We start from the raw sequence: 57,671 nt of genomic DNA, 5'->3' as shown, positions 1-57,671 counted from the left end.
CGCCATCACCTTGCCGCGATACGGCTGCCGATTTCCGGCGCTGTCGTACCGGTTGTACTCTTTGCCCGCAATAAAGACGACCTGATCGCCGCGCTTGATCTTGCTCCGTACTGTACCTGTCTTAACCGTTTTCATTTTCTTATATAACCTCCGGTGCGAGGCTGACGATCTTCATAAAGTTCTTTTCACGAAGTTCGCGGGCGACTGGCCCAAAGACGCGGGTGCCGATCGGCGAACCGTCATCCTTGATCAGAACTGCCGCGTTCTCATCGAACCGGATGTATGTGCCGTCTTTACGGCGAACTTCTTTCCGCGTGCGGACGATGACCGCGTTGTAAACTTTACCTTTCTTAGCGGTGCCATCCGGTGAAGCTTCCTTGACGGTTACCTTAATGGTGTCGCCGAGGCGTGCGATCTTGCTGGTTGATCCGCCGACCGGCATGATCATCTCAACACGCTTTGCTCCCGAATTGTCTGCGACCGTTAACGAGGTCTGCATCTGAATCATAACTTTTCCTCTACCAGTTGACTGTTAGTTGAATCCCAACTCTCTACGACTGTGCCTTCTGAATGATCTCGATCACACGCCAACGCTTTTTAGCTGAGAGCGGACGGGTCTCGATTATCCTTACCCGGTCTCCGATCTTGGCACCGGTTTCGTCGTGAGCCATAAACTTTTTACGCTTTTTAACGTACTTGCGATAGACCGGATGCTTGACCACTCGGTCGACACGCACCGTCACCGTCTTCATCATCTTGTCCGAAGAAACGATCCCGACCTTCTCAGCCCGTTTGCCGACCTTTTTCTTTTCGGCGGAGTCCGACGGTGCGGCCACAACCTCTTTCTTAGCTGCTTTGGGTGCCGCAACCTTCTTTGGTTTCGCCTCCACAGCAGGTGTTGCCTCTTCGGCCGCAGCTACGGTTTCTTCCACCGCCGGTGCGGCTTCAACTGCTGCGTCATCGGTCGATGCTGATTCCTCAGCCACAGGGGCAGCTTCTTCAGCGGCTGCGGTTTCGACGACAACGTCTTCGGCTGTCGCCGTTTCGGTCGTCTCTACCGTAGTTTCTTCGATTTCTTCGTTCTTCTTCTTTGCCATCTTATTTTCTCAAGCCGTCCGACAGCTTATTTAGCTTCAGCGTCCTCTTTTTTCAGCAACGTGAATACACGAGCCAACGTCTTCTTTTCACGGCGGATGTCATTGATCGTCTCGCCGACTCCGAGAGTCTTTCGAAACTTCAACCGGAAAAGCGATTCCTTTAACGCATCTGCCTGGTCCTTCAATTCGTCGACTGTCATTGCCGACAGCTGTTCCATCTGTTCCTTTCGCTTCATTATCCTAAACTATGCCTCCTTCCACATCGGCACGAGTCACAAACTTGGTTTTGATCGGCAACTTCTGGGCCGCCAGGCGAAACGCCTCTCGTGCCAGAGCCTCATCGACGCCTTGGATCTCATACATCACACGACCCGGTTTGATCACGGCAACCCAGTGGTCCGGAGCACCCTTACCACTGCCCATACGGGTTTCAGCCGGCTTCTTGGTGATCGGTTTGTCGGGGAACATTCGGATCCAGATCTTACCTCCACGCTTTACGTGACGTGTCATCGCAATACGTGCTGCTTCGATCTGGCGGTCCGTAATCCAACCCGCTTCAAGTGCTTTAAGTCCAAAGTCACCAAAACTGATCTGCTCGCCGCGGGTAGCTTTACCACGCATACGGCCTTTCATTACTTTTCGGTGCTTGACCTTTTTCGGCATTAACATAGCTAATAAACCTCGTTCCTTTTCAGTCGATGGTCATTTGTCCTTTTCAGAGAGTCGTATTTGCCAATGACCGGGGCAAATGACCAAGGACGATATTATCGGTTGCGATCGTCGCGACGCGGGCGTCGGTCGCCGCGACCGGCACCACGCTCGACCTTGACCTCGTTCATCGGGTCCGTGGTCGTACCGCGGGCCATCGATGCATTCGGGTCAAGTATCTCTCCGCGATAGATCCAAACCTTTACGCCGATGATGCCAAACGTAGTAAGTGCCTCGGCAAAACCATAGTCGATGTCCGCACGCAGGGTATGCAACGGCAATCGGCCTTGTAGCGACCATTCCGTTCGGGCGATCTCAGCTCCGTTCAAGCGGCCAGCGATCATCACCTTGATGCCCTGGGCTCCAAAACGCTGCGACTCTTCCATCGTCTTCTTCATCGCACGGCGAAACGCAATACGCTTTTCGAGTTGCTGTGTGATCTTTTCAGCTTGCAACTGTGCATTAAGTTCCGGATGGCGTATCTCCTGGATCGAGACCAGAACCTCGCGGCCGGTCTTTCTCGACAGTTCTTCGCGAAGACTCTCGATCTCGGCACCTTTACGGCCGATGATGATGCCCGGGCGCGAAGTGTAGATGATGATCTTCAGACGAGCCGCCGCACGCTCGATATCGATGTGCGAAACTCCGCCGCCGCTAAAGCGTTTCTTGAGGTCACGCTTGAGCTTAAGATCCTCTGCCAGAAATTCGGCAAATTCACCTTTCGCAAACCAGTGCGAGTGCCAATCTTTGTTGTATCCGACTCTGAAGCCGTATGGATGAACTTTCTGTCCCATAAAAAAACCTTAATCTTTCTTTTCAGCGTCCTCGCTTTCTGCAGCCGGGGCGTCAGCATTTTCTGCCTCAACCGTTTCAACCGGAGCTTCTGCTTCGGTCGTCTCCACTGTTTCAACCGTTTCAGCCGCCGTTTCGACGACCGCTTCTTCGACCGTCTCGACCACCGGAGTGGTTTCGACCACTTCTTCGACGATCGCGTCAGCTACAGGCTTTTCAGCTTTTGCTTTCTTCGGCTCGGCACCGGCGGCCTTAGCTGCCAACTTCTTGCCCAAAGGCTTTACCTTCTTCGAGGCTTCTGCCAGCAACTGCTTCTCCGTCTTCGGTTTATCTTCGCTGGTCACCTGGATCGTGATGTGGCAATAGTGACGCTGCTCGCGGTATGCACGTCCCTGGGGTGCCGGTCGCATACGGCGGCGATTCTTCGTCGGGCCCATATCCACAAAGCAAAGGTTTACCCAGAGATCATCCGGATCAATCGCTATGTTCTGCTGCTCGGCGAGGTACGTCGCATTGGCAATCGCGGAATTCAGGCACTTTGAGATCGGCAAAGCCGCTCTCTTGTCCGTAAATTTCAAGATGGACAACGCCTGAGATACATTCTGGCCGCGGATCAGGTCGATCACGAGCCTTGCCTTACGCGGCGAGCCCTTCAGGTGTTTTAATTTTGCTATCGCTTCCATATTCTTAGTTCGCTGCTCAGTATCAGCGTGATGCGGTGATGATACCGTCGCCGGCAAATCACACGACGCACCGATCTACCAGCTATTTCCTCTTCGCCATTTTCTCAGCCTTCGTGCCCGGGTGTCCCTTGAACATCCGCGTCGGCGAAAACTCACCTAACTTGTGTCCGACCATATTCTCGGTCACGAAAACCGGGATGTGGCGTTTGCCGTTATGGACGCCAAAGGTCAATCCGACCATATCCGGCGAGATCGTCGAACGCCGCGACCAGGTCTTGATCGCCGGCGGCTTCGGTCCGCCTTCTAAAATTCGGCGGAGCGTCTTCTGAACGCTAAGATCGATGAACGGTCCTTTTTTTAATGAACGTGGCATATCTTTATAGTTGTGAGTGATGAGTGGCAATTCGCTTCTAATTCATCACTGATCACTTATTTCCTTCTTCTGTCCTTCACGATCATATTGGTCGTGCGTTTATTGCGACGCGTCTTATATCCGCGGGTCGGTTGTCCCCAGGGGGTGACCGGGTTACGTCCGCCTGACGTCTTACCTTCACCACCACCGTGCGGGTGATCGACCGGGTTCATAGCTACACCACGAACCTTCGGACGTCTACCCATCCAGCGTGATCGTCCGGCTTTACCGAGCGAAACATTTTCGTGTTCCGTGTTACCGACCTGGCCAACGGTTGCCATACAAACAACGGGCACCTTTCGGACTTCGCCCGATGGCATACGTAGCTGAGCAAAAGCACCGTCTTTAGCGACGATCTGAGCAAAGCCACCTGCCGAACGGACCATCTGCCCACCCTTGCCCGGACGAAGTTCAATATTATGGACTTCGGTGCCAAGCGGGATATTCTTGATCGGCAGTGCATTTCCCGGCAGGATGTCAGCATCCTCACCGCTCAGGATCATCGTTCCTACGGTCAACCCGACCGGTGCGAGAATGTATCGCTTTTCGCCGTCAAGGTAATTGATCAGTGCAATATGTGCCGAGCGGTTCGGATCGTATTCAAGCTGAGCGACCTTTCCGGGAATGCCAGATTTGTCACGCTTGAAGTCTATGATACGGTAAAAACGCTTGTGGCCTCCGCCTCGGCGCCGGATCGTTATACGTCCGTCGTTGTTGCGTCCTGAAATTCTCTTTTTGGCCTCGAGCAGTGATTTTTCGGGTACTGCGTTCGGGGTCAATTCATCGCGGGTCAAATACGTTTGATAACGTCTCGCCGGTGATGTCGGTTTTAATCTCTTGATTCCCATATTCTTAAATTGTCCGTCAAACTTCAGTTTGACGACGCCTTTTTCGACAAACTAAAAGTTTGTCGCAGTTCTTAGATCGCCTCAGCGTAATCAACCATCGGCTCGCCCTTTCTGAGGGTTACGTATGCCTTTTTGAATCCCGGACGTCGACCTTCGATGCGGCCGCGCTTCTTGACCTTGCCGTCGTACTGAATTGTTCGGACCGCAGCCACTTTCACATTGAAGATCTCTTCGACCGCTGCCTTGATGGCGATCTTGTTAGCCTTCTTGTCAACACGAAACGTCAAGACCTGTCCCTGCTTACGAGTGTCGTTCTCTTCGGTCGAATCTTCCTTAAGAATTACGCTCTTTTCGGTGATGACCGGCGACTTCAATATATCCCAAACTCCTAAACTACTCATTTTCAGTCGCCTCCTCTGCTGTCTCTACCGCCGGAGCTTCTTCAACTACCGGTGCGGCCTCGGCCTTCGGTGCCTTTACGGCTTTCGGCTTTGCTTCTTTCTTCGCCTTCGGCTTTTCCTCGACCTCTACTTCCACCACTGCTGCTGCGACCTTGCCGGTCTCACGCTTCGGATCAAGCAGTGCACTTAATTCCGCAAGCGCCGCTTTCGAGATCAGAAGCTTTTCGTGATAGATGATGTCGTAGATGTTCAAGCCAAAACTATTCGTGACCTTCGTCTTTTGAATGTTCCGCGACGAGAGAATAAGATTCTCGTTATCAAGCGAATCAATGATCAGCGTCTTGGCACGTTTCTTGTTCTCGACAAGGCCCAAAGTATCCAACACGCCCAGAAACTCGGAGGTTTTCGCATTTGCTATGCCAAACTCATCAATAATGATCAGGTTGCCTTCGCGAAGTCTTTCTGAGAGTGCCGAACGCAAAGCACCGCGGCGCATTTTCTTCGGCATCTGGTAGGACCAGTCGCGGGGCTGCGGTCCGTGTACGTTACCACCGCCCTTCCATAAAGGTGAACGAAGCGATGCGATACGCGCCCGGCCGGTTCCCTTCTGCTTCCAGAGCTTGCGGCCCGAACCCGAGACGTTTCCACGCGTTTTCGTCGCGGAAGTTCCCTGTCGGCCGTTGGCCTGATAATTCATAACAGCCGAGTGGATCAAAGCTTCATTCAATTCGACGCCGAACACGGCATCAGCAAGCTCTACTTCCCCGACCTCTTTATTCTTCAAATTGCGAACCTTTACGGTAGGCATAATGTTCTCACTCCGTTTTCCCCGACCTGCGGTCGAGAAATCTGCTCATTCAGTATGTTCATCCGATCGACCCGGAATTGAACTGCGAATAAATATTAACTAGCTCTTCTTTACGATCACCAAACCGCCATTCGGTCCAGGCACCGCGCCGCGAACCATAATAAGGTTATTCTCGATATCGATCTTTGCTATCGTTAGCCCCTTCACCGTGACACGGGCATCGCCCATATGTCCTGATGAACGCGTACCTTTAATAACACGCGAGGGATAAGCCGATTGACCGATGGATCCCGGCTCGCGGACATTCATCGAACCGTGCGACTCGGGTCCACGTGAAAACTTGTGACGCTTGATCGTACCGGCAAAACCACGTCCTTTGGACTTGCCGACCACATCGACCGCATCGCCGTCCGCAAAGACGTCGACCTTGATCTGATCACCGACTGATGCTTCAGGCTCGACCGTCAGACGGATCTCCTTCAGTACACGTGTCGGGGGCAATCCGCCGCCGGTCTTTTCAAAGTGGCCGAGCAATGGCTTGGTCACATTCTTCAGACGGATGGGCTTGTCTTCGACCAGGCCCAACTGGACCGCATTATAGCCGTCGCGGCCTGCAGCACTTTTAGTTTGGACGACGACACACGGCCCTGCTTTAATGACCGTAACCGGAGTTACTGTGCCATCCTCAGCAAAAAGCTGCGTCATTCCCATTTTTCTACCAATGATTCCGCTTATCATAATCTTCCTGAGCCTTACGAGTCCCTCAAGTCTGTCGAGTCGCGAGTCATTTTGGACTCGAGAGACTCGATCGACGCATTTGACTCTATCGACTAATTCTTACCAAACGCCTTGATCTCAACATCAACACCCGCCGGCAGATCCAATTTCATCAACGCATCTACCGTTTCAGCGGTCGGATCGAGGATGTCCATCAATCGCTTGTGGGTCCTGATCTCAAACTGTTCACGCGACTTTTTATCAACGTGCGGCGATCGCAAAACCGTCCATTTGTTCTTGATGGTCGGTAGCGGGATCGGTCCTGCGATCCTTGCTCCCGTCCTTTTTGCCGTGTCAACGATCTCCTGCGTGGATTGATCCAGAACGCGATGATCGTAAGCCTTTAACTTGATGCGAATCTTTTCGTTTAACATAATCTTCAATGTCCAACAAACTTCAGTTTGCTGATCGACAAACTAAAGTTCGTCGAACGTTATTCCACGATATCCGAAACGGTACCGGCACCGACCGTGCGGCCACCTTCGCGAATAGCGAAGCGGAGGCCCTTTTCCATTGCGATCGGAGCGATCAGCGTGATCTCCATCTGGATGTTGTCACCCGGCATCACCATCTCGACTCCGGCCGGAAGGTCTGCAACGCCGGTCACGTCCGTTGTTCTGAAGTAGAACTGCGGGCGATATCCCGTAAAGAACGGGGTGTGGCGTCCGCCTTCTTCTTTGGTGAGGACGTATGCCTCAGCCTTGAACTTCGTGTGCGGTGTGATGGAACCCGGCTTGGCGATTACCTGTCCGCGTTCGATCTCCTTTCGCTCAACTCCGCGGAGCAGCAGTCCTACGTTGTCGCCCGCCATTCCGCTGTCGAGAAGCTTCTTGAACATCTCAACGCCGGTTACGACCGAATTCCTCGTATCCTTGATACCGACGATCTCGACCGGTTCGTTGACGTTGATCTGTCCACGCTCGATTCGGCCCGTTGCCACTGTTCCACGACCCTGGATCGTAAAGATGTCTTCCACAGGCATCAGGAACGGCTTGTCCGTCTCGCGGGCAGGTGTCGGGATGAAATCATCTACCGCCTGCATCAACTCGTCGATCTTTGCTTCCCACGCGGGGTCGCCTTCGAGTGCCTTAAGTGCTGAACCCTGAATGATCGGTGTGTCGTCGCCCGGGAATTCATAGCTTGTCAGCAGCTCGCGGATCTCCATATCGACCAGCTCGAGCATTTCTTCGTCGTCGACCATGTCAACTTTGTTCATGAACACGACCATCGTCGGGATACCGACCTGGCGTCCCAAGAGGATGTGCTCACGGGTCTGAGGCATAGGGCCGTCAGTCGCTGCAACCACAAGGATAGCTCCGTCCATCTGTGCCGCTCCCGTGATCATGTTCTTAACATAATCGGCGTGGCCCGGACAGTCGACGTGGGCGTAGTGACGATTGGCCGTCTCATACTCCACGTGCGAAGTAGCAATTGTAATTCCTCGTGCCTTCTCCTCAGGTGCATTGTCGATCGAATCGAACGAGCGAAACGTCATCTTTGCATTGTGCTTCGACATCACTTTCGTGATCGCTGCCGTCAATGTCGTCTTGCCGTGATCCACGTGTCCGATCGTTCCAATGTTTACGTGCGGCTTGCTGCGGTCAAATTTCTCTTTGCTCATGATCTCTCCTTAGTTTTGAGTTCCAGCATTAGCTGGCTGATTTATTACGGGCCACCCTAGCGTGGAACTCCGAACTCCTAGGTACTTGCTCCCGTACCCTTGATCTTCGCGATGACTTCCTCGGCGACATTTCGCGGAGCTTCGTCATATCGCTCAAAATGCATACTCGATGTTGCTCGTCCCTGTGTCGAGCTGCGTAGATCCGTCGTATAACCGAACATTTCCGATAGCGGCACAAATGCCGTCACGACAGAAACATTGCCCGGACGCGGCTCCATCTTGTCGATCTGTCCGCGACGGCGATTAAGGTCGCCGTTAACAGCTCCCATATATTCTTCCGGCGTGACTACCTCGATGCGCATGATCGGTTCGAGCAGTACCGGTTTGGCCTTTTTGACCGCGTCCTGAAACGCGAACGAACCAGCCAGTTTGAATGAAATTTCATCCGAGTCGACCTCGTGATACGAACCAAACAGCAACCGGACCTTGATATCGACCAGTTCGTAGCCTGCAAGGAAACCACGCTGCATTGCATCGCGAACGCCTTCCATCGTCGGCTTGATGAACTGACGCGGTATCGATCCACCGGAGATCTTGTCTTCGAAGACAAAACCCTCGCCCGGAGCCGGTTCGATCTCGAGCTCCACATGGCCAAATTTACCACGGCCGCCCGACTGCTTCTTATATATCTCTTTACCGGGTGCTCCCTGCGTGATCGTTTCGCGATAAGCAACCTGCGGTTTGCCGACGTTCGCCTCGACGCCGAATTCGCGTTTCATGCGGTCGACGATGATCTCGAGGTGCAGTTCGCCCATACCGGCGATGATCGTCTGACCGGTCTCGTGGTCGGTCGTGACCTGAAAACTCGGATCTTCCTGAGCAAGGCGGTTAAGAGCGATGCCCATTTTATCTTGGTCCTGACGGGTTTTCGGCTCGACCGCGACACGCACAACCGGTTCCGGGAAATCCATCGACTCAAGAATGATCGGTTTTGACTCGTCCGATACGGTGTCGCCTGTGGTGGTATTTTTCATACCGCCGATAGCAACGATCTCACCGGCCGACGCGGTTTCGACATCTTCTCGCTTGTTAGCGTGCATCAGCATAAGACGGCCGACGCGTTCCTTTGAATCTTTGATCGTGTTCGTGACATACGAACCCGATGAAACGGTTCCCGAATATATACGGACGAAAGCTAACTGGCCCAAATGCTTGTCAGCCATCAGTTTGAAGACAAGGCCCGAAAACGGAGCTTTCTCATCCGGCGGACGAGTTTCAATTTCGCCTGTTCGCGGATTTTCGCCTTCGATCGCAGGGATATCGAGCGGGCTCGGCAGAAAATCAATAACCGCATCGAGCAACGTCTGTACGCCTTTGTTCTTAAATGCCGAACCGGTGAAAACCGGCACGATCTTCATTGCGAGAGTTCCCTTTCGGAGAGCGACACGGATCTCATCTTCGGAGATCTCTTCGCCCTCAAGGTACTTCATCATAAGGTCGTCATCGATGGCCGAGACAGCCTCAACGAGTTTGTCGCGGGCCGCTTTCGAAGCGTCGAGCAGGTCAGCAGGGATCTCGAGAGTTTCGTAGTTTGCTCCCTTGGCCTCATCACTCCAGACAAATGCCTTCATCGTGATCAGGTCAACAACGCCCTTGAAATGCTCTTCCAAACCGATCGGCAACTGCATAGCTACCGCATTTGCGCCGAGCCTGGTCAGGATCGAATCAAATGAACGTTCGAATGAAGCACCGGCACGATCGAGTTTGTTGATAAAGCAAATGCGCGGCACGCCGTATTTGTCGGCCTGACGCCAAACCGTCTCAGACTGCGGCTCAACGCCGGCAACGCCGTCGAAAACACAAACCGCACCGTCAAGAACACGCAGCGAACGCTCGACCTCCATTGTGAAATCGACGTGGCCCGGCGTATCAATAATGTTAATGCGGTGCTCGACGTTGTTGCGAGTCCAAAAACAGGTAGTTGCGGCGGACGTGATCGTAATGCCGCGCTCCTGCTCCTGCTCCATCCAGTCCATCGTCGCCGTTCCTTCGTGAACTTCGCCGATCTTGTGCGAAACACCGGTGTAAAACAGCACGCGCTCCGTCGTCGTGGTCTTACCCGCGTCGATATGGGCCATGATGCCGATGTTTCTAAATTTGTCTAAACTGATCTTTGCCATTTTCGTAAATCGTTAAACGCAGATCGCAGGTAGTATTTCTATTGACCACCTACGATCTACAATTCACTAGAACCTGTAATGTGCGAACGCCTTGTTGGCCTCTGCCATACGGTGGACGTCGTCCTTCTTCTTCATCGCTCCGCCGCGACCGTTTGTGGAGTCGAGCAACTCGCCTACCAGGCGGTCGACCATCGTTTTCTCACTGCGGTTGCGTGCGTTCAATACGATCCAGCGGATCGCCAGCGTATTGCGGCGGTCACGGCTGACTTCGAGCGGCACCTGATATGTTGCACCACCGATGCGGCGTGACTTGACCTCGAGGGTCGGAGCGACGCCGTCAATAGCTTTCTTAAATACCTTGATCGGCTCTTCACCGGTCTTTTCGGCAAGCTTGTCCATCGCCGCGTAAAAGATCTGCTCAGCGACGCTCTTTTTGCCTTCCCACATCAGACCGTTAATAAACTTGGTCACGGCGATGCTGTTATAGATCGGATCCGGCAATACTTCTCTTCTTCCTGCAACTCTACGTCTTGGCATATTCTATTACTTAGCTCCCTTCGGACGTTTTGCACCGTACTTCGAACGGGCCTGATTGCGGTTTGCGACGCCTGAGGCATCTAGCGTACCGCGGACAACGTGATAACGAACACCCGGAAGATCCTTGACGCGGCCGCCGCGGATAAGCACGATCGAGTGCTCCTGCAGGTTATGCCCGATACCCGGAATGTAGGTCGTGACTTCGATCTGGTTGGTCAGACGCACACGAGCAACCTTACGAAGAGCCGAGTTCGGCTTTTTCGGTGTCGAGGTGTAGACACGTGTGCAAACCCCACGCTTCTGCGGATTTGACTGCAGAGCGGGGCTGGCCGTTTTATACTTAACGCGTTGGCGTCCTTTTCTAACTAATTGGTTGATCGTCGGCATTTTTCGTTACCTTAAATTTAAAACTTCGAAAGGCAAAAGTTCTCTCTTACCTGACTCTTGCCGGACGTGTCCGGCAGTTAGCTCAAGCAGCATTCAGCTTGCTTAGTTAATTAAATTGAACCGTCTTCCCGAGAAATTGAGACTTTGCTGTAGCGTGGTATAAAAGATATGTTCAGTTTCACCGAACGGCCTGTGATGACCGTCTTTACGCAACAATCCGTGTTTCAATTCTCAAAAATCATCCTTGTTTTCTCACGTGGAGTCACAAGGCAACCCAGACCGCTATAGTCCGAAACTTTAGATATTATGAATTTGACCTGTTCTTGTCAAGCCGACAGGTCCGGTAATCGCAAATTATAGAGAAAGTTGAAACGGCTACGTTTCGGCACGAAGTAGAGGTGCTCAGAGCAAGGGAGTCTTCCCGGCAACAATAAATAAGGTAAGGCTAGAAAACCGGGCGAATACTCGTTATTTAATTCGTGCGACCAATGTACAGGTTAGTCAGACGCTTTCCGATAAAACACCCGAGCACCGCCGAGAACGTACAAATCGCTAGGATCGGCAGGTCAATGGCGATGAAGCGGGGACCAAAGCCGCTAAACAACACATACAGGCAAGTGAAGATAATAATCGGCGACGCAAGAGACAATCCACCCGAGATATATCCGCGTGGCCAAAATAGTCCGGCGATAACGCCAAATACAAGGTAAATGCCCCCTGAAACAAGTGCTCCAAATAGAAGTGAGAAAGTCCCCGCGGTAATTGCGGACATAGATGCCCACGAAACCACTACCATCGCGATCGCCCCAAGTAATAGTACACCGGCAATTCGTATGATTAACGACAACATTTGAATCAGTTCACCTCTACCTATAACTGGGAATACGTCTACGATCGGCCTTCAGTGAAAAAAAAATCGGATCATTCATCGATATTTGTTTTTTGATTACTTTCAATCGTTACATCTTCAAGAACCTTACTAACCATTCGGTTTCGTACACGATTCTCATTACTAGTCCCTGGGAAACTCTTGATCACATCGCCGGCAGAATCAATAAGAATGTGTGAGGGAAAAGCTATGGCTTTTATTGAAGGCAGGACATTCTGAAAGTCGTTAGTCCAAATCATCGACTCAGTGTCCATATGTAGCGACTTCACATAGGCCGATAGATCATTTGCTTGAACTTTCGGAGAGAAGCAAACTATATAATAATTAACCCCGATCTCCTTAACCTTTTCATTTAAAAAATGAAATTGCTCTTCGGTTTCTTTGCATGCGGCACAGCCTGGGTCGACAACAGTAAGCAACGTGAGTCTGCCATTGGATTTTTCGGATAAAGAAATACCCTTTTCATCTTTCAAGGAAGTTAAATCAATTACTTCCCCGTTTTTAGGTCCGATCCAATCATACCCTTTCGACATTTTTGCCGTGTAATCATAACCGCGAAGATCTTCAATGATATCTATAAAGTAGGAAGATCCTTTAATTATCAGAACGACTACAAAGGTAAGTATAAAACAAACTCCTAGTGAGAGTATTTTTGTTCGCATATACTTATTGATTCGGCATTCGAGTACGGAGAACCTTTTTTTCTAACTCAACATCTTTCTTAACTTTCTCAAGTCTTTGCAAAGTCGATTCCAATAAACCAAGCTTTAACCGTATCCGGCTCCGTCGAGAGCTGATGGTTTTCAGCGAACCCTGAATACTGGATTCATCCGTTTCAAGCAATTCGGATGAAAGACTCTCATAGTCCTGCAAGGGGGCCCAATCCTTTTCGGGTAAAAAGTCCGGATTTTCATCATCTGTTTTGTTGATATATTTGACCGCATTTCTAAAAATACTTTCGGATTCGGTGGGTTGGATTTTTAGATATAATCCTGCAAGAGTAAGGTAATTACTGGCCGCATCCTTAGCGTTAACTTCGATCGAGTCGAGTTCTTTCCTTATCCCTTCAAGATTTTCAAGATAAAATCCGCGATCTTTAACCGGAGAGATTTTGTATGCTATACGAAACCTTGTATAGGGTCGAATCCGTTTTGGCGTTCGGTCAATAACCCGATATACTGCCGGCAGGTCTTTATTTTCAAAATATACAAGAGCCAACTTAGAAGCATAGTCCGCACGAAATTCTTCCCATATGTCATTACGAATAAAATTACGTTCATCCTCAGTCATATCGTCAAGAAGTGAAACGATATCCTCGAATTTCTTCATGTCGTTAAGTTTCTCTATAGCTCGGTGGAAATAATGCACTTTAAGTCCACGGTCATTGGTGTCCCGAGCAGCGCGTATGAATTCATCAGCAGTCTGCGGGCCATTATCGCCTGTCTCCGCCTTGGTTATTCCTGCTGTATAGCCGGTAACAAACGGTAGGCATAGCTGCACCTGCTGCCGAACAGTCAGAGCCAGATTCGGCAAGTATTCGTCAAATTTATCAAGCCGCTCAGTTAACAAAGGTAGAATCTCACATCGCGTGGCTCGGTCAGGTTCACTCAATGTTGCGGCTGAGATCATTTCTGCTAATAACTCAAGATAAGACCGTCGAGCCGTATCCGAAAATGTTTTGCCATCGCGAACCTCAAAAACTATGATCCCAAGACCTCCGGCAGATTGATAGCCGAAGTTTCGTCTGACAGCCGCCAACGCAAGCTGAAATAAACCTTCGGCGAGTATCGAATCCTTAAAATTCAACTTTAGAATCAATGCGTGCAGCCGTTCAGCGTACCCGTAATTGAGAGATTTCACCCCCAACGCATATCCTAGCTGTGGATTTTTTTCAACAATTTGAAGTCCAATCATTACAAAGGAATCGGCGTTCGCCTTATCGCCATTTCCTTTTGTTTCGAGGATCTTTGCAATCTTCTCGGTCAATGATTGACTCAATTGCTCATCGAGCGAGGCGATAATTTGGAGTGTCTTTTGACTATATTTGATCTTTTTCGAAAGATCGATTGTGTCGTCTAACTCCACATCTCTCAACATCAAGTCGGACGCCTTCTTTAGGAATCTATGGGCTTCGGCGGAATCAACTTTCCACCACATTTTTGCCAACAGAGCCAGATAAAATGTTCTTTCAGAATCATCGACTGACTTAGAATCGTTAAAAATTCCGTTTGTCAGCTCATCTACACGTTGCTGCCAAATGAGCAATTCTCTAGTATTTTTCGTTTCTTGCTTTTGACACAAAACGGACGAGAAAAGTAGGAATATGGATAACAAAGCTATAAATAAGACACAACTACTCGGATATTTGCACTTTCTCATTCACATTCCTCCTCATCATCGCTAAAATTACTGACATTGTGTTAATGGAGGGCAGTTATTTCCTGAAAAGAGACATACTTGATATCCCTGACCGTCAGGACGTGAATTGTGACAACCTTCATTCGTACAGCCCCCTGGGGGAGGGGTACACGACGGAGGCCCCAGATTTGCCTCAATATTAACACTTCCTAACAAGCCTCCAAGAATTATGGAAACCAAAATAATTCTGCGAATAGGCAATTCCGCCAATATCTTCTTCATAGTTACTCTCCTAATTAATTTGTGTGGAACGCTGACGATTCAGGATATTTTTTTGCTTTGTTAAACACAACAATTATTTCTTGTTGAAAAATCTTATTTATAGGCGGAAACTCATATTACTGTCTATTTGGCGGAATTGACTGTTCGATTTCCCAACAACGTTTGCGATATGCGGACGGAGTTATACCGAATTTCTTTTTGAAGCAGCGGGTAAATTGGGTGTCATTGACGAGTCCGGTTTGAACTCCAATCTCTTTGATCCGCAGAAATGTCGTTTCGATCAAAAATTTGGCTCGCTCCAACCTAAGACTACAAAGATACGCCATTGGCGGCATTCCGATCTCTTTCTTGAAAAGATTAAGAAAATGTGAGCCAGAAAGTTCGGCAATACGAGCCATTTCGTCCACACACCAAGCGTGTCCCAAATTTTGTGAGAGGATTTCTTTTATGTGGAAAATTCGTCCGTCCATTTCGGAAGTCCTGAAACAGGGCGCCAATAGTAATACCCCCCCTTAGATTTTGTCAAACTTAGACGTCAGTTTTTACCCATATCGAATTTGGATTTGTTTACTAGAATTTGATAAAGTTTCAAGTTTCGATAACTTGGCGATTTCTTCCAATATAATAGAGAGCAATAAACGCATGACGAATCTTGAAACATATCTAGCTAATTTTACCGAGTCTGACTGGCTCGCCGCGGTTGAGACGCTTTTGCCGGAGATCCACGAGGTCGATAAGAATGCCGTGCAGATCTGGTTCCGGTTTTATCCGCTCAGTCTCAAACTGGCGATCGACGCTGCCGAAGACCGTGATGCGACCCTGCACAGCTTTGGTATGCAGGGCAATTTCGACATTGCCGGTCAGATCGACACTTCGCACCATTTCCTCTACGGCCATCGTTACTGGAAAACGGTAAAAGCGGCCATTGAGGCCGAGGCTGTGGTCTTCACCGATCAGACGCACGAGCTTGCCGAGGAGATCAAGCAGATCGCGATACTTGTCGCCGAAAAGCTAAAGGCTGATCGGAAGTTGGTAAATGCGATCGTCGCTGTCGGCCTCGCAACACTAAATCAAGTCGGACTTGATGCTTTCAAGGCCGCCGCCGGCGAAATAGAAAAGGCGTCCGGAATAATGTCGAAATCGCCCGATGCGATCGTCACCGAGCGTGCAACTGACGATTCCCAGGGCATATTCGGCTTTCTCAAGACGGTCAATAAGAAGTTTTCGGTCAATTTCGCGTCGCTAAGTGCCGCCGGCAAATTTGCCATAATGCAGGATCAGGAGGTCACCGGAGCCTCGGCCAATGACCGCTCGCAGAATTGGCAGGCCAAGGACGAACGCTGCTGGGAAGGCCCGGTACCGGTCGAGTGTACTGCTGCCTCGTGCGGAACCTGCTGGGTCGGAGTTTTAGGCGGACAGGACAAATTGACCGACGTCAGCCCGCGTGAACGCCGACAGATGAAGATATTCGGCTATAACCAGCCGGACGAACCCAAACCTTTCATTCGCCTTTCGTGTCAGGCTATTGCGTCCGGCAACGTCAGTATAGTAATACCCCCGTGGAATGCCATCTTTGGCAAAAAGATCCACGGCAACGTCGAGGATCTAGTCCTGCAGCCTGCCACGACGTCTGCTAAGGTTCTTCGCGAAACTATCGCGTCCGCGACCAGCGACGAATAAGCAAACCGGTCCAACACAGAGATCACAGCGGGCACATAGATAAAAAATCAATTGGCCCGTCTGTGTTCTCCGTGCTCCGTGTGGTACAAATCTCTCGTGGTCCAAGAAAAGAAACCAATTCCGCCTGTTGTCTTGGTCGTCCTCGCGGTCCTGCTCTGGAGTACCGGCGGGATGTTCATCAAGCTTGCGACCAATCTTGACGCATATCAGGTAACATTTTTTCGTTCATTGCTGGCCGGAATTACGGTCTTGATCGTCACGCGGCGCAATGGATTGCGGATAAACGCGTTCGGCCTGATGGCGTCGGGCATCTATGCCTCTCTTCTGTTTCTCTTCGTGTGGGCCACCAAGCACACGACCGCCGCCAACGCTATATTTCTCCAGTACACGGCCCCGATCTACATTCTGGTCCTTGCACCCTTCATCATCGGCGAAAAGTTTCACCTGCGTGATCTCGTCACGATCGTTTTCTGTATTGGCGGAATGAGTCTTTTCTTTGTCGGCGATCTCAATATCGGCGATTATCAGGGTAACATCGCGGCATTGGGTTCGGGCATCGCTCTCGGACTTTACATAATGCTCCTGCGTCATCCGCGGGCGGCGGCGATGAATTCGACGATCACCGTCATCTACGGCAATTTACTGCTCGCGCTTATTATGCTGCCGTCCGGGATCGCCGCCATACCGAAAATGACGCTAATGGATGCCGCAGCGGTCGGGTTTCTAGGAATTTTTCAGATCGGTGTCGCATACATTCTATTTATTAAGGGCGTCAACCGCGGCACTCGCCCACTTGATGCCTCGATCATAGGCTTTATCGAACCGCTGCTAAATCCGGTCTGGGTCTTCTTCTTTGTCGGCGAACAGCCACAAAAGTGGGCGATTCTCGGTGGCGTAGTGATCGTCGTGACCGTCATCGCTCATACATTTATCCAATACCGCAATCGACCGACAACCGCTACCTCCGCCTAGCCGCGTCGCTCAGGACATCTGCGATTATGGCTTCGAAGGAGCACCAGTTCGGAGTTCTTTTGCACGTTCGATCTGGGTCTGTATCTTTTCGTCGGTAAGTGCAGGGAATATTTTCTGATGAAGGGCGAATTCGGCGGCGGCCTCGGCGTCTTTTCCCTGTAGCGTTAACAATATTGCTCTATCGAGGTGATAGCCTGGCGAACGCATCGGGGATGCAACGACCTTGGTCATGTCGTCGATGACACCGCGTAGATCGGCGAGTTTCCAGCGGATCCGGCTGCGTAAAGAGTAGCCGTAAGGGTCTTGAGGATTCATCTTGAGTCCTTTTTCGATGTTCTCAAGAGCCTTGACGTCGTCGCCATTATCGATATAAATTCGGCCTATCGTCATGTACGCGTGGGAAACATTCAGCATTTGCTCCATCTGAGCAGTCTCCCTATCCGATTCTTCTCTTGTTGAAGGCCGGGACCTCACGACGCCGGTCGAAATTAGGAACTCCTGTTTGTCCTTGCTTTCGCCCGACTCACGTTTGACGGCAGCACCACCGCCGACGATATCAACGTTGGCTACTGGCTCTTTGCCCGCGTGACGTCCTTCAAACGCGGCAAGGAAGTCGCTGAGCACAAGGATCGCACTGTCACGTTCACCGGCCCTTTCACGAAGTTGAGAAATGCCGATAACCGCTGACGCGAGCCTTGGTTCGTAGGACAATGCGGCTTGAAAATCCGCCAGTGCACCGTTCGCGTCGCCGAGATCTTCTTTGACCCGTCCACGGTCGACGAAAATTCGGGCCGGGTATTTCGAATTTGCAATAGCCGAATCGAGGTCCTTGACCGCTCCGGCGTAATCCCGCTTAAACTTTCGGTACATCGCCCGTTTCTGATAAACTTCGCCCGCCGCCGGATCGATCTCCAGCGCCACGGAATAATCCGCGATGGCTCCATCCAGATCGCCCTTCATGGATCGAATATTCCCGCGCATTAGGTGTGCTTCGTAGAGATCTTTCCCTTTCTCGATTGCCTTGGTCAAAATCGCGATAGCTCCGTCGCTATCACCGGCTCGGAATTTCGCTCCGGCGTTCGCTGCCGTCGTCGATGAGAAATATTGAGCCTGCGTAATGGAAAACAGAATAGGCAGGAAAAGCAACGATACAAAAATCTTTTTCATATTAACCTCACACTACAATAATGCTGTAGGAATTGCAACGAAAATTGATGACCGCAAAACGCTCTGCGGACTTTAGAAGATCAATGCCAATCAGCAATCCATTTTGCTGCCTCGAAGTCTTCGCTCTAGCCGGTGACTCTTCAATCTCCGGGCGTCGCCGAAGGTGACGAAGATAATAGCCCGGGGTGAAACCCCGGGGAAATATCCGGGTTATCGTTCGCTCCCTAAAAGGGAGCAACATCCGTCTCGATCTGTTCAACCCCCTTTAGTGTCGGAATTTATTGGTGATGTGTTCCCGGGGTGACGTCGAGGTCCACCGGCCAGCCAGTTATGCGGTAAGCATAATTCACTAAGGAGTCACGGAGTTCACAGAAGTCTTTCAACGAGTCTTTCTCTCTGCTCTCCGTGGCTCTGTGGTGAGGGATCCGCATCTCGGCGGCAACATTTGTTGCATCTTTGCAACAATCTGCTCTTGACGGCACATCCAACTCGGAATAGAATTCGCGTATGACTGAGATTATCGAAGAGTCGGATGGCGTAGGGTCGGGTGCGGATCAGTATTCGTATCAAGAAAAGAGTTACAAATTACCGAGCAGTTGGGTGCCGAATCCGGAACTGCAGAAGATGTATGAGGATCAGGACCGCAGCGTGACCCGAGGGCTTATGCGGATGCTCCCGATATGCTCATTGTCGAGCCCGCCGACTATTTTCTTGAACACGAATACGAAAGTTCCTCTATCAAAGAGGTCTTCGGGCCATTCTGGCACGAGATGGAACTGTCGATCCTCTTTTCCCATTCGGTGTGGGCAAGAGCGTTTTGGCGACGCAGATCGCCGAGTGTCTCGCACGGGACAAGCGGATCCCGCCATTCGACGATCGCCAGACACCTGCACTGGAACCGAAAAAGGTTCTCTATATCGATTTCGAACTCGACCGGGCTCAATTCCGACAGCGCTATGCCGTCATCGGCGAGGACGGCGTCACGCTTGAAGACAAATATGAGATGTCACCCAACTTTTTGCGCGGTGAGGATTACTGGGACGGCAATATGATCGAGGGATATTACAGTTTTACAGATATGCTCCTGCAGGATTTTGATAATCGGATCGCGGACCACGATGTCCAGATCTTGATCATCGACAACCTATCCTTTCTGACACCCGGCACCATCGCCAATGCGACCGTAGCCTTTAAGTTGATGCATCAACTGCAGAAACTCAAGAAATCACGCGAAATATCGATCCTGATCGTCGCTCACACGCCCAAGTCACTACGGCACGGCCCTTTGACAGAGCAAGATCTGCAGGGTTCAGGCGACCTCGTAAAGGTCGCCGACTCGATCTTTGCGATCGGACGTTCCCGCCTATCGCCGGATCTAAGGTATCTCAAACAGATCAAGTGCCGTTCGGGCCGCATCGAGTATGGCGAAGACAACGTCGCGGTCTATCGCTTAGCCAAATTCGATCTCGCCGCTCAGTTGGGCACCAAAGTGGCCGACGCTACGAGTTCAGAAAATTTTCTCGGTTTCGATTTTCTGGCATCTGAATCTGAAGAGGGACATTTCGCTTTGCGGCGGCGATATTCCACCGGATCGACCGTGAAGCGTACAAAGCGTAGTGGCCGGATCGGCCGAGCCAAGCGGTTGGCATCGGAAGGCCGCAGTTTGTCGGAGATCGCTTTGTTGCTCGGCATCGGCAAATCGACCGCAAAGCGATATGTAAATGATGCCTGATCAAACTATGCTCAAAGGTTGAACTTTGACATAGGCGAAGGGCCTTGCACAGACGAAAAATGGCACGATTTGTGACGATAAGAGCTGTATTGACAATACTTACAGGGCAGCAAAAAGTTCAAAAATGGCACGATTTTTGGCACGACAAATGGCACGGCAACTCGTGCCCTCAAGCACGCTTTTTGCCGAAGTTTCTTAATTAGAATTAACTGGACTCCGGGCTGAGTTGATGTATTGATAACGGATTTTTACAAAACATTACGAGTTATCCCAAACTAATGCGGCAGACGTGGCGTAATTACTTGCAATAGGATCGTTAACTCGGTTAGAGTTTTTGGACATACAGGTATGGATCACTTGGACTTTGTTGGGCAGACAGTCGACGGCAAATACCACATCGAACGCGAGTTGGGTCGCGGCGGTATGGGGACCGTCTATCTGGCAACACATCTGGGCACCGAACGGCCTGTAGCGGTCAAGATCATCGCTCCGCAATATATGCAGCGGGCCGAATTTGTCGAGCGATTCAGACGTGAGGCAAGAGCCGCGGGGCGATTGAGGCATCCGAATGTCGTAAATGTTACCGATTTTGGATTTGCCGAGTCGAACGTAGGACAGGTCGCGTATCTCGTAATGGAGTACCTCGACGGTTGTACCCTCGGCGAAATACTCGACGAAGAGCGAAATCTGCCGGTCGCGTGGACGCTCGACATTCTCGAACAGGTCTGTTCCGCAGTTCAGGAAGCTCACGAACAAGGCATTATTCACCGCGACCTCAAGCCCGACAATATTTGGCTCGAACCTAATCAGCGCGGCGGATATACGGTAAAGGTGCTCGATTTTGGCATAGCCAAACTCGAAGATCAGGCTGACGGCGAGCAAACTCCGGGCGGCCAGCGTTACCAGCCGATGCCGACATACGCATCGCCCGCACGAACCACACTTTCAGGTAATGCCGGCGAGGGCACAATTGCCGACGCGGGCGGCTCAACAATTATTTCCGAGGCGTCGACGATCGCTCAGACTATCGAAAGCTCGACGCGGGCGGGAGATGGTTCGACAGTTAGTGTGGATCCGGTCGGCGACGAATGCAAAACTGCAATACTTTCCGACCTTGACTATGACAATGTCGATCAGGAAACTGTCGGCACACAGATGATCGCCGATCTTTCGCCGACACCGCTGCGAATCACCCCAAAGCATTCTACCGGGAAATCGTTACTTGATTCGCCAACCACCTCCGGCCTTACGCGAGTCGGCGCTGTCTTGGGTACGCCGCTCTATATGTCACCCGAGCAATGCCGCGGTGAACACCTGGATCCGCGTTCTGATATCTACAGCCTCGGAGTTATCGCCTATCAGATGCTTTCAGGAGAGACGCCGTTTTCGGGTGACTTTAAGGAAGTGATGGAGTCGCACAAGAATGTTGAGGCACCACCGATCAAGGCAAAAAAAGTCCGTCGTAAAATGCGATTAGCGATCCACTCTGCTCTGGATAAAGACCCCGATAATCGCCCGCAGACTGCCGAAGCATTTGCCAGTGTAATGCGTTCGCGAGCGGAAGGTATCTTTGGGCTGTTGCGGCGAGCGTTGGTTATATATAGCGAACACCTACCGAAGTTTCTGCTGCTTACGACATTCTTTTTACTACCGGTCGCTCTATTGACGATCGCACAAGTAACAATTTCATTTCTCAAGATCAGCGGGACAATTGCCGAAACGACAGGCAACGCCCTGATCGGCGCTATCGTGTTGATCTCGTCGATCGCGACTGCGTTTTTCACGACGTTGACCGTTGCAACCATCGTCTGGATCGTAGCTCAGTATCTCGCGGTACCGTTGCGGCCTGTGCGTTTACGCCCGGCATTAGCCGAAACACGGCGCAAATGGAAAAAAATCAGTGTTAATGGGATCGTCACGGTTTTTGTCCCGTTCATTTTCGCAGCAATTGCTGCTCTTGCCGGTTTGATCGGTTTTGGTGGGACCGCTTGGGCTCTCACGAGTGCGACCGGATCTTCGGTCGATCCGGCACTTTTTGCCGGTGGTGGAGCACTTGTCGGAGTGATCGGCGGATTTCTTTACGGATATGTCGTGTGTATGTTGATCGCCCCTGTCGCGATCCTTGAGAATCTCAGCGTTCGTGGCGGATTTCGTCGCTCGCGTCTGTTGACGGCCCGATCATTCACGACATCGCTCGCCGCCGCGGTAATTATGTTTCTGCTGCCGATGGTGCTCGCAGGTGCACTATCGTTCGTCGTTGGCGTCACGGCGAAGGCTTTCGATCCGAAGGCAAATGCTCCGGTCGAGGTCACTCAAAACGATAATGCGGTTACGGAAAAGAACCCCGAGACAACTGACCAGCAGCCAAATGTGTCGAGTGAAAAGGAGGGTGACCTGAATATTCGCGTCGGCCCTCGTTCCGCCGTTGAGGTCCGCGGCGAAAAAAAAGATATGCGTTCGCGGGTGAAACACGCTGTACTCGAGTCGCTTATTCAGATCTTTTTCTTGCCGTTGCAGATCTTTGCGGTTTCGTTTTCTTCTATAATTGTCGCGTTGCTTTATTTGAAAACGCGGCTCGCAGGCGGCGAACCAATGGCCGATCTACTCGAAAGGTTTGAAGACAACGATCGCCCGCGTAAGAAATGGCAGGAACGCGTTCGAGCACGCCTCATTCAGTCCGGACGTATACCGAGTCGTCCGTGATCGGACCGGTAATTGTTGAAATTGTTTCCCGGATAAGCGATGCAGCATTCCCTTTTCAGAACTTTCGCGACAGTTATTTCGATGGCGTTTGCGGCTACGGTCGTAGCGGCACAGGACGTGGTGCGTGAACTGAAACTTGCTCCGGGAGCGAGCATCGAAATCGTCAATCGATCCGGCCGCGTTGCCGTTATTGCCGAATCGGGCGACGATGTCGTTTCAAAACTCGTTGCCACATCGCCGAAGGCCCTTTCCGAAACTGAACTAAAGATAACAAGTTCAGGAGGCCGAGCGGTTATCGTGATAGTGCCGGCTGACCCTAAGAAGCGGATCGACGTTGTCGTAACCGTACCTGAAAGAGTCTCAATAAATGTCGAGACACGAGACGGGGCGGTCGAGGTGTCGGGTAATATCGCCTCAGTGAATGCAAAAACAGAAATCGGGACCATCACATTGGACGTGCCGTCAGATGAGATAAAGTATTCGCTTAAGTGGACCGAGTCGCGGCCCCGTTATGTTGCCGATTTCGATCTTGAAGATATCAAGGAACGGTCGGGCGGCAGATTCGAAATAAAGGGCACGCACCGCGGCGAAGCGGTATTAAGAACCGAAAAACCTGTCCCCGATACCGAAAGCGGAGCCGAAGTAAGCGACGTGAAATCAAATCCAAAAGATAAGAAAGTGAAATTGAATCGTGAAAGGTCCGGTACGATCGTACTCGATTTGACGACCGCCCGCGGGATCGTGCTGATCAATGTACCGCCAAACGAAGTCGGAAGCGACCTCCGCGAACGCCCTCTCACAAATGCCGCAAAGGCGATCGTCCGTAGCGGCGACTCACTTTTAATGGAGGCGATCCGCCGTGCAGCACCTAAATACTACGGCGACTATGCTCGCAGCCTTCCGCCTTTGAAAAAGGAACCCGAATTCGCTGCCAAACGTGAAATGCCAGATGTCGCGGCAGCGGAAACACATTCTGCCCTAGTCCGCGTGACCGGCCTCGACAATCGTGCGATCGCAGGACTGGGAGTAAAGGATTTTGATGTCACGGAGGGAGGAGTGAGTCGTCAAGTGCTCGGCGTCACACAGTCAACCGCTCCGTTCAATCTGGTTTTGTTGCTGGACGTGTCTGGCAGCGTTGAGAATTACGTAAATTTTATTCGCAAGGCTGCCCGGGCGTTTGTCGAAACCGTTGACAAAAATGACCGTGTGGCGATCATCACGTTCAACGACGACTCCAAAGTGCTTTCGAAGTTTACGACTGATCGAGGAAGGTTGTCTGAAAGTCTCGATACGTTTGACGCCGGCGGCGGCACGGCATTCTACGACGCTCTTGCGTTTACGGTTGCAGACACGCTTAGGCCACTAAAGGGCGAACGCACCGCGATCGTCATCCTAACTGACGGCGAAGATAATCGCTCTTTTCTAGCGTTTGATTCGCTTATGGGGTCGATCCAGGAGAGCGGTGCACTTATTTATCCGCTCTACGTTCCGTCGGGCCTGATCGCCGCGGCCGCCTCGGGGCAGAACGCGGATATCGACCCGATGCGTAAAAAATATATGTCGCTGTCTGCCAAATCACAGGGCGAAGGCGAGCGACTGGCAAAGGTTTCGGGCGGAGTCTATTATCCGATCTCGCAGATCTCTCAGATCCAAAAGGCGTATGAAGATATCGTCATCCAACTCCGCACCGCCTATATTGTCACGTATCGCTCCGACTCAGCCGCCGGCAATTCTCCGCGGCTCAAGATCAAAGCAAAGCGTGAGAATACGTACGTGACGATCAACTCGGTCGGCAATAAATAATATGGCAAAGCCGCCCTCGACCGTAAAATTTATACAGATCACGGTCGAAAACCATTGCTCAACGACCCAGGCCATTCGTCGATCGGCGAACGACCCCGTACACGCTGACAATCGAACTAAATTATGTTCAAATTAGATATTCGAGATCATCTGACGGCGAAGCTTATTGGATAATCCACTGTTACAAACACTTTTTGAGGAACCCGAAAGACGGCCACTATCGGTTTCCGAACTCAACGCTGAAGTGCGCGGTGCATTGGAGCGGCAGTTTTCCAATATTTGGGTCGAGGGCGAGGTTGTAAACTTTGTCGCGGCGAGCTCAGGGCATTGGTATTTCAACCTTAATGACGGCTCCGCTCAGATCAAATGCGTTTGCTGGAAAGGCACGAATTTCCGCATCAGGTTCAAGCCGCAGAATGGCATAACGGTCCGGGTCCGAGGCAAGATCAGCTTTTATCCGGCACGCGGCGAGACGCAGATCGTCGTCGAATCGCTTGAACCGTCCGGCGAAGGAGCCTTAAGGGCGGCATTTGAACAGATCAAGGCAAGCCTTGAGCGCGAAGGCCTCTTTGCACCAGAGCTAAAACGCCCGCTGCCCTTTTTTCCACGTAAGGTTGCGGTCGTCACAAGTTCGACCGGTGCGGCGTATCACGATATTTACAATGTCTTAACAAGGCGGGCCGGAACCGTAAGCATCGTGCTCGTTCCGACGCTCGTTCAGGGCGAGGGAGCGGCGGACAGTATCCGAAAGGCCGTCTGTGACACCAACGAATACAACCTGACTCTGCCGGACACTGACAAGATCGACGTGATGATCGTCGGACGCGGCGGCGGCTCGGCCGAAGACCTCTGGGCATTTAACGACGAGCAACTTGCTCGTGCTATCAGATCAAGCTCGATCCCGGTAATATCCGCTGTCGGACACGAGATCGATTGGACCATCGCTGATATGGTTGCCGACCTTAGGGCTCCAACGCCATCTGCTGCAGCCGAGATCGTAGCCGGCCGGGAGATCGATCTAATAAATGGGCTCATTTCGGCAGAACAAACGCTTTCTCAGCTTATAAGCTATCGTGTCCTCGAGACGCGTGGCGACGTGGATGGGGTGATCGGGCGAATGAACGAGAGCTTTGCCGTCGGCTTTCGAACGATCAGAGATCGCTATAATCTCTCAGCGTCGCGTTTGACTCCGCAGACGGTAATGGCCCGGCTCGCGGCTGCCGAGAGCAGATTGACGCTGCTGGATCATCGGCGGACAGCGGAGGCTAAACGATGTGTGAATGCCAAAATTGACGCGTTGAAGCTGCAGATCGCAAAGCTCGACGCTCTTTCTCCGTTGGCAGTGCTTATTCGCGGTTATTCGATCACGCAAGCCGTTGATGGGCGCGTATTGCGAGATCCGTCTGAGACCAAACCCGGCGATAGATTGGTTATACGACTCGAGAAAGGCAAACTTGACGCTGAGGTGATCGCCGCTGAATAACCGCGGTTTTCCGTAATGAGAATCTATTTACAAGAGAATACTGCGGCAGGCCGGCGAAAGCGATTTCTTGTGATCGGTTTGGCATTGGTCGCAGTAATATCACTGATCGGCAGTCTTGGATCTTATATATACTGGCAGCGATTGAAGGATACACCGCAATATTCACTCGCGTTGCTGATCGATGCTGCCAAACGAGACGATCAAAACGAGATAGATGAGCTAATAAATATTGATAATGTGGTCGATGACTTTCTGCCGCAGATCACGGTCAAAGCCGTTGAAATTTATGGCCGCGGACTTCCGCCGGCGATCGTTGGCCAGTTAACAAAGGTCGCTGCCCCAATGATGCCGGCGGTTAAGGACCGTGCCCGGGCGGTACTGCCGGGATTGATCCGCGAGCGGGTCGAGCGATTTGGTAATGTGCCTTTTGCCGCGATGGTCCTGGGAGCGGGTCAATATTTGGACATTAAGGTCTCCGGCGACAATGCTATCGTAAAGAGCAAGTTGCCCGAACATCCGCTCGAACTAAAAATGCGGCGAAACGGTGCTCGTTGGCAGATCGTCGGGGTCCGAGACGAACAACTTGCTACTGACATTGCTAAGAAGATCGGCCAGGAGATCATCTCGATCGCGATGGGCGGGATCAATAAGACCGCAAACCAGCTCGGTATTGGGAATCTGGCGGATCTATTACGACAAGCCGAAGAGCTAATCAAATAATTATGGAAAACACTTTTGAAAAGTCCCTCGAAGAACTGGAATTGATCGTCAATAGTCTCGAAAGCGGCGATCTTCGGTTAGAGGAAAGCCTTGAACTTTTTGAACGCGGCGTCAAACTTTCACGCAAATGCCGTGAGCGCCTGGCAAATGCCGAACGGCGCATCGAGATACTTATGAAAGACGCTGATGGCGACCTGACCGCAGAGGCGATCGAACCGGAAAATCTTCGTGGTTAACCTTTAGCGTATCGAAAAGGAATATTACGGCTTTTTACGGGCATCGTCCTTTCGTTTTTGGATCAGATCGCAGGCCTGAAATGCCCCGGTCGGATCGATCGCCGTTTTGCCGACCTCAAGATGATCGATCTTGCCCTGCTTGTCGATCACAAATGTGGCTCGGACGCCGTAACCGCTGGTTTCGTTAAATAAACCATACTGCTTGGTCGTTGAACGTTTCCAATCGCTAAGCAACGGAAACGTTACCTTGATGTCTTCGGCAAAGCGCTTATTAGCCGCAAAGCTGTCCATACTGATCCCTAAAACCTGTGTTTCTGTCGCGGCAAATTTGGCGATATCAGCCTGATACGCCTGGAGTTCCTTCGTTCAGCCACCGGTAAAGGCGAGAACATAGAATGCCAAGACGACATTCTTTTTGCCGCGATATTCACTTAGCGTTACCGGATTGCCGGTTGTGTCGGTCAAAGTAAAATCAGGGGCGACATCGCCTACTTTCAGGGTCGTTGTCGGTGCTTGCGGCGTCTGCGCAAATGCCGAAACGACAAAAAGTAGTAACGCCGCGATCGTGATGATCATTTTTGTCATAGGTTTGGGGTTACTAATCCGCGATTTTGACACCGCGAAAGATCGAATCAACGCTCCACACGCCCGACCCGCGGGCCGCGATGTAGAGTAGTACAAAGCAATACAAAACGGCGAGTTCGCCCTTATTTTGAATCGGCAAAACGGCTTGCGTACTAAAATGCCAGCCAAAATATGCTACCGCCATCAGTCCACTTGCCACGAATGCTGCCAAGCCTGCAAAGAAGCCGATCATTATCATCAGGCCACCGATCAGTTCGATCCCGCCGCCGATCGCCATAGCCGTCGATAGTTCGCTGCCCGAAGCGGCAGGCGGAAAACCGAGCAACTTCTGTGAGCCGTGCCACATAAATAAAAACCCGGTGACGATGCGAAGAGTAGCGTAAATATACGTCGAGTATCTGCTTAAAAAGCCGTTCATAGATTCTTCAAACTACGTAGTTGTAAGGTAGTCAGTATAGCTCATTTTATTACATCGTTGTCCTTAAACTTACACATTTTACAATCTTAATTGGGAATTTCGATCACGAGTCGATATCAACGGCGAAATGTGAGAATTCACTCGATATACTTGTTCACCGTGCAAAACTTCGCACTCCGATGCTCAATTCATATTGAGTCGATTGAATAAATGTGGATATTCTATCAATAATTATCGGTTAATTCGACAAATCGGTTGGCACGTGAATTGCGCTTAAACTGTATAGGATTTTCCATTTGCGTAAAAGCATTTGAGACGTGCAGTAAAAATCAGCCGCCTGATTCGGCGGAATTACTATTTCGGCGAAGTTTTGGAATTGGCCAAAACCGTCTTCTGAAGATGATAGTTTGAATCGATCAATTGGTTTCATCGGCGCGATTGATCGTGGAGGTGAAAAATGAACATTCGGCTTTTGTTAGTCGCAACATTACTAACTCTCTCAAGTTTAATTTTCCTAACATTTGAAGCTCCGACCAGCGCCCAACGCACTGATCGCCTCGTAAAAGCAATCCCAAGTACTCAAACTTCCAAACGTTTGATCCCGGAACCATTCAGTTGGCATACGATCGTGAACAATAGCATATCAATTCCCGGTCATACTGTTGTGTTCAGTAGCTATGGACAGCCATCGATCAACTCACAGGGAATGATCGTGTTTAGAGCCCGTAGCACGGGTGGACAGCATATAACCGGCATATTCACGAAGCAGTTCCCGAAAGGCTTTGTGGATGCTATGGCGGACGTTAGCGAGCTAGTTCCATATCCAAACAATTTGGCAACTACGTTTACCGAATTTCCGTCGATTCCTCGGATTGCGATGAATTCTAACTTCACGGCGACGCGCGGCATACATAAGCCGGTCTACCGTTTCCTCCTGCCCGACGGAACTGAAAGCCGGGCCGGCACCACAGGAATCTACGTCGACATCGGCGGAGGATATACAATAACCGGAGCCTCAAAATTGGGGGCTGTACCCGAATTTGAGCAGTACTCCGTCCCAGGTTTCCCTGGTGTTGCATTTGATGTATTTCCCGGATCACCTGCCATCAATGACCGAGGCACGATCGCATTCAAGGGAAACTTCACCATAAATGGAGTCGGAAAGACTGGAATCTTCGCGCGACACCTTCTAAATACACCGGGCGGCGGCAACGGCCCATCTGAGATGATCGCCAGTTCCGATACGGAGATACCCAATTTACCTCCTAGTATGAAGTTCCGCTCCTTTACGTTCGGCTCTACCGCTCCGCCGAGTATCGTCGGAAACGATGTAGTGTTCCTAGGTCTAGATAATGAAGACAATCCGCACTTTGGCGGAATATATCTTGCAAATCTGAAGACTGGAACACAACTTCGTGAGATCGTGGGTATCGGTAAGACGATTCCGGGAGTCAAGACCGGAGAAATTACCCTACTAGGTGAATCGCTGGCATTCGATGGCAGATATCTCGGATTCTGGGCAGCGTGGGGCCGCGAAATGAAGACGGTCCGCCTCTATTGTCCGGAGGATGGCAATAGCGATATTAAGGCCTATTGTAATGGAGTCGACCCACTGAGTGTCTTCGACGAAGATCGTGGAAAATGGTATCAGGAGCGCAATGTGCCCGTTCATCAGGGTATGTTTGTTTACGACCTACATTTAGAACGAGCATATTCAGTAGCTACCACCGATAACGACTTCACTGACTTTCTTTTCTGGGTTTACTCCGGAAAAGCCCCGTCTACTGAAGAGGGTGACGATGATGCTGAGCCTCCAAGATGGCGTTCATCCGCGTTTGGGGCGGTTTCTGACGGGATGATGGCCCTGAAAGCAAGGACTGGCATTCTTAATGATACAAACGAGTACATAGATATAGTTGATGGTCTGTACTTGGGCGATCCGTCATACGATCAGCCGATGAGAGTCGTTGCTGAAACCGGTATGAACGGTGCAAGCATTGACCCAACCCTCACCACCGGATTCCCGGCACCGTTGCCAATCACCGGACTTGGTATTGAACGCGATGGTTTCCGCGGCAATATGTTGGCGATCACTGCGACAATGGCAAACGAAGAGGACAGTTGGGGAGGCATATATATGACTCACGTGACCAGAGGCCCGATGTTCACTAAATAAAAGTGAAGACCGGCTAAAAGGTCAATTGTCATAAATTATGATCATTGTCCGTCGGGACAAAGTGAAATGGGCTTCGCAACACTTGCGAGGCCCATTTCAATGACCGAGTCATTGTTCCCGAAGTTCTACTCCGCCTTACCGACCGCTTTCGGCGGATCGTCGGCTTCAGCGACCGGGGCGGCTAGGCCGAGTTCGGTCGAGCGCCAGAGGTTTGACACCAATAGTTCTCGAATAAACGTCATTTCCTTGGGTAACCGATCATAAAGCTTAAAGAAAAGCTCGTCGTGCATCGCGATCTCCTTGAGCCACATATCGCGGTCGAGATGCATCACTTTGTCGAACTGTTCCCTGCTAAAGTCGAGTCCGCGCCAGTCCATATCCTCATAACGCGGCATCCAGCCAAGCGGCGTTTCGATACCCACGGATTTACCTCTTGAACGCTCGACTATCCATTTCAGGACACGCATATTCTCGCCGTAACCGGGCCAGGCGAATTTGCCGTTCTCATCCTTGAGAAACCAGTTGACCGAAAATATCCGCGGCGGTTCCGGCACGTTACGGCCGACGTCGAGCCAATGGCCGAAGTAGTCGCCCATGTGATATCCGCAAAACGGTAGCATTGCAAAAGGATCGCGGCGAACCTCGCCGATATTGCCGAATGCCGCGGCGGTCATCTCCGATCCCATCGTTGCGGCCATATAGACGCCAAATGCCCAATTGAACGATTGCTGTATAAGCGGCACGACGCTGTTACGGCGTCCGCCGAATATGAATGCCGAGATCGGTACACCCTTTGGATCGTCAAATCGTGTGTCTGCGACCGGGCATTGGCTGATCGGAGCAGTGAAACGCGAATTGGCGTGGGCCGCTTTACCGTCGTTGGCCGGTGTCCAATCGTTGCCCTGCCAATCGATAGCGTGTGCCGGAGCGTCACCGTCCATTCCCTCCCACCAAATGTCGCCGTCGTCAGTCAGTGCGACATTGGTAAAGATCGTATTGGCCTTGATCGACTCCATCGCGTTCGGATTGGTCGAATAATTAGTGCCGGGAGCGACACCAAAAAATCCAAATTCGGGATTGATCGCCCTTAGCTTGCCGTTTTCGTCGGGCTTGATCCAGGCGATATCGTCGCCGATCGTGGTGATCTCCCAGCCCTCTTCGCGAAATTCCTTAGGCGGGATCAGCATTGCAAAATTTGTCTTGCCGCAGGCCGACGGAAATGCCGCACAGACATAGTCCTTATGGCCGTCCGGCGATTTAACGCCGACGATCAGCATATGTTCGGCGAGCCACCCCTGAGCACGTCCGAGTGTCGAGGCGATTCGAAGCGCGAGGCACTTTTTGCCCAAGAGAGCGTTGCCGCCGTAGCCGGAGCCGTACGATATGATCGAATTCTCCTCAGGAAAGTGAACGATGTATTTATCTTTCGGGTCCGGCGAGCACGGCCACGCCACGTCGGCCTGTCCGGCGGCAAGCGGCATTCCGACCGAGTGCAGACACCGTGTAAATTCGCCGTCCCCGAGTGCCTCCAATGCAAGCGTTCCCATACGCGTCATTATCTTCATATTGACCGCAACGTAGGGCGAATCGGTGATCTCAACGCCAAACTGCGAGATAGGTGACCCGATCGGTCCCATACAGAACGGCACAACATACATCGTGCGGCCCGTCATACTGCCGTCAAATTTCCCTTTCAGGAGAGCCTTCATCTCGAGCGGAGCCATCCAATTATTGGTCGGCCCGGCATCGCCCTTGGCGAGCGAACAAATGTAGGTTCGATCTTCGACACGTGCCACATCTGACGGGTGTGAGCGAGCCAGGAATGAATTAGGCCGCTTTTCTTCGTTGAGCTTAACAAAGGTGCCGGCGTCGACCATTTCGCGGCAAAGTCGGTCGTACTCCTCGCTCGAACCGTCACACCAATAAACGGTGTCGGGTTTGCACAGTTGCACCGCCTCGGTGACAAACTTGATAAGCTCCTCGTTCGTGATCGTTGATGGAATGTTCAGATCAGTCATAAAATTGAGTTCCTCAAAATGGGATACTATTAAAATATTTAATAAAATTGAGCAAACGAGCGATAAGGCTCATTTCTTGACGCTATTTGGATAGGTTATCACGGCATCACGAAATTGTTAACAGAAGTTCTTCGGAATAATCGTAGACTGATGAATAGTGCATCTGACGATCTCAATTCCCATTCGGGCGGCCGCAGCCAAAGTGTCCCAAATTCCATCGAGATTACAAAAAATTCCATAATGCCTTCTCATCTGGCTAACCAGCTTGTTTTCAAATATTTACAAACAGCAGGTGTCCCTAATTAATTTTCGATATTCTGACAATTTGGGACACCCTAACTTTTGTGATGATTGCAGTTACGAGCTCAAAGTGTCCCTAATTAATTTCGTCCCCCTCGACCCCAATTTTTCGTGAGAAAATTCACACTAATTTGCGGTCAGGCTCGTTTTGCATATCTTGACGCAGTCGTCTTTGCGACACCCAACTTTGCGGCGATCCCGCGTGCACTCATTCCCGTCAAAGCGAGCGATTTAGCACGTCGGATGAGGCCAATATCTAGTTTCGGGCCCGGCTTAGACTTAGTCCCCTTCAGCCAGGGCATCTGGCAGTGCAGCTCTTCGGGTTCGGAGGTGATGAAGTCAAAGCCCAGAAAATTCTCGAGCGGCGGAGTATCGGCGGAGTTAAGTCCGATCCGGGCGGCGAGATCGAGTTTGGCAAGGCGATAGACCGCGACGTTCTCCTCGCCGTACTCGATGCGGCCCGAGCGGCACTTGATCTGTTTGAGATACCTCAGATCGGGCTCAATGCGTGAGCGCCCAATGGCAAAGATCGAGTCGGCGACCTTGGTCAGATCGCCTGATCCCTGCAGTTCCCTCTCGGTCAGAAAGCCCGGCCTTATCGACTTTGGCGTGTGGGCGATCACGAGGATCGAGAGCCCCAGACACTTTTTCAGAGTTTGCAGGCTCTCCATCAGTTGAAAGGCTATAGTCGCATTGGCACTGCGCCCGCGTGTGAGGAACGAGATATTATCGATCACCAAAACTGTTGCTTCGAATGCATTCGATTTGACCTTGATATCCTCCAGGAGCATCTCTGTATAGTCGCGGTACCCCTCGATCAACCTGCCGTCCCAGAAGCACTCAGCCCGCAGGAAATCGGGTGAAAAGCGATAGTTGTGTTCAAGCTTGGCTCCGTCCGGCGTCGTCAGTGCGTATCTCTGTGCGAGTTGCCAGCGATCCATCTCAAAATCAATATAGAGCACCTTGTGCGGACGGATCTCCGGACCTTTGCGATCTTTGAAAACGGGTTGCCGGACGCCGCGTGCCAGACACTCCGAGATCTGTGCCGCCAGAATACTCTTGCCGACACCCGACGGTGCAAACATCAACGAAAGCTCGTCCATCCGCCAAAACGGCCCAAAGAGCTCGCACAACGGCGGCGCCTCGCAACCGCTGGCGATGAACGTATCTGTCCTATCCACGATCAGCATCTCCGGCAGATCCGCGTATTCCTTCGGATTCCGCTTGCGATACCTCGCCCGCTCCTTCTCATACGCTGCGTTTGCCGCCTTCAACTCCTCGTTCGGTTCCCAATCGGTCGCCGAATCATACCGCGAGTCATCGTAGACATACTCATCTTCAGACTCACTTTCGGGCAATTCTACACTTTTAGTCATAGTTCAATTTTAATCCGATTGGTGCGTGCCGTCAAGAGCATTCTGTTTCATCTATGCAATATTCAGAGCGAATCTGAGGTAATTTGGATCTCTGATCGCTTATCTGACCATTAGCAACCGCTGTGGAACCGCAATAAAGATGACGGTGTCAGGCACTGCGATTGCCGTCTGTAAGGGCAGGAACGCGAGTGTGATGGGTCGGCGAGTCCTTTGAGTCTGTCTGGTCTATCGAGTCTATCGAGTCTTTTAGGCGGAATGGGGAAGAACCCGGAAAGAACCTAGTCGCTATCGCTCCCGGTTCTGACAGATGTTCGCCGCGAACAGATCCATTGACACCAAAGAGCAACAGGTACAAAATGACGCTATCGCCGCTTCGCAAAACTCCACGACCGGCGAATGGCCAAAAGGCGATCGCCCTTTCGCTCGATCGCGTCGAAAGAGAAGGGCAATGTCCGGAGAAGTTTAATGAAAGATCATAGTATCGAAATCCTGCCCCGTATCGCTACATCGACACGGCAACCAGGATCGCTCACACGATCGAGAAGTATGAATCCGAACAGAGAATTGCAATATCGCAAGTGTGACCCCGATTTTATGAGCCAAACAATCGATTGTCACCATCCCCAAGTAAAAGAATGTCTCGATCTTGCTCAAGATATTCATGCATCCATTGTGTAACAACATTCAGAGGTCTTTCGACAACTAAAACAAGATTCGCATCGGGTTTGTTTTGGAGGTATTTGTATTCATAAAGCTGGCTCACGCCTTTTCTGATCTGGCTACGAACATTGTCATCTGTCGTCGATTTCATTTCGAAGATAAAGTCATTGTCCAAGTTAACCGCAAGGTCTATTAGATCGTTGCTTTTGGGAATTCCACCAGCCGCAGAAATGCGCTCTGCCGTTATGTTTATCAAGTTACGATACGAAACCCTTGTCCGGTCCTGTATAGCGTCATTCCTATACATGATTACTTTTTCGCGGGCCTCACGCGGGTGTCCTTGCGGCTTAGCCGCTCTATTTGCGGAAAAGCTGTGCTTTTCCGGCAGACTTAGCTAGCCCTTGCGGCTATGCCGCCGGTCTCCATTTGATCTGTTTGTGATCGGTTATTAGAGGTTCGATTTCCAACGAGTTTCCGTGCCATTGTCGCGAACTCGAATATAGATAATCATCAGGATGCTCGGTCAAACCGGCTCGAACAGGATTTAGCTGAATATAATTGACCTTTTGCATAAATGCGTCTTCGCCCGTTATCCGAAGTGCGTTTGGGTGATGTTCGTAAACCGAATGTTTATGATTTTTCCCGCGATCTTGTATACGGAGTTTGGCAATCGAACTTTCGTAACCATTCTCTTTTAGATAATTAATCAAACGCTTTGCCGAAACGCCGTTCAGGTAACGCAATACTTCTCTCATCTCGCGTGCATTGTCCGTCAACACATGAGTGTGATCGGGCATGATGACATAGGCGAAAATCATAATTCCGGCCGATTTTCTCGCTTCGTCGAATGCATCACAGACGATCTGTTTAACCTCATCCGTTTGAAAGATCGGCAGACGACGGTGTGCCACCGAGGTTAGATAGTAAGCGGGATTATCTCTGGATACCTGAAACATTCGACAAATCAGCGGCGTAGCCGCAAGAGTTAGAGAAGACTATCGGAAAAGCACAGCTTTTCCGCAAATAGAGCGGCACAGCCGCGAAAGCAATTGATTTTCCAACGATTTTCGATCCACAATATAATTATGACAATCGAAGAACTCGACCATTATATTTCAAATCATATTCTAACGAAAAACCCGCGTTACCAGGATATTGAGGGAGCTCCTTTTAGAATTGGAGAGATAGTGAAAGTTCTCGAAAATCCAAGTAACGACGAAACCTTTGATATCGAATTCGCAAATAAACGCGGCAAAATAAAGTTTTTTGAATATGAAAGTGGTTGTGGGCAGAGTGAGGTGGTCCTAAAAAGTGAGACACGAGTGTTGCTTAGTTTTTACTCCTTTTGTTGAATTTTTGTCAATTGATGTTGATGTTAAAAAAACGACGAACCGCGCGGTTCGTCGTTCGATGGCGGTGGCCGGTTTCGAAGGCGAGTGGGCTCAGGTAGCCTCGGCTATCCAACCCAAAAGCCCGTCGAAACGGGTTGAGAATCCAGAGACGACCAATACCTCGTCGTCGGTCTTATGAAACTGCGGTTAAAGGACAGCTTTGGGATGACAGCCGTTGGGGAAAAGGCGGCTTCGTCCCTGAAAGGGACAAATATAATAGCCCAGGGTAAGGCTCAGAGCCGCCACCCTGGGAACATATCACCAATAGATTCCGACCCTGACGGGGTCGAACAAACACCGGCGACGGATGTTGCTCCCCTTCAGGGAGCGAACGACCCGGACGTTTCCCCGGGGTTTCACCCCGGGCTATTATCTTCGTCACCTTCGGCGACGGGCGGCGTTTACCGCGTCATCGGTCAGCCAGAGGACATTGACGGGGCGGGGCTTTATTTTTCGGAGTATGCGAGTTTGATCGAGTTCATTCCGCGGAGGATGACGCGTTGGCGGCGGACTACGCGTTTTCGGTTTTTGGCGGGGTTAAAGACGTTGAGCGGACTCGGGATCATAGCGGCGAGGAATGCGGCGTCTTCGCGGGTCAGGTCCGACGCACTTTTCTTGAAATAGAACCGCGAAGCGGCCTCGGCTCCGTAGATGCCGTCGCCCCACTCGATGATGTTCAGATATATCTCGAGAATACGTTTTTTGGTCAATTCCCGTTCGAGAAAATAGGTATAGACGGCTTCCCTGCCCTTTCTAAGGAAATTGCGATCTTCGGAAAGAAAAAGGTTTTTGGAAAGCTGCTGCGTGACGGTCGATGCACCGCGTTTGAAACTGGGCATCGGCGGGATCCAGTCGTTCGGGTCATAGTCGCCCTCTTCTTTGGCTTCTTTTTCGCCTTCCTTGACGGCCTCGTCCCACGCGGCCTGGATAGCGTCCCAGTCAAAACCATTGTGCTGAAAAAATCTGGAATCTTCGCCGGCAAGCACGGCCCTTTGCAGATTTGGCGAGATCTGCTCGATCGGCGTCCAGATCATCGCTTTCTTAGGCTCTTTGCCCTCGGCCCGGGCCTCGGAAATGCGAAATTCGATCATCGACGACGTGGTCGGATTCTCGGTCCGCAGACGTGAAATAGCGGGAAACGTGATCAATTCGTACCCGATCCACACCGCGACCGCCCCGGCAAAGATAATGAAAAGCAATTTGGTCCAGTACCACATCGTTAGTCGTAAATAGTAAATCGTGGATCGCGATTAGTAAATGGCGGAGCGTGAGTTGTAAGTCGGCGAAGGTCGTTCAACTAGGGCAGAACCCGGACCTTCTTTTGCCGATCCTTCATAATCCACGCTCAACCCACGATTCTCGATTTACTATTTACAATTTACAATTTACTATTTCTCATTATGGGTCAATACGATAATGTCGTTGCTGTAGTTCTCGGAGGCGGAGCAGGTTCGCGGCTTTTTCCGCTCACGCACGAACGGTCAAAACCGGCGGTTCCGCTTGGCGGGACTTATCGACTGATCGATGTGCCGGTCTCAAATTGTATCAATTCAGATATAACCCAGATATTTGTCCTTACGCAGTACAATTCGGCGTCGCTCAATCGACATATTTCGCGGACGTATCGATTTTCGAGCTTTACGACCGGTTTTGTGGAGGTATTGGCGGCCGAGCAGACCAAGGATAACCCCGAATGGTTTCAGGGCACTGCCGATGCCGTTCGTCAGATGTTGCCGCACCTGCGCGACTGGAAGGTGGATACACTGCTGATTCTGTCGGGCGACCATTTGTACCGAATGGACTACCGCAAGTTTCTGGATCGTCACTTCAGCACCGGTGCGGACCTGACCGTCTCGGTCGTGCCGTGCCGTCCCGATGAGGCAGAGGAATTTGGACTGCTGAAAACAGATGCGAGCGGAGCGATCCACGAATTTAAGGAAAAGCCGAAAGGCGACGACCTAGAGCAAATGCGGGTGGATACGACTAATTTCGGGCTCGACTCGGAGGAAGCGGCCAAACGCCCTTATTTGGCGTCGATGGGAATCTACGTTTTTAATTACAACAAGTTGGTCGATCTGCTCAAAACGGATCGCACCTGGGTGGACTTTGGCCGCGAGATCATCCCGGCGGCGATCAATAATTTTAATGTTCAGGCATATCTTTTCGACGGCTATTGGGAAGATATCGGGACGATCAAGGCATTTTACGAGGCCAATCTCGATCTGGCGGCACCGCTGCCAAAATTCAATTTTTTTGATACTGAGGCTCCCATCTACACCCGTAGTCGCTATCTGCCGCCGTCGAAATTGCACGATTGCGATATCGACAATTCGATGGTCAGCGAAGGCTGTATCCTAAACGGCGTAACGGCGAGACGGTCGATAATCGGGCTGAGATGCAGGATCGATCACGGGACGACGATCGAAGAATCGATCATAATGGGATCAGACTTTCTCGAATCGATCGAGGAGATGTGCGAGATGATCGCTCAGGGCAAACCTGCCATCGGCATCGGCAAAGACACCGTGATCAAGCGGGCCATCATCGACAAGAATGTGCGGATCGGTAACAACGTAAGGCTCGTGAATAAGGACGGGATCGACCATTTCGATCACGAGAGCAAATGGTACTATATCCGCGACGGCATCATCATCGTCCCTAAAAACGCGATCATTCCCGACGGCACCGAGATATAAGCTTAACGTTTTGAGCGATCGCGCCGGATCATATACCCTTCGCGTGCTCTGACAACGGTGCCGGGGCGGTTGGTCTTGACCTTAACGATCGCTCGTTTGCCGGCAACGCGTTCGTTCGCCGGATAATATCCAATACTATAAAATTCGCGCAACTCGCTCGCTATCTTAGAATATGCGGCGGCAAGGTTGCCGAGCGTCGTGGCATCGTATCGCCTGCCGCCAGTGCGTGCAGCGAGAGCTTCGAGATATTCCTCAGCTCGTCGATATTCTTCAGCCGTCGTTCCGCGATTGCCGGGCGACCCGGAGCTTGGAACCGGGAAACCCGACGGGTCGCCGCCGACCGGCGGCAAAGGGCTCCGGATCGTGGGTTTGCCGATGACCGAACCATTTTTCATTGCCTGAACGTCTGCGAAGGTATCGTACCTGATCGTATAGATCAGCGAATCGAGCTCCATCGCGTCATCGAGATTATTACGGTCGTGGACACGCCGACTGGTGGTGTCGACACCATCCGTAAACAGAATTATCGCCTTGCGGCCGCGGATGCTCCGCATACGGTCATTTATCGTCAGATCGACCGCTTCGTACAGGCTGGTGCCGGTCGATATCCGCGTTCGTTTGATCGCCCTATAGATCGACGCCCGGTCGCTGGTCGCCTCGCAGAGCATATGCACGTCCTGGTCAAACGAGATCACCATCACCTTATCTTGCGGCCGCAGTTGGTCAATAAAGGCTATCGCCGCCGATTGGATCTCGGCGATCTTGAATGTCGTCGAATAACTCATATCAAGCACCAGAGCGACCGTGAACGGTTCGTTCTCATTAGCGAAAAGGGCGATCTGCTGCTCGACGCCGTCCTCATATACCTTAAAGTCTTCGCGGGTAAGGCCCTCGACAAAACGGCCTTTCTTGTCCATCACGCGGATCGGGACCGAAACGAGCTGTGTTTCGACTTTGATGATTTCGTCGTCGGCCGCCGTGGCCGACGATGGATCGGGAGCAGTTTCCGCAGGAGTCGGCGATGGCTGGGCCGCCGGCGGCCGTTCATTCAAACGCCCGTTTCCAACCGGATTAACGCGGCCCGATTGAGCCGACGCTACGCCGACCGCGAACATCGCGGCAAGCAGAAATATGTTGACGATTCGTCTCGACATTAGGATCAACTCGACCAAGTTATCGCGTTCGATGCTGTTCGTACAGCCAAAAGATGCCGCGAGGTAAAAAAAGAAGCCGGGCAAACCCCGGCTTCTCGGTCTAACACATCGATCGATATCAGATCACTTTCCTGCCAGTGTGCGATTGGTCTGGCCGACGATGTAACTGTTTTTCGCCCGGACGACTACGTCCTGACGCATCACTCGGATCTTGATCTGTTTACGGTCGCCGACCTTGCCGACCACATCCGGATAATACCCGAGTGAGTACTGGCGGCGAAGTTCTTCGGCAATTCCCGAAAATGCGGCATCGATATTCAGCAGTGACGATGCTTCGAATGCACGACCACCGCTACTGGCGGCCAGAGCCTCGAGATACTTGCGGCCCATATCATATTCGCCGCCACCGCTACCCCGACCGCCGCCGCCACGACCGCCTGAGCCGACATTGACATTGCCTCCGACCAGGATGCCGGCGAGGATGTCGGCAAGCGTAACACGGCCGCCTCTGCCCCTCGGCCGACTTTGCGGGAATGTCTGGCCGCCGCCCATATCGCGGGACGTATCGTAGCGGATGGTGTAAAAAAGGGCATCGACCTCCTCGGTATCCTTGATCGTGCTCTGAGACGTCGCCCTTTTCGAGGTTGTATCAACGCCGTCAGTAAAAAGCACCACGGCCTTTCGCCCGCGTATCTGGCGGAGCTCCTGATTAATGGCGTAATCGACGGCCTCGTACAGACCGGTACCGTCGCCGAACTGAGCTTGGCGGATCGCATCACGAAGCTGGTAGCGATTATTGGTCGGAGGACACAAGACATTGACGTTCTGGTCAAAAGATATCACCATCACGCGGTCAGCCGGACGAAGCTTGTCAACGAACGTGATCGCCGCCTGCTGTATCTCATCAATACGAAATTGAGTCGAAGGGCTCACGTCGATCAATAAAACCACGGTGAACGGTTGCTCGACCGACTGAAAATAATCGACCTTCTGCTCAACGCCATTCTCGAAAATCTTAAAATCTTGCTGACGAAGACCCGATATAAAGCGGCCGTCGCGATCGAGAACGGAAACCGGCATCGTCACCAGATTGGTCTCGACCTTGATCACCTCGTTTTCGTCAAAAATGTCCGGCGTTGGACTCGCGTCCGGCTTCGGTGACGGAGCATTGCGACCGCCTTGCAAAACGGGTGGGCCGCCGGCACTTCTGGATTCGGAGTCGTTGTAAATTGTCGGCGGTGCCGGCGTCGTAGCAACTCGCGGCCGTGTCGAATTGGTCGACTGAGCCATCGCAACGCTTACCGAAAGGCCGAAAAATAGGATTCCAAGGGCAATTTTCTTCATCTTGATCCGATCCCTGCCCTGCTGCTAACTCCTTTGCAAAGCGGTCTCTTTGATTGTTCATCGCAGAAAATCGTTGCTAAGAAATTGCATCAAGCGACGCGATGGCCAGATCGTGGAATTGACGCCGCACCGAGTTGAGCAAAACGAACGGCAGATCGCGGTGATGGGTCCGGTTTGTAAGCAGAATAAAGACCCTTTCCTTGACCGGATCGATCCATAGACTGGTGCCCGTAAACCCCAGATGGCCAAAGCTCTCGGGCGACATTTTTACGCCCGCGGTCGACTCCGGCGTTGTCGCAAGCTGAAATCCGAGGGATCGATGCTCATTGGCACACGGCGAGAAATTGCGTTGAAAAAGGCCGCAGGTCTCAGGCGAAACGAGCTTTGAAAATTCGGGCAAAAACTGGTGTGCGATCTGAAAGACATTGTCCGCCGTCGAAAACAAGCCTGCGTGACCTGAGACACCACCCATAAAATGAGCGTTTCCGTCGTGAACCTCGCCCCAGATCATTTCACTCCGCAGTACATTGGGCTTGATCGGCAACTGCGGGAAGTCACGCTCGCACGTCTGCCTTTCGAAACCGTTTCCGCATTCGCTGGCGGCGGTCGAGCGAAGGTAGAAGCTCGGCGGACAAAAAAATGTGCGGTTAAGCGAAAGCGGCTCAAAGATCATTTCGATCGCTGCGTCATCCAGCGTCCGGCCGGTTACGCGTTCGATCAGTCGACCGAGTGCGATGTAATTGAGGTCGCTGTAGGTGACCGAGTTGGCGTCCGTTAGCATCGCAGAATCAGCGATCTCAGCCACGATATCGTCCGGCGAATCGGCACATAAATATAGCGGCAGCCAAGCGGTGAGCCGAGATGTGTGCGTCAGCAGTTCCCCAACGGTGATCTCATTTTTATCCGCCGCAGCAAAATCCGGCAGAAGGTCCGCAACGCGGTCATCCAGTGATATCTCGCCCTGGTCGATCAGAATGGCACTGAGCAGGCCGGTAACCAGCGGCTTTGTGATGCTGGCGAGATCATATATCGTATCGGGCTGCGCGTCGATCTCCTCCGGCACGACGACCGCGCGCCCAACTGCATCGTGGGCGACGACGGCACCGTTCTGCGCTACCAAATAGACCGCCGACGGAAAGTCGCCGGCGTCGATCCGCCCAAGCAGGAGATCTGAGATCGCTTCGATCTTCATTTTAGTTTTAGCATTGACGCGTGGCTTTCGATCTTCTCCAAAACTCCGACCGCCAAGGCGAGTGCTCGCCGGCCGTCCTCGCCGGTTACGGGCGGCAGTTCGTCTCTTTCGATCGAGTCGAAAAATGCCTCGATCTCTGCCCTGAGCGGCTCGACGTCATTGATCTTAAGCCGATCGATCGATATCCCGAGCAGCGGATGAGCAGCCTCCGGATTCAAGGACGTCACCGAGGCAAATTTCGTTGCGTAATCCAGCACGACATAGGAATTGGTCTGGTAGAACCGTGTCTTTCGGATCTTTTCCGTACCGATCCGCGATGCGGTGATATTCGCGACCGCTCCATTCGCAAACTCGATCCGAGCATTGGCCGCGTCCACCTTGTCAGAGATCACAGGGATCCCGACCGCACGTATCTCCGAAACGGCGACGTCCGCTCCAACAAGCCACTGGACCGCGTCGAGGTCGTGGATCATTACATCGAGAACGACATCAACGTCGAGCGAACGGTTTGGAAACGGTGAAACGCGATGGATCTCAAAATAGAGCGGATTGTCCACCTTTGGCCGCAGTGCGACCATTGCCGGATTGAATCGTTCGAGTTGCCCGACCATCAGCTTTGCACCGGACGCAGCGGCGGCGGCGATCATACGATCGGATTCGGCAAGCGTTAGAGCGATCGGCTTTTCGACCAGGGTATGAACTCCGGCGTCGAGGAATGCGCACGCGATCTCGCAATGCGTTTCGGTCGGCGTGGCGATCGATACCATATCGACCTTGCCGATCAGTGACCGCCAGTCCGCAAACGACGAACATCCATTATCGTTCGCCACACGCGAAGCCGTGGCGGCGTCCGCATCGCAGATGCCGATCATTTCGACACGTCCCGCGGCGGCGATCTCTGCCAAATTTCTAGCGTGGTGACGGCCAAGACTTCCGGTGCCGATCGCGGCAACACGTAACTTTTGAACTGTGCTCATAATTTGATAACAAGCTGCTTTTCAGCAATACTTTACATTCTTATTGATGATGCAGGAAATTACAAAGCACGGTAACCACGAACAAAAGCGAATGCCGCTGATCTTTTGGATCGGAGCTATCTTTGTCGTCATTTTTCTATACTTTTTTGGGCTGACGATCCCATTGCTCGGTCCCGATGAATCGCGTTACGCTCAGGTCGCCCGCGAAATGTGGCAAAACGGCGATTGGGTCACGCCGACGCTCGGCGGCGCTCACTGGTTCGAAAAACCCGCTCTGCTCTATTGGCTCGAGATGACCGCCTACTCGATATTTGGCGTCAATGAGTTTGCGGCACGATTCGGTTCTGCGATATTCGGGATCGGAACAGTCGCGTGTCTTGTGCTGCTCGGCAATAGATACGAGGCGTCTCAAGGCCGCCCGCGTCTCGGTCGTTCAGCAGAAGTCGGACGATTTGGCCTTTGGTTAGGTTTGATCGCGGCGACATCGCTCGGGATCATCGTATTTGCTCGCGGGGCGAGTTTTGACATCATCGTCACGTTTCCATTGACGGCATCGCTCGTCGGATACTTCGTCTATGATCAATGCAGTTCCGCATCGGCACGAACTAAGTACGCGGGACTGGTCGCGTTCTATCTATTTATCGGCGTTGCATTGATCGCCAAGGGATTGATCGGGATCGTGTTTCCATTTGCCACGGTCGGCGGCTATCTTTTGCTCTCGAGAAGGTGGCCGAGTCTGTCATTTCTGGTTAGTATCGTCTGGGGAACAATGCTGGCCGCGGCGATCGCTGCGGTCTGGTATTTGCCGATGTATCAACTCCACGGTTGGGAGTTTATAGACGAATTTATCATTAAACATCATTTTCAACGGTTCACGTCAAACAAATACCAGCATCCTCAGCCGTTCATTTTCTTCTTTTGGGTTCTCCCTCTGATGGTTTTGCCGTGGATGCCGGCGTTTTTGGCGGCGTCGTGGACCTTTATACGAAATACCTTTCGGGCAAAGAGTCCGGATGGCTCATCAACGACGGCGGCTACATCATTCCTCTCGGATCCACTTTTGACTTTTTCGTTGGTTTGGCTGATGGTGCCGCTCGCGTTCTTCTCATTTTCCGGATCGAAATTGCCTGGCTACATCCTGCCGGCGGTGCCTCCGGCGATCCTTATCACAGCAGTATTTTTGTATCAGAGACTCGATGCCGCAAAATGGAAAAACGCGGTCATTGCCGGAGCTTTTGGCACCGCGATCGTGAGCGTCATTCTAATACAGTTTGTCGTACCGCGATTTGCGGAGCTTGATTCGACGCGTTCCCTGTTTCAGACCGCGAGTGACCGCGGATACGCCGCAACGAAGGTCGTAAACCTTCATACCACATCGCACAATGCTGAGTTTTACGCGGACGGCAGATTACTTCGCGATGAAACGGGAAAGCTGAAACGATTGTATGGCGTGACGGAGGTCAAAGACGAGATCCTACGCTCGGGTGAACGGACGACATTGGTGCTTGTCCCGCACGAGTATCTACCCGAACTTTTGCGGTACCCGGAACTTCAGTCTGAGGTGCTGCGTGATAATGGCGAACTCGCGATCGTCGCATCGTCACTGAGATAGTCTCGGTGTCAATCTTCGCTAGCCCGGCGGAGTCGATCCATCAACGCTGTCCCAATGCCAGCGTCGGAAACCGACTGGCAATAGACTGTTCTGATCCCTTTCCGATCGCATTCTCGTAAAAACTCGAATATCTCTCGGGCATACTCTGCAACGTCGCGACAGATCATTTTTATCGAAAATCCGTCGGGGACGTCATCGATTCCAATGTATGCATTTCGATGTCCGGAGATAGCGTCGGCCGCGTCCGAGACAATGATCACACGTGCGACCGGCGAATAATGCTTATGTTTCATTCCCGGACTGGACGGAACATCCGACGTGTCGCCACTCACGGCGATAGTTTCCGGAATGACACTGCGAAGATCGTCGATCGAGACCGAACCGCTTCGCAAAACGACGGGCACCTTTCCGGTGCAATCTACGACGGTCGATTCGAGTCCGATCTGAGTCGGGTCGCCTTTCAAAATACAATCTATGCGGCCGTCCAGATCTTCGAGTACTGCTTGCCAGGTGGTCGGGCTTGGGCGTCCGGAAATGTTCGCGGATGGGGCGACGACCGGAACTTCGCACAAGCGAAGAAATCGCCGGGTGGAATCGAGATTCGGCATCCTGACGCCGATCGTATCAAGGCCAGCGGTGGCGTTCATCGGGATACGATCCTGCTTTTTTAACACGATGGTCAGAGGGCCCGGGAAGAAGTTGTCGATAAACTTCTGAGCGGATTCCGTTACATTTGTGACCAGATCGTTCAATTGCACCAGATCGTATATGTGTGCGATCAATGGATTATCGGCAGGGCGTTGTTTCGCTTCAAATATTTTGGCGATCGCGACTTCATCGAACACATTTGCAGCAAGTCCGTACACGGTCTCGGTACCAAACGCCACAATGCCGCCACATTTGATGAATGCTGCGGCTTCTTCGGGTAATGTGGTTGTTACTGTCTTCAAAAGGAGTTTTCTACAAAAGTCCGCCGAGTGCCAAGCCTGACCCTATTTCGCCTCGTAAACAAGAATTTTCTTCTTTTTACCGACGAGAGCCCCAAGAAGCGCTCCGACACCTGCACCGGCCAGGACTATCGGTGCGATAACCGCTCCGACATTGTCGCTACCGCCGGTTGCCCCGACCGCGCCCAGACCAATTCCGACTCCCGCTCCGGCACCAATTGCCGCGCCGATCGCAATCGTCTTGCCCATCGTGCTGCCCCCATATCGATGTACTGACTTGACGCGCGAGATGTCGATCGTCTCTGCCTTGCCTTTGATAGAAATCGAGATTTCCGTTTCTGTAACAACCCCGAGATCGCCCTTTAGCATTTTTCCGTCTTTGGTTTCTACCGACACACGCGTTCCGGCAGCGAGAGTTTTCAGTGCTGCCCAGTCGTCATTGGTCCGCGACTGTCCAAACGACACTAAGGGTTGGCTTAACAGTCCAACCAATATCAATACGATAACGGAGTTTTGCATTTTCATTCTTCTGCCCAGTCTAAATAGTATGGGATTTTGTACCGAGATATTAGCATTTTTCGGTGCGGATACGAACTTGATCGCACGAAACTCATCAACGGTTTATACGCTTCATTGCGGGGACACGGCAGGATCAACTTGACGACGATCGCTACACGCCCGTTCGCCGCGGCGAGTAATTCTGTAAGAAAAGTACGCATCATCTGGAAACCAGCAGAGTTTTGCAGTTTATATGCAAAAAGCCTGAACTATTTCGTCTGAAAGTATAGGCTGGATGAACCAGACGTTTACAAAATGTCGGATCATCAAACAATATTTTAGGCACGATCAGATCTGGTGAGACAGTTTCATATACATCGCCGATCTCATCGGCCTACAGATTCCGGCAGTTCAGATGTAGGGTCACGAAAGCCGGAACAAACCGCATGCTCAACCTTTCGAGGGTTGGGCATGCGTTTTTGCAACAGCGAAATTATCGGATTTAAGCGACGACGACCGACCGAGTGTGGATAAATCCTCTTTCAAGACGTTAAGATAGAATAGTGACGATTGCCGAGAAATTAAAAGATCTGCCCACAGCCTCGGGTATCTATATCCATAAAAATGCCGCCGGCAAGATCATCTATATCGGCAAAGCCAAGAATTTGCGTAGCCGCGTCCGGCAATATTTCCAATCCAGCCGAAACTTCGATCCTAAAACTCGCAATCTGGTCAAACTCATCGCTGATTTTGAGTTTATCGTTGTCGATAACGAGGTCGAGGCACTTGTGCTTGAGTCCAATCTGATCAAAAAGCATAAGCCGCGATTCAACGTCCTGCTAAAGGACGACAAGTCATATCCGCATCTGAAACTAACAAATGAGCCTTTCCCGAAGGTCGTCATTACCAGGCGGATCATTCGCGATGGGTCGCACTATTACGGCCCGTTCCTGCCCGCTGTGTTGGCCCGCAAGACGCTCAATCTTGTCAATCGCGCGTTTCAACTCCGTACTTGCGAGATCGAGATCGACGGAAAGTTGCCGCGGCCGTGCCTCGAGTACCACCTCAAACGCTGTCTCGGGCCGTGTGTTAAAGGCCTTTGTTCGCAGAAGGAGTATCAGGAGGCGGCGGCGGACGTCAAGACTCTGCTCGATGGGCGAAACAAGGATCTGGCAAAGTCGCTCGAGGCTCGAATGTGGCTCTATTCCGAAGAAAGCAAATTTGAACTGGCGGCCAAATACCGCGATCTGCATCGGACGGTTCTCGCACTGAGCGAACAGCAAAAGATGGCGACGACCGCGGATATGGATGTCGACATCATCGGATATTATCGCGAGCAGCACCGACTCGCACTTCAGCTATTCACGATGCGCGAGGGCCGCATCGTCGGGCGCCGAGAGTTTTTTTGGGAGGACCTTGTCGATGACGATACTTTTGACCCGTCAGAGTTTATGGGTGATGTGCTCGCACAATATTATTCGACCGACTATGTGCCGCTTGAGATCCACGTGCCGCACGATTTTAATGACCGCGAGTTGCTCGAACGGGCTTTGACAGATAGGCGCGGACGGCGTGTGAAGATACTTGACCCGAAACGCGGCACCAAACGCAGTCTGGTCGAGCTTGTCGAAACGAATGCAAAGGTAGCATTTGAGCAGCGTTTCCGCGTTCTCAAGCCCGACTCAAAACTCGTGCTCGAAGAACTGCAGGAATTGCTGGAGATGCCTCACTTCCCGGAGAGGATCGAGTCGTTCGATATATCAAATATCTCGGGTGCCGAGAATGTCGCCGGTATTGTTGTGTTTGAAAACGGAAAGCCGGCTAAGGGCGGATATCGGCGATTTATCATCAAGTCCGTCGAAGGTGCAAATGATTTTGCCTCGATGAACGAAGCGGTCTTTCGCCGTTATCGACGAATGACCGACGAGCAGAAACCGCTGCCGCAACTGGTATTCATTGATGGCGGAAAAGGCCAGCTTTCGGCCGCGGCGGCAGCAATGCGATCTCTCGATCTCGAGCAGATAATGCTGGTCGGCCTCGTCAAACCGCCGAAACGCCATAACGAGATCTCGCACCTTCTGGTTTTCGGCCACGAGGATCGCCCGATACCGTTCGACCGCAATTCGCTGGCGTTTCGCCTGATTCTGCACATCCGCGAAGAGACACATAAAACGGCGATCGAATTTCACCGTAAACGTCGTGAAAAGCGGGATTTCACATCGGAGTTATCTGAGATCCCCTTTATCGGCGATAAGCGCAAGATGAAGTTGCTGAGAAACTTCGGTTCGATCGAGCGGATCGCCAAAGCAGACGTGAACGAGCTAAGACCGGTGGTTGGCGTAAAGGCCGCCATTGAGATCTTTAGGCATTTTGACGAGCAGCGTAAACTCGCCAAGTCGTAACCGTTGATGATCGGATCCGGCACCGCTCGACAGCCTTATATTCCAAGATCTATAGCAGCCGAAATGTCTTGCAGGGCAATTGAAAGTTTATTTGCTCTCAGTTATCAAAAAGTGAATCCGTAAAAAAGGTTCAGGTAGTTATTAGCACGTCCGGAATTACCAAAGGCGTACCCGATCATAAAGTACTGCCGGTCGGTCACATCATAGCCGATCCCTGCATTGGAATAGCCAAAACGGTTCTTTCCGCTCGTCCAATCGGCCAAAAGCGTGAGCCGCTTTGTGACCGGTTGCTGCACGCCTAGAAGGACGCCGGTGCGTGTCCCCATATCCGATGTTCCGCCGACAACGTGATAGATACCGCCGGTCAGAGCTAAGTCTTTTGCCGAACTAAACTTCCGGGTTGCGACCGAATAAAGCATCGCCGACGACCGCGTATCCGACGATCGATCGAGCGGTAGATACGCGATCGCCCCGACCGCGACATCGACCCCGACCTTCTCCTGATCCAGAGCCTTAAATTTGATATTCGGTTCAAGTTCGTACTGTGTAGTTCCGCCGTCCTGAGTCGCGTAGAGATTGACCCCGACCTCAAGCCGCTTGTTTACGCCGTATATGACCGAGGGGCCAAATGAGCGAAAACCGCCGCGTTCGAATTTATCAAAGTGAGCGAAAAGGTCGGCCTCGACATAAAACGAACCCTTGTCGTGGATCTCGGCGGTCGGCACCGCAAAGATTGACGTCTGGCCTCCTGCCGTGGAGACAAAAACCACAATAATGGCTGCGATCAGCAAAGGCCACGCAGCGGGAGTAAGGAAACTTGAACGAATTTTCATAATTTGATGGGTTGCATAGATAGTACTAAGACGCAGGTGTTTTCGGCAACTTTGAGCTCCAGATGCGGTCGCACGACAGCCTTCGAAAAGCCGTAGCAATTGCATTTTTGGCCTAATGCGGTGACAATGTTGGGTATTCAAAACAAAAAAACGGAGGCTTTCGAATGAAATCACTACTTACACTTGGACTTATCTTCTTTGCTTTCTCATTTTGCGGACTCGGCGATCGGCTAAAGCAAATGAGCGGCGGCACGTCGGAAACCAATTCAAACACGGCGAGTTCAAGCAACTCAACCGCGCCGGGGACATCGTCATCGGCTGCTGAGAAGCCGAAAGTGACCGCGAGCCAACAGGCGATTATGGACGGCGGCACCGAAACGAAGTGGGACGATCAGGGGCTCTCGTGGAAATTGCCGGCGAGTTGGAAGAAAATGGACGTTAAGAAGGAATCATTCAACTATCAGTCGCCGGACAACGCGTTCCTTTTGGTAAATATCTCGGTTATGCCTGATAGTTTCCCGATGGACACCAGCCTCAAGGCATATCACGACCAAGCCTTGCAACAGTTGAAGAACGGCAAATATGAATCGGTCAGACTCATCGACATCGACGGCGTCACCGGCGTTGAATTTGTCGAAACGATGCCGGAAGACAAGTCGGGCCCCCGCAGACATCAATGGATCGGTTATCGAACGTATCTTGGACAAAAACAGCAACTCAACGTTATGACATCGACCAAGGGCAGCAACTTTGACAAACACTCGGATGATTTCCCGGCGATCTTATACTCAATGAAAGCCGTGAAGTAATTTTCGGGAATATCACAAAGCAATAGAGGATGTCCGAAACGTCAGTATTTATGGAAATTGAACGAAGAATTAAACGCAGATCGAGCAGATAAAGCCGTTATTAAGATAACGCTTTATCTGCTCGATCCGTGAAATCCGCTTTATCCGCATCATCTGCGGTCAAGTAGCCGTCAATTTCCTGTGACTTTCACTTTTCAGACATCCTCTTTTTGCGCTTCACATTAACTTCGATCTTAGTCGTGACGCGTGGGCGAGTCGGCGTGCGGGATAAAGCACATCCGGCATCGAGCCTCATATTTGTCGGCGGCACCGACCTCGACGCGGGCATCCGACTCGACGGTTCGTTGCGAGTAGTTAGCGGTCGCACCACACTTTACACAGATCGCGTGTGTCTTGGTGATAAACTCGGCGATCGACAGTAACTGCGGCATCGGGTCAAACGGTTTACCTGTGTAATCCTGATCGAGTCCGGCGACGATCACTCGTCGCCCCTCGGCGGCGAGTTTATTGACCGCGTCGATGATCGCCGCATCAAAAAACTGTCCTTCGTCGATCCCCACCACCTGTGTGTCATCCAGCACCTGAGCCATCATCTCAGCGGTTGTCGAAACCGGTGTCGAATCGTGTGTCTGGCCGGAGTGTGAGGCGATCTCCTCGTGCGAATAACGGGCGTCGATCTTGGGCTTAAATACCTGCACCCTTTGACGGGCGATGCGGGCCCGCGTTAGACGACGGATCAATTCTTCGGATTTGCCCGAAAACATCGATCCCGCGATCACCTCGACCCATCCTGTTCCGTTTTGTCGTACTTTGCGGCGTTCTTCGGTGTTATCGAACGCAAATTCTTCTACCATAATGTGTTTGCTTGAAATCGAGCGGAATCACAATTATAGATAAAAATATGGTATGTGAGAATTCGGCAGGTGGAATTTTTGTGTGATGTCTCGGATCAGCTTGTGCGAAGGTCGGATCCGGTCATTTCATCGGGTTTTTCGACGCCAAGTATTGCCAGTATTGTCGGTGCCACGTCCGCAAGTGACCCACCGCTCCGAAGTGCCGTGCCATTTAGCCCATCAGCGATAAGGTGGAACGGTACCGGATTAGACGTCGAAGTGCCGTGAGGTTCGCCGGACAGGACATCCGACATTTCTTCGCAATTACCGTGCGAAGAGGTAATTATCGTGACGCCGCCTGCGGCCCTGACGTGCTCGACGATCCCGCCGATACAAGTGTCGATATATTGGATCGCCTCCACCGTCTTTTCGATCTTGCCGGTCTTGGCCGCGAGGTCGCCGGCCGGAATGTTTACAACGTACACGCCGCCGTGCGCAGATTCGAGATTGTGTATGAAAGTATCAACGATCTTGAAACTTTGCGATTCGGGCTGCTGATCGGCCGTTTCCGAACGTGGAGTCGGCAGCAATACGTGCTTTTCACCTTCGAGCTCGGTATTTCTGCCGCCGTTAAAGAAATAGGTGATGTGCGGAAACCGCTCCGATTGGCTGATCTTCACATTTTGGATCCCGGCGGAGGCCAAAACCTCGGTCAGGCCGTTGCTCGACCTTTCCGACCGAAACGCCACAGAAAGTCCAAAATCCTGATCGTATTCCGTCATACAGACAGAGTTGAATGTCGGCTTGGCGGAGCCGAGAGCGTCCGGCACGGACAAAGACCTGACCAACTGGCGCATCGATTCGGCACGATGATTAAAGTAGATTATCGTGTCGCCCTCTGTAATACGGGCGACCGGAGTCCCGAGTTCGGTTTCGAGTACGATCGGGGCAGTAAATTCGTCGGTGATGCCGCGTAGAAACGAATTGCGGATCGCTGACACCGCATCCTCAGACCGGTCGCCTTCGGCGTGGACGAGCATCGTGTATGCCCGTGCGGTGCGTTCCCAGTTGCCCTGGCTGTCCATCGCAAAGTAGCGTCCGCAGAGCGTCGCTACCCTGCCAACTCCGATATCGGCTAATTTGATCTCAAGTGCCTCGACGTAAATATCCGCCGTCCGATTAGGCACATCGACGCCATCCAGTATTCCGTGAATAAAAACGTCAGTCACACCGAAACGCTTAGCCATTCGCAGCAAGCCAAAGATGGTCTCGATCGAGGAATGGACGCCCGCATCGCTCAACATACCGATCAGATGCACGGGCCGGCCATTAGAAAACGCCTGCGCAAATGCGTGTGTGAGTGCCTCATTTTCAAAAAAGCTGCCGCTTTGGATCGCATCTTCGATCCTAAAACTCTCGGACGTCGCCGGCCGTCCGGTCCCGATACTCACGTGGCCAACCTCCGGATTTCCTGCGGATTCGGGCGATTGTCCGACGCGTATGCCGGACGCGGTCAGAGTTGTTTTTGGAAATCGCGCACATACATCGTCGTAATACGGTGTATGTGCGAGAGCGATGGCGTTACCCTCACTACGGGCAGAGTGTCCCCAGCCGTCGAGGATGATGAGTGCAAGCGGTCTGTCTTTCGGAATTCCCATTTTGATCGGTCGTCGGAAACAAAATGCTGAAGAATAACTGCGTTTAGACGCAAGCCAAAAATATATTATAAACGATGCGTGCCGACTGTCGCTAAACTTTTTTCTCAGTAAGCGTTAGGAGCCGGAAGCTCCATCCAGCGGTCAGGATGTTTAAGGCCGCTAAACCCGAATTGGCTGTAAACGCCGTGGGCATCGCGGGTCGCAAGTAACCAGCGCCTGAGTCCCTGCAACTCCGTATGAGCGAGCATCGCCTCCATCAGCCACTTACTCAAACCGCGGCCGCGAAACTCCTGCAAAACAAACACGTCACCAATATACGCGAAGGTTGCCCGATCACTCACAACCCGTGCAAAACCGATCTGGCGATCATTGTCGTATAAGCCGAAACAGATGGAATGACGGATCGCCGCCTCGGTCTGGTCGCGTGTACGGTCACGAGCCCAGTACGATTCGTCATTAAGATACCGCTGGATGACGTCAACGTCGAGCCTCGACCGGTCGGTGCTTATCGTAAGTTGGTCGCGATGCCATTCCATATCAAGCAAGTATTGTGCGGGCCCGGACGCGGAACGCGATCGTTGTGTTGCCCAGATGTGCGTTGACGATCGAACGCAGTTCCCGCATCAAGTCAGGATGCTCACGGGCGATATTAGCAGCAACGGTCATTGCGAACGCCCTAACGGCGACAGGCTCATTCGGATCATCGATCAGACCGATGCACGCATCATACGCCTTGGCCCGGAAACCGATCGGTATCTCGACGAACTGCAACAGCCTTAGGATATTTCGTCGGATCGCCGGATGTGCATCGGTGTGCTCGAGTTGGGCAACGAACTTCCCGAAATACGGCCGGACAAGTTCGTGCCGATGCTCGACACAATACCCGACCGCCGCTGCGGCACGCTGCGAAACTCGATATTCATCGCCCAGAAACAACCGCACTAACTCGGCAAAACGATCGGCGTCGCCGTCAATATAACCGACGACCTTCATCGTTTGCAAGCGTGAATGCTCGGCAAGCAGTGCCTCGCGGATATCCATTACCGGAGCTGGTAAAACGCCTTTCGTCCCGGATATCGGGCAGAATCGCCAAGGTCCTCTTCGATACGCAGCAGTTGATTGTATTTGGCGATACGGTCGCTACGGCAGAGACTGCCCGTCTTGATCTGACCCGCATTGGTCGCGACGGCGAGATCGGCAATAAACGAATCTTCGGTTTCGCCCGAGCGATGCGATATGACCGCGGTCATATTATGGGTCTTGGCAAGCTCGATCGCGTCCAGTGTCTCGGTCAATGTTCCGATCTGGTTGACCTTGATCAGGATCGAATTTGCCGTTCCCTCGTCGATCCCGCGTTGCAAAAACTTGGTATTGGTCACAAAGAGATCGTCGCCGACAAGCTGAACTTTATTGCCGACGGCATCGGTCAGATTCTTCCATCCTGCCCAATCGTTCTCGGCCATTCCGTCTTCGATCGAGATGATCGGATATTTGGAGCACCAATCGGCCCAATACGCCGCCATTTCGTCAGACGAAAGCTCACGTTTGTCGGACTTCTTAAAGACATACTTGCCATTGCTGTAAAATTCGCTTGCCGCCGGATCCAGAGCGATCATCACGTTTTCACCGGCTCGGTATCCTGCCTTTTCGATCGCCTCGAGGATGGTCTCGACCGCTTCGTGATTCGATTTGAGATTTGGTGCAAAGCCGCCTTCGTCGCCGACGGATGTCGAATAGCCCCGCGATTTGAGCACGCCTTTCAGCGTATGAAAGATCTCAGCACCGGTTCGCAGAGCCTCGCTGAAACTCGCGGCACCGACCGGCATTATCATAAATTCCTGAAAATCGACGTTATTATCCGCGTGAGCTCCGCCATTGAGGATATTCATCATCGGCACCGGCAGCGTCTTGGCGTTAGCACCGCCGATATACTTGTAGAGCGGTATTTCGAGCGACGCGGCGGCGGCACGCGCGTTTGCCATCGAAACGGCAAGGATCGCGTTCGCTCCCAGTTTTGATTTATTATGAGTGCCGTCGAGTCCGATCATCGTCTCATCGACAAGCGTCTGATCGAGAGCATCGAGGCCCTCGAGCTCGCGTGAGATCGTCTCGTTGACGTGCTCGACGGCCTTTTCGACGCCCTTGCCAAGGTAACGGAGCTTGTCGCCGTCGCGGAGTTCGACCGCTTCATTCTCACCGGTCGAAGCACCACTCGGGACCGCCGCTCGGCCCATCGAACCGTCTTCTAAAACTACCTCTGCTTCGATCGTCGGATTGCCCCTCGAATCGAGTATCTCTCTCGCCCAGATCTGTTCTATATAACTCATTTTTATATTATGCTCCTAAGAACTTTATTTAATCCCTATTTATCGGCATTTTGAGTGCCGCGCCACTTATACCTCGGCGACCCGAGGCGCCGATCGAGTCAATCTGACCTCGATAATGCGGCGTTTATCTACCTTTTCGATAGTAAAAATATGGCCGTTGAATGGAACCGTCTCGCCCTCGGCCAACAGTTGGCCGGACTCGGCCATCAGAAATCCGGCGATCGTTGTATAGCCGTCTGAGACCGGAATACTGATTTCCAGACGACGGTTAAGATCACGCACTGCAAGGCCGCCATCGAGCAGATAACTGCCGTCCGCCTGCTGGTCGATCTGTTCGTTGACTTCCTCGTCGTGCTCGTCGGAGATATCACCGACGATCTCTTCTAGCAGGTCTTCGATTGTGATAATGCCCTCCACGCCGCCGTGCTCATCGACGACAAAGCCAAAGTGAAACTTCTCTTTCTGCATCTGCCGCAGGACATCTTCGAGCTTTGCGGTATCGACCACATAATTAGGCTTGTGGATGACGCTTTCGATCTTGAAAGATCTCGATTTTTGCGTGAACGCTAGAAGGTCTTTGCTGTGGATCACGCCGACGATATCATCGAGCGAGTCCCGATAGACCGGCAAACGCGAGTAACCGTGTTCGCCAAATGATCTGGCGATCGCCTCAAACGAACTGCCCGCGGCGATCGCTACGATCTCGGTTCGCGGTATCATCGCTTCCTTGACGGTCGTTTCCGAAAACTCGAACACCTTGTTGATCAGCTTTTGCTCTTCGGCATTGATCTGTCCGCTCTCCTGTGACAGTTTGATCAAATGGCGGATCTCGTCCTCACTATAGCTCGAACCGTGCTCGCCGGACGGAAGCAGACCGAATAGGCGAACGGTCCGAGTACCGGTCCAGTCAAGAGCCCTGATCGGGTAACTGAATATCTTGTAAAAAACCTCGAGCGGCAAAGCTACGAGCATCGCGATGCGTTCCGAAAGTTCGAGAGCGGCCGTTTTCGGTGCAAGTTCGCCAAAAACAATGTGCAGGAAAGTGATAAATGAGAACGCGATCGCAAACGAGATCGCGTGCATCACCGGGCCCGACGCGAGAAATGCAGCACCTGTGACCTGCCCTAAATACACCAGAGCCGGCTCGATCAATCCTGCGACCGCCGGTTCGCCGACCCAACCGAGGCCGAGCGAGGCCAGCGTGATGCCCAACTGTGTCGCCGAGATATAGGCACTTAGGTTGTTAAGTATGTTGAGTACACGCTGGGCAGAACGGTTGTCGGCCGCGAGTGCCTCGATCCGTGTCTTACGCACAGCGACAAGGGCAAACTCGCTCGCGACAAAAAAGCCGTTTGCGAGCACCAGAAAAACTACCAAGAGCAACTTGGAAATTGATATTAAAGCGGTAGGTTCGTCCACAGCGGTGGTTGAGTCGAAGAAAAATGCGAACGAACTAGCAGGGTCATCCATCAGTTATGTCAGGTTAATATTTTCCTGAGTCGGCCATCAGCACAACTCGGGCGTCACACGCAATAGCGGTGATTTGCCAAAAGTATAGCATACCTCAAATAGGCTCGATAACTGAATCGATCAGTTCCTGAATGAGCATTCGGCAAGAACCGCATCCGCCGCCGGCATTGCACGCCGTAGTCACGGCGTCAACAGAATCGGCATTATTTTGCTCGATAACGGCTCGGATCGTGTTTTCGCCAACGCCGAAACAGCTACAGATCAAAGGGTCGTCGCCGTGAAATCCGGCAATTCGCCGCTCGCGGCAATTGGCAAATGCGTTGCGGACGGCGGCGATACACGTTGCGGCACAATGACGACGTTCGTGCGGGATCGGCCCGACGATCGTTGAAATAGTCTCGGCCAGATCTATTTGCTGCAGGCCGCCGAGGCTGTTCAAATGTCGGCCCGAAAGGTGAGAAGACAGGGCGTCCGCCACCGCGACCATATATCCGCAACCGTTTGAATTAAATCGGACGCCGGTCACAGCTTTTCCGTCAATGCTAAGACTTATCGAAAATCTGACTACCGAACCGCACGCGAGATCGACGTCCGCGCCGAACCCATCGGCATCGGCCGCGATGCCCGCATTTTTCGGCCGCAGGCTAAGTTCGAGTATCTCGGGCGTAAGTTGAGTCACAGCTAAATGTTAACGATAAATGTCACACCGGCAAATCGAC

At 51.9% G+C, this 57,671-nt stretch carries 59 protein-coding genes (1 of these 59 cut by a window edge); 14 read left to right on the top strand and 45 right to left on the bottom strand.

Annotation, left to right across the window (positions count from 1 at the left end; genetic code table 11):
- The 21 genes from rplX to IPQ00_05240 form a co-directional block, all read right to left on the bottom strand.
- On the bottom strand, positions 1 to 135 hold the start of the coding sequence (gene rplX, locus IPQ00_05340; GenBank protein MBL0239986.1) for a 50S ribosomal protein L24. Its footprint begins 291 nt before the window's first position; 135 of the gene's 426 nt are visible here — the first part of the coding sequence; it begins with the start codon at positions 133 to 135; its stop codon lies off the left edge, out of view.
- A 4-nt stretch (positions 136 to 139) separates the two neighbouring features.
- Positions 140 to 508, bottom strand: coding sequence for a 50S ribosomal protein L14 (rplN, locus tag IPQ00_05335; protein ID MBL0239985.1), 369 nt, complete (start codon positions 506 to 508; stop codon positions 140 to 142).
- Positions 509 to 551: 43 nt separating this feature from the next.
- A complete protein-coding gene (gene rpsQ / locus IPQ00_05330; GenBank protein ID MBL0239984.1) occupies positions 552 to 1,097 on the bottom strand; it encodes a 30S ribosomal protein S17 in 546 nt (181 codons plus the stop codon).
- A 26-nt stretch (positions 1,098 to 1,123) separates the two neighbouring features.
- A complete protein-coding gene (rpmC, locus tag IPQ00_05325) occupies positions 1,124 to 1,333 on the bottom strand; it encodes a 50S ribosomal protein L29 (protein MBL0239983.1) in 210 nt (69 codons plus the stop codon).
- Positions 1,334 to 1,337: 4 nt separating this feature from the next.
- Positions 1,338 to 1,766, bottom strand: coding sequence for a 50S ribosomal protein L16 (rplP, locus tag IPQ00_05320; protein ID MBL0239982.1), 429 nt, complete (start codon positions 1,764 to 1,766; stop codon positions 1,338 to 1,340).
- Between the two features lie 95 nt (positions 1,767 to 1,861).
- Positions 1,862 to 2,599, bottom strand: coding sequence for a 30S ribosomal protein S3 (gene rpsC, locus IPQ00_05315; GenBank protein ID MBL0239981.1), 738 nt, complete (start codon positions 2,597 to 2,599; stop codon positions 1,862 to 1,864).
- 9 nt (positions 2,600 to 2,608) lie between these two features.
- Positions 2,609 to 3,280 carry a 50S ribosomal protein L22 gene (gene rplV / locus IPQ00_05310; GenBank protein ID MBL0239980.1) on the bottom strand — a complete coding sequence of 224 codons (672 nt, stop codon included), beginning with the start codon at positions 3,278 to 3,280 and terminating at the stop codon, positions 2,609 to 2,611.
- An 82-nt stretch (positions 3,281 to 3,362) separates the two neighbouring features.
- Positions 3,363 to 3,653 (bottom strand): 30S ribosomal protein S19, encoded by a 291-nt coding sequence (gene rpsS / locus IPQ00_05305; GenBank protein ID MBL0239979.1) that lies wholly within the window; start codon positions 3,651 to 3,653, stop codon positions 3,363 to 3,365.
- Positions 3,654 to 3,709: 56 nt separating this feature from the next.
- Positions 3,710 to 4,540 carry a 50S ribosomal protein L2 gene (gene rplB / locus IPQ00_05300; GenBank protein ID MBL0239978.1) on the bottom strand — a complete coding sequence of 277 codons (831 nt, stop codon included), beginning with the start codon at positions 4,538 to 4,540 and terminating at the stop codon, positions 3,710 to 3,712.
- A gap of 71 nt (positions 4,541 to 4,611) precedes the next feature.
- Complete coding sequence (rplW, locus tag IPQ00_05295; protein ID MBL0239977.1) at positions 4,612 to 4,941, bottom strand: 50S ribosomal protein L23; 330 nt, start codon at positions 4,939 to 4,941, stop codon at positions 4,612 to 4,614.
- Positions 4,934 to 5,749: a 50S ribosomal protein L4 gene (gene rplD / locus IPQ00_05290; GenBank protein MBL0239976.1), complete on the bottom strand. Its 816-nt coding sequence runs from the start codon at positions 5,747 to 5,749 to the stop codon at positions 4,934 to 4,936. Before rplD ends, rplW begins: the two co-directional genes overlap by 8 nt.
- Positions 5,750 to 5,848: 99 nt before the next feature.
- A complete protein-coding gene (gene rplC, locus IPQ00_05285; GenBank protein ID MBL0239975.1) occupies positions 5,849 to 6,487 on the bottom strand; it encodes a 50S ribosomal protein L3 in 639 nt (212 codons plus the stop codon).
- 92 nt (positions 6,488 to 6,579) lie between these two features.
- Entirely contained in the window at positions 6,580 to 6,900 is a 321-nt protein-coding gene (rpsJ, locus tag IPQ00_05280) for a 30S ribosomal protein S10 (protein MBL0239974.1), read from the bottom strand.
- 59 nt (positions 6,901 to 6,959) lie between these two features.
- Complete coding sequence (tuf, locus tag IPQ00_05275) at positions 6,960 to 8,147, bottom strand: elongation factor Tu (protein ID MBL0239973.1); 1,188 nt, start codon at positions 8,145 to 8,147, stop codon at positions 6,960 to 6,962.
- Between the two features lie 77 nt (positions 8,148 to 8,224).
- Positions 8,225 to 10,327, bottom strand: a complete 2,103-nt coding sequence (gene fusA, locus IPQ00_05270) for an elongation factor G (GenBank protein MBL0239972.1) — start codon at positions 10,325 to 10,327, stop codon at positions 8,225 to 8,227.
- Positions 10,328 to 10,393: 66 nt separating this feature from the next.
- Positions 10,394 to 10,864, bottom strand: coding sequence for a 30S ribosomal protein S7 (gene rpsG, locus IPQ00_05265; GenBank protein MBL0239971.1), 471 nt, complete (start codon positions 10,862 to 10,864; stop codon positions 10,394 to 10,396).
- Positions 10,865 to 10,870: 6 nt separating this feature from the next.
- A complete protein-coding gene (locus IPQ00_05260; protein ID MBL0239970.1) occupies positions 10,871 to 11,251 on the bottom strand; it encodes a 30S ribosomal protein S12 in 381 nt (126 codons plus the stop codon).
- Positions 11,252 to 11,723: 472 nt separating this feature from the next.
- Positions 11,724 to 12,101: a hypothetical protein gene (locus IPQ00_05255; GenBank protein ID MBL0239969.1), complete on the bottom strand. Its 378-nt coding sequence runs from the start codon at positions 12,099 to 12,101 to the stop codon at positions 11,724 to 11,726.
- Between the two features lie 71 nt (positions 12,102 to 12,172).
- Positions 12,173 to 12,802, bottom strand: coding sequence for a hypothetical protein (locus tag IPQ00_05250; GenBank protein ID MBL0239968.1), 630 nt, complete (start codon positions 12,800 to 12,802; stop codon positions 12,173 to 12,175).
- A 4-nt stretch (positions 12,803 to 12,806) separates the two neighbouring features.
- Complete coding sequence (locus IPQ00_05245) at positions 12,807 to 14,474, bottom strand: hypothetical protein (protein ID MBL0239967.1); 1,668 nt, start codon at positions 14,472 to 14,474, stop codon at positions 12,807 to 12,809.
- 422 nt (positions 14,475 to 14,896) lie between these two features.
- The gene (locus IPQ00_05240; protein MBL0239966.1) at positions 14,897 to 15,178 is read right to left on the bottom strand and encodes a helix-turn-helix transcriptional regulator; all 282 of its coding nucleotides are present in this window, start codon (positions 15,176 to 15,178) and stop codon (positions 14,897 to 14,899) included.
- Between the two features lie 244 nt (positions 15,179 to 15,422).
- On the opposite strand from IPQ00_05240, the gene IPQ00_05235 reads away from it, so the two are divergent.
- Positions 15,423 to 16,460, top strand: coding sequence for a (2Fe-2S)-binding protein (locus IPQ00_05235; GenBank protein ID MBL0239965.1), 1,038 nt, complete (start codon positions 15,423 to 15,425; stop codon positions 16,458 to 16,460).
- Positions 16,461 to 16,538: 78 nt separating this feature from the next.
- Positions 16,539 to 17,432, top strand: a complete 894-nt coding sequence (locus IPQ00_05230; protein MBL0239964.1) for an EamA family transporter — start codon at positions 16,539 to 16,541, stop codon at positions 17,430 to 17,432.
- 24 nt (positions 17,433 to 17,456) lie between these two features.
- Here IPQ00_05230 and IPQ00_05225 read toward each other — a convergent pair whose 3' ends face one another.
- Positions 17,457 to 18,599 (bottom strand): tetratricopeptide repeat protein, encoded by a 1,143-nt coding sequence (locus tag IPQ00_05225; protein ID MBL0239963.1) that lies wholly within the window; start codon positions 18,597 to 18,599, stop codon positions 17,457 to 17,459.
- Positions 18,600 to 19,416: 817 nt separating this feature from the next.
- Between IPQ00_05225 and IPQ00_05220 the strand changes: the two genes are divergently transcribed.
- The 6 genes from IPQ00_05220 to xseB all read left to right on the top strand — a co-directional run bounded on the left by IPQ00_05220 (position 19,417) and on the right by xseB (position 27,276).
- The gene (locus IPQ00_05220) at positions 19,417 to 20,331 is read left to right on the top strand and encodes an AAA family ATPase (GenBank protein MBL0239962.1); all 915 of its coding nucleotides are present in this window, start codon (positions 19,417 to 19,419) and stop codon (positions 20,329 to 20,331) included.
- A gap of 348 nt (positions 20,332 to 20,679) precedes the next feature.
- Complete coding sequence (locus tag IPQ00_05215; GenBank protein ID MBL0239961.1) at positions 20,680 to 23,034, top strand: serine/threonine protein kinase; 2,355 nt, start codon at positions 20,680 to 20,682, stop codon at positions 23,032 to 23,034.
- A gap of 39 nt (positions 23,035 to 23,073) precedes the next feature.
- Complete coding sequence (locus IPQ00_05210; protein ID MBL0239960.1) at positions 23,074 to 24,837, top strand: VWA domain-containing protein; 1,764 nt, start codon at positions 23,074 to 23,076, stop codon at positions 24,835 to 24,837.
- A 166-nt stretch (positions 24,838 to 25,003) separates the two neighbouring features.
- The gene (xseA, locus tag IPQ00_05205) at positions 25,004 to 26,320 is read left to right on the top strand and encodes an exodeoxyribonuclease VII large subunit (protein MBL0239959.1); all 1,317 of its coding nucleotides are present in this window, start codon (positions 25,004 to 25,006) and stop codon (positions 26,318 to 26,320) included.
- A 15-nt stretch (positions 26,321 to 26,335) separates the two neighbouring features.
- Entirely contained in the window at positions 26,336 to 27,040 is a 705-nt protein-coding gene (locus IPQ00_05200; GenBank protein ID MBL0239958.1) for a hypothetical protein, read from the top strand.
- A 2-nt stretch (positions 27,041 to 27,042) separates the two neighbouring features.
- A complete protein-coding gene (xseB, locus tag IPQ00_05195) occupies positions 27,043 to 27,276 on the top strand; it encodes an exodeoxyribonuclease VII small subunit (GenBank protein MBL0239957.1) in 234 nt (77 codons plus the stop codon).
- A 24-nt stretch (positions 27,277 to 27,300) separates the two neighbouring features.
- On the opposite strand, the gene IPQ00_05190 is transcribed toward xseB, so the two are convergent.
- The 3 genes from IPQ00_05190 to IPQ00_05180 are packed head-to-tail and all read right to left on the bottom strand — an operon-like array spanning position 27,301 to position 28,279.
- Positions 27,301 to 27,612 carry a peroxiredoxin family protein gene (locus IPQ00_05190; protein MBL0239956.1) on the bottom strand — a complete coding sequence of 104 codons (312 nt, stop codon included), beginning with the start codon at positions 27,610 to 27,612 and terminating at the stop codon, positions 27,301 to 27,303.
- Positions 27,613 to 27,642: 30 nt separating this feature from the next.
- Positions 27,643 to 27,861, bottom strand: coding sequence for a redoxin domain-containing protein (locus tag IPQ00_05185; GenBank protein MBL0239955.1), 219 nt, complete (start codon positions 27,859 to 27,861; stop codon positions 27,643 to 27,645).
- A 13-nt stretch (positions 27,862 to 27,874) separates the two neighbouring features.
- Positions 27,875 to 28,279 carry a DoxX family protein gene (locus IPQ00_05180; protein ID MBL0239954.1) on the bottom strand — a complete coding sequence of 135 codons (405 nt, stop codon included), beginning with the start codon at positions 28,277 to 28,279 and terminating at the stop codon, positions 27,875 to 27,877.
- Positions 28,280 to 28,943: 664 nt separating this feature from the next.
- Here IPQ00_05180 and IPQ00_05175 point away from each other — a divergent pair.
- On the top strand, positions 28,944 to 30,455 hold the full coding sequence (locus IPQ00_05175) for a hypothetical protein (GenBank protein MBL0239953.1): 1,512 nt from the start codon (positions 28,944 to 28,946) through the stop codon (positions 30,453 to 30,455).
- 125 nt (positions 30,456 to 30,580) lie between these two features.
- Here the strand turns inward: IPQ00_05175 and IPQ00_05170 are convergent, their stop codons facing one another.
- The 5 genes from IPQ00_05170 to IPQ00_05150 form a co-directional block, all read right to left on the bottom strand.
- On the bottom strand, positions 30,581 to 32,473 hold the full coding sequence (locus IPQ00_05170) for a phosphoenolpyruvate carboxykinase (GTP) (protein MBL0239952.1): 1,893 nt from the start codon (positions 32,471 to 32,473) through the stop codon (positions 30,581 to 30,583).
- A gap of 437 nt (positions 32,474 to 32,910) precedes the next feature.
- Positions 32,911 to 34,149, bottom strand: a complete 1,239-nt coding sequence (locus IPQ00_05165; protein ID MBL0239951.1) for an AAA family ATPase — start codon at positions 34,147 to 34,149, stop codon at positions 32,911 to 32,913.
- Between the two features lie 148 nt (positions 34,150 to 34,297).
- Positions 34,298 to 34,504, bottom strand: coding sequence for a hypothetical protein (locus tag IPQ00_05160; GenBank protein MBL0239950.1), 207 nt, complete (start codon positions 34,502 to 34,504; stop codon positions 34,298 to 34,300).
- A 237-nt stretch (positions 34,505 to 34,741) separates the two neighbouring features.
- Entirely contained in the window at positions 34,742 to 35,065 is a 324-nt protein-coding gene (locus IPQ00_05155) for a hypothetical protein (GenBank protein ID MBL0239949.1), read from the bottom strand.
- Positions 35,066 to 35,216: 151 nt separating this feature from the next.
- Positions 35,217 to 35,765, bottom strand: coding sequence for a transposase (locus IPQ00_05150; GenBank protein ID MBL0239948.1), 549 nt, complete (start codon positions 35,763 to 35,765; stop codon positions 35,217 to 35,219).
- A 129-nt stretch (positions 35,766 to 35,894) separates the two neighbouring features.
- Here IPQ00_05150 and IPQ00_05145 point away from each other — a divergent pair, with 129 nt between their 5' ends.
- On the top strand, positions 35,895 to 36,161 hold the full coding sequence (locus IPQ00_05145) for a hypothetical protein (protein ID MBL0239947.1): 267 nt from the start codon (positions 35,895 to 35,897) through the stop codon (positions 36,159 to 36,161).
- 485 nt (positions 36,162 to 36,646) lie between these two features.
- Here IPQ00_05145 and IPQ00_05140 read toward each other — a convergent pair whose 3' ends face one another.
- Positions 36,647 to 37,417, bottom strand: coding sequence for a transglycosylase domain-containing protein (locus IPQ00_05140; GenBank protein ID MBL0239946.1), 771 nt, complete (start codon positions 37,415 to 37,417; stop codon positions 36,647 to 36,649).
- A 183-nt stretch (positions 37,418 to 37,600) separates the two neighbouring features.
- Between IPQ00_05140 and IPQ00_05135 the strand changes: the two genes are divergently transcribed.
- Positions 37,601 to 38,896 carry a glucose-1-phosphate adenylyltransferase gene (locus tag IPQ00_05135; GenBank protein ID MBL0239945.1) on the top strand — a complete coding sequence of 432 codons (1,296 nt, stop codon included), beginning with the start codon at positions 37,601 to 37,603 and terminating at the stop codon, positions 38,894 to 38,896.
- 2 nt (positions 38,897 to 38,898) lie between these two features.
- On the opposite strand, the gene IPQ00_05130 is transcribed toward IPQ00_05135, so the two are convergent.
- The 4 genes from IPQ00_05130 to IPQ00_05115 all read right to left on the bottom strand — a co-directional run bounded on the left by IPQ00_05130 (position 38,899) and on the right by IPQ00_05115 (position 43,563).
- Positions 38,899 to 40,050, bottom strand: a complete 1,152-nt coding sequence (locus IPQ00_05130) for a VWA domain-containing protein (protein ID MBL0239944.1) — start codon at positions 40,048 to 40,050, stop codon at positions 38,899 to 38,901.
- 123 nt (positions 40,051 to 40,173) lie between these two features.
- On the bottom strand, positions 40,174 to 41,394 hold the full coding sequence (locus IPQ00_05125) for a VWA domain-containing protein (GenBank protein MBL0239943.1): 1,221 nt from the start codon (positions 41,392 to 41,394) through the stop codon (positions 40,174 to 40,176).
- 76 nt (positions 41,395 to 41,470) lie between these two features.
- Complete coding sequence (locus IPQ00_05120) at positions 41,471 to 42,586, bottom strand: serine hydrolase (protein ID MBL0239942.1); 1,116 nt, start codon at positions 42,584 to 42,586, stop codon at positions 41,471 to 41,473.
- A complete protein-coding gene (locus IPQ00_05115) occupies positions 42,583 to 43,563 on the bottom strand; it encodes a Gfo/Idh/MocA family oxidoreductase (protein ID MBL0239941.1) in 981 nt (326 codons plus the stop codon). The genes IPQ00_05120 and IPQ00_05115 overlap by 4 nt, the downstream gene beginning before the upstream one ends.
- Before the next feature lie 46 nt (positions 43,564 to 43,609).
- On the opposite strand from IPQ00_05115, the gene IPQ00_05110 reads away from it, so the two are divergent.
- Complete coding sequence (locus IPQ00_05110; protein ID MBL0239940.1) at positions 43,610 to 45,175, top strand: hypothetical protein; 1,566 nt, start codon at positions 43,610 to 43,612, stop codon at positions 45,173 to 45,175.
- An 8-nt stretch (positions 45,176 to 45,183) separates the two neighbouring features.
- On the opposite strand, the gene IPQ00_05105 is transcribed toward IPQ00_05110, so the two are convergent.
- Both IPQ00_05105 and IPQ00_05100 read right to left on the bottom strand, forming a co-directional pair.
- The gene (locus tag IPQ00_05105; protein ID MBL0239939.1) at positions 45,184 to 46,125 is read right to left on the bottom strand and encodes a threonylcarbamoyl-AMP synthase; all 942 of its coding nucleotides are present in this window, start codon (positions 46,123 to 46,125) and stop codon (positions 45,184 to 45,186) included.
- Positions 46,126 to 46,167: 42 nt separating this feature from the next.
- Positions 46,168 to 46,641 (bottom strand): hypothetical protein, encoded by a 474-nt coding sequence (locus IPQ00_05100; protein ID MBL0239938.1) that lies wholly within the window; start codon positions 46,639 to 46,641, stop codon positions 46,168 to 46,170.
- A 542-nt stretch (positions 46,642 to 47,183) separates the two neighbouring features.
- On the opposite strand from IPQ00_05100, the gene uvrC reads away from it, so the two are divergent.
- Complete coding sequence (gene uvrC, locus IPQ00_05095; GenBank protein ID MBL0239937.1) at positions 47,184 to 49,022, top strand: excinuclease ABC subunit UvrC; 1,839 nt, start codon at positions 47,184 to 47,186, stop codon at positions 49,020 to 49,022.
- A gap of 104 nt (positions 49,023 to 49,126) precedes the next feature.
- Here the strand turns inward: uvrC and IPQ00_05090 are convergent, their stop codons facing one another.
- Positions 49,127 to 49,855, bottom strand: a complete 729-nt coding sequence (locus IPQ00_05090) for a hypothetical protein (GenBank protein MBL0239936.1) — start codon at positions 49,853 to 49,855, stop codon at positions 49,127 to 49,129.
- 164 nt (positions 49,856 to 50,019) lie between these two features.
- Between IPQ00_05090 and IPQ00_05085 the strand changes: the two genes are divergently transcribed.
- On the top strand, positions 50,020 to 50,664 hold the full coding sequence (locus IPQ00_05085; GenBank protein MBL0239935.1) for a hypothetical protein: 645 nt from the start codon (positions 50,020 to 50,022) through the stop codon (positions 50,662 to 50,664).
- 233 nt (positions 50,665 to 50,897) lie between these two features.
- Here the strand turns inward: IPQ00_05085 and IPQ00_05080 are convergent, their stop codons facing one another.
- The 7 genes from IPQ00_05080 to IPQ00_05050 form a co-directional block, all read right to left on the bottom strand.
- Positions 50,898 to 51,518: a thymidine kinase gene (locus IPQ00_05080; GenBank protein MBL0239934.1), complete on the bottom strand. Its 621-nt coding sequence runs from the start codon at positions 51,516 to 51,518 to the stop codon at positions 50,898 to 50,900.
- 95 nt (positions 51,519 to 51,613) lie between these two features.
- On the bottom strand, positions 51,614 to 53,155 hold the full coding sequence (locus tag IPQ00_05075) for a 2,3-bisphosphoglycerate-independent phosphoglycerate mutase (GenBank protein MBL0239933.1): 1,542 nt from the start codon (positions 53,153 to 53,155) through the stop codon (positions 51,614 to 51,616).
- Positions 53,156 to 53,259: 104 nt separating this feature from the next.
- Positions 53,260 to 53,691 carry a GNAT family N-acetyltransferase gene (locus tag IPQ00_05070; protein ID MBL0239932.1) on the bottom strand — a complete coding sequence of 144 codons (432 nt, stop codon included), beginning with the start codon at positions 53,689 to 53,691 and terminating at the stop codon, positions 53,260 to 53,262.
- Between the two features lies 1 nt (position 53,692).
- Positions 53,693 to 54,196, bottom strand: a complete 504-nt coding sequence (locus IPQ00_05065) for a hypothetical protein (GenBank protein MBL0239931.1) — start codon at positions 54,194 to 54,196, stop codon at positions 53,693 to 53,695.
- Positions 54,196 to 55,482: a phosphopyruvate hydratase gene (eno, locus tag IPQ00_05060; protein ID MBL0239930.1), complete on the bottom strand. Its 1,287-nt coding sequence runs from the start codon at positions 55,480 to 55,482 to the stop codon at positions 54,196 to 54,198. The genes IPQ00_05065 and eno overlap by 1 nt, the downstream gene beginning before the upstream one ends.
- A 66-nt stretch (positions 55,483 to 55,548) precedes the next feature.
- Positions 55,549 to 56,952, bottom strand: coding sequence for an HlyC/CorC family transporter (locus tag IPQ00_05055; protein ID MBL0239929.1), 1,404 nt, complete (start codon positions 56,950 to 56,952; stop codon positions 55,549 to 55,551).
- Between the two features lie 94 nt (positions 56,953 to 57,046).
- Entirely contained in the window at positions 57,047 to 57,631 is a 585-nt protein-coding gene (locus tag IPQ00_05050) for a (2Fe-2S)-binding protein (GenBank protein ID MBL0239928.1), read from the bottom strand.
- Between the last annotated feature and the right edge of the window lie 40 nt (positions 57,632 to 57,671).

Source organism: Chloracidobacterium sp., assembly GCA_016720705.1.
GTDB lineage: Bacteria > Acidobacteriota > Blastocatellia > Pyrinomonadales > Pyrinomonadaceae > OLB17.
Note: the sequence above shows the minus strand (reverse complement) of the source record. Positions and strands in the feature narration are given on the sequence as shown.

Coding starts and splice junctions, on each gene's coding strand:
- rplB (MBL0239978.1), bottom strand. CDS start 4,540: ATGGGAATCAAGAGATTAAAACCGACATCACCGGCGAGACGTTATCAA.
- rplV (MBL0239980.1), bottom strand. CDS start 3,280: ATGGAAGCGATAGCAAAATTAAAACACCTGAAGGGCTCGCCGCGTAAG.
- rplP (MBL0239982.1), bottom strand. CDS start 1,766: ATGTTAATGCCGAAAAAGGTCAAGCACCGAAAAGTAATGAAAGGCCGT.
- IPQ00_05115 (MBL0239941.1), bottom strand. CDS start 43,563: ATGAGCACAGTTCAAAAGTTACGTGTTGCCGCGATCGGCACCGGAAGT.
- rpsC (MBL0239981.1), bottom strand. CDS start 2,599: ATGGGACAGAAAGTTCATCCATACGGCTTCAGAGTCGGATACAACAAA.
- rpsQ (MBL0239984.1), bottom strand. CDS start 1,097: ATGGCAAAGAAGAAGAACGAAGAAATCGAAGAAACTACGGTAGAGACG.
- rpmC (MBL0239983.1), bottom strand. CDS start 1,333: ATGAAGCGAAAGGAACAGATGGAACAGCTGTCGGCAATGACAGTCGAC.
- IPQ00_05140 (MBL0239946.1), bottom strand. CDS start 37,417: ATGTGGTACTGGACCAAATTGCTTTTCATTATCTTTGCCGGGGCGGTC.
- IPQ00_05165 (MBL0239951.1), bottom strand. CDS start 34,149: ATGACTAAAAGTGTAGAATTGCCCGAAAGTGAGTCTGAAGATGAGTAT.
- IPQ00_05210 (MBL0239960.1), top strand. CDS start 23,074: ATGCAGCATTCCCTTTTCAGAACTTTCGCGACAGTTATTTCGATGGCG.
- IPQ00_05250 (MBL0239968.1), bottom strand. CDS start 12,802: ATGCGAACAAAAATACTCTCACTAGGAGTTTGTTTTATACTTACCTTT.
- IPQ00_05055 (MBL0239929.1), bottom strand. CDS start 56,952: ATGGATGACCCTGCTAGTTCGTTCGCATTTTTCTTCGACTCAACCACC.
- IPQ00_05135 (MBL0239945.1), top strand. CDS start 37,601: ATGGGTCAATACGATAATGTCGTTGCTGTAGTTCTCGGAGGCGGAGCA.
- rpsS (MBL0239979.1), bottom strand. CDS start 3,653: ATGCCACGTTCATTAAAAAAAGGACCGTTCATCGATCTTAGCGTTCAG.
- IPQ00_05100 (MBL0239938.1), bottom strand. CDS start 46,641: ATGCAAAACTCCGTTATCGTATTGATATTGGTTGGACTGTTAAGCCAA.
- IPQ00_05120 (MBL0239942.1), bottom strand. CDS start 42,586: ATGAAGATCGAAGCGATCTCAGATCTCCTGCTTGGGCGGATCGACGCC.
- rpsJ (MBL0239974.1), bottom strand. CDS start 6,900: ATGTTAAACGAAAAGATTCGCATCAAGTTAAAGGCTTACGATCATCGC.
- IPQ00_05185 (MBL0239955.1), bottom strand. CDS start 27,861: ATGACAAAAATGATCATCACGATCGCGGCGTTACTACTTTTTGTCGTT.
- IPQ00_05125 (MBL0239943.1), bottom strand. CDS start 41,394: ATGAAGAAAATTGCCCTTGGAATCCTATTTTTCGGCCTTTCGGTAAGC.
- IPQ00_05200 (MBL0239958.1), top strand. CDS start 26,336: ATGAGAATCTATTTACAAGAGAATACTGCGGCAGGCCGGCGAAAGCGA.
- IPQ00_05255 (MBL0239969.1), bottom strand. CDS start 12,101: ATGTTGTCGTTAATCATACGAATTGCCGGTGTACTATTACTTGGGGCG.
- IPQ00_05235 (MBL0239965.1), top strand. CDS start 15,423: ATGACGAATCTTGAAACATATCTAGCTAATTTTACCGAGTCTGACTGG.
- IPQ00_05085 (MBL0239935.1), top strand. CDS start 50,020: ATGAAATCACTACTTACACTTGGACTTATCTTCTTTGCTTTCTCATTT.
- IPQ00_05090 (MBL0239936.1), bottom strand. CDS start 49,855: ATGAAAATTCGTTCAAGTTTCCTTACTCCCGCTGCGTGGCCTTTGCTG.
- IPQ00_05240 (MBL0239966.1), bottom strand. CDS start 15,178: ATGGCTCGTATTGCCGAACTTTCTGGCTCACATTTTCTTAATCTTTTC.
- IPQ00_05215 (MBL0239961.1), top strand. CDS start 20,680: ATGGATCACTTGGACTTTGTTGGGCAGACAGTCGACGGCAAATACCAC.
- IPQ00_05130 (MBL0239944.1), bottom strand. CDS start 40,050: ATGTCGAGACGAATCGTCAACATATTTCTGCTTGCCGCGATGTTCGCG.
- tuf (MBL0239973.1), bottom strand. CDS start 8,147: ATGAGCAAAGAGAAATTTGACCGCAGCAAGCCGCACGTAAACATTGGA.
- IPQ00_05080 (MBL0239934.1), bottom strand. CDS start 51,518: ATGGTAGAAGAATTTGCGTTCGATAACACCGAAGAACGCCGCAAAGTA.
- IPQ00_05180 (MBL0239954.1), bottom strand. CDS start 28,279: ATGAACGGCTTTTTAAGCAGATACTCGACGTATATTTACGCTACTCTT.
- IPQ00_05225 (MBL0239963.1), bottom strand. CDS start 18,599: ATGAAAAAGATTTTTGTATCGTTGCTTTTCCTGCCTATTCTGTTTTCC.
- IPQ00_05065 (MBL0239931.1), bottom strand. CDS start 54,196: ATGGATATCCGCGAGGCACTGCTTGCCGAGCATTCACGCTTGCAAACG.
- xseB (MBL0239957.1), top strand. CDS start 27,043: ATGGAAAACACTTTTGAAAAGTCCCTCGAAGAACTGGAATTGATCGTC.
- IPQ00_05075 (MBL0239933.1), bottom strand. CDS start 53,155: ATGGGAATTCCGAAAGACAGACCGCTTGCACTCATCATCCTCGACGGC.
- rplD (MBL0239976.1), bottom strand. CDS start 5,749: ATGCCTACCGTAAAGGTTCGCAATTTGAAGAATAAAGAGGTCGGGGAA.
- rplW (MBL0239977.1), bottom strand. CDS start 4,941: ATGAGTAGTTTAGGAGTTTGGGATATATTGAAGTCGCCGGTCATCACC.
- IPQ00_05170 (MBL0239952.1), bottom strand. CDS start 32,473: ATGACTGATCTGAACATTCCATCAACGATCACGAACGAGGAGCTTATC.
- rplC (MBL0239975.1), bottom strand. CDS start 6,487: ATGATAAGCGGAATCATTGGTAGAAAAATGGGAATGACGCAGCTTTTT.
- IPQ00_05150 (MBL0239948.1), bottom strand. CDS start 35,765: ATGTTTCAGGTATCCAGAGATAATCCCGCTTACTATCTAACCTCGGTG.
- fusA (MBL0239972.1), bottom strand. CDS start 10,327: ATGGCAAAGATCAGTTTAGACAAATTTAGAAACATCGGCATCATGGCC.
- rpsG (MBL0239971.1), bottom strand. CDS start 10,864: ATGCCAAGACGTAGAGTTGCAGGAAGAAGAGAAGTATTGCCGGATCCG.
- IPQ00_05070 (MBL0239932.1), bottom strand. CDS start 53,691: ATGGAATGGCATCGCGACCAACTTACGATAAGCACCGACCGGTCGAGG.
- rplN (MBL0239985.1), bottom strand. CDS start 508: ATGATTCAGATGCAGACCTCGTTAACGGTCGCAGACAATTCGGGAGCA.
- IPQ00_05145 (MBL0239947.1), top strand. CDS start 35,895: ATGACAATCGAAGAACTCGACCATTATATTTCAAATCATATTCTAACG.
- IPQ00_05260 (MBL0239970.1), bottom strand. CDS start 11,251: ATGCCGACGATCAACCAATTAGTTAGAAAAGGACGCCAACGCGTTAAG.
- IPQ00_05110 (MBL0239940.1), top strand. CDS start 43,610: ATGATGCAGGAAATTACAAAGCACGGTAACCACGAACAAAAGCGAATG.
- eno (MBL0239930.1), bottom strand. CDS start 55,482: ATGAGTTATATAGAACAGATCTGGGCGAGAGAGATACTCGATTCGAGG.